This window comes from Paracoccus salipaludis (assembly GCF_002287065.1).
GTDB lineage: Bacteria > Pseudomonadota > Alphaproteobacteria > Rhodobacterales > Rhodobacteraceae > Paracoccus > Paracoccus salipaludis.
In genome coordinates this window covers 222,604-280,274 of sequence record NZ_NSJZ01000003.1, presented here as the reverse complement: position 1 = coordinate 280,274, position 57,671 = coordinate 222,604, and the positions used below count along the sequence as shown (strand labels likewise).

Annotated in this window: 47 protein-coding genes and 2 tRNA genes (2 of these 49 only partly in view); 24 read left to right on the top strand and 25 right to left on the bottom strand. The window is 68.2% G+C overall.

Annotated elements, in window-relative coordinates:
- The 4 genes in view from CK240_RS06380 to CK240_RS06365 are tightly spaced (at most 34 nt apart) and all read right to left on the bottom strand, a layout consistent with a single transcriptional unit that may run on beyond the window.
- On the bottom strand, positions 1-592 hold the 5' portion of the coding sequence (locus tag CK240_RS06380; RefSeq protein ID WP_095639492.1) for a head maturation protease, ClpP-related. Its footprint begins 257 nt before the window's first position; the window shows 592 of its 849 coding nt (coding positions 1-592); the start codon lies at positions 590-592; its stop codon lies beyond the left edge, outside the window.
- Positions 589-1,905: a phage portal protein gene (locus CK240_RS06375; RefSeq protein ID WP_095639491.1), complete on the bottom strand. Its 1,317-nt coding sequence runs from the start codon at positions 1,903-1,905 to the stop codon at positions 589-591. The genes CK240_RS06380 and CK240_RS06375 overlap by 4 nt, the downstream gene beginning before the upstream one ends.
- A gap of 12 nt (positions 1,906-1,917) precedes the next feature.
- Complete coding sequence (locus CK240_RS06370; protein WP_205957769.1) at positions 1,918-3,639, bottom strand: terminase large subunit; 1,722 nt, start codon at positions 3,637-3,639, stop codon at positions 1,918-1,920.
- Between the two features lie 34 nt (positions 3,640-3,673).
- Positions 3,674-4,144 (bottom strand): phage terminase small subunit P27 family, encoded by a 471-nt coding sequence (locus CK240_RS06365; protein WP_095639489.1) that lies wholly within the window; start codon positions 4,142-4,144, stop codon positions 3,674-3,676.
- Positions 4,145-4,203: 59 nt separating this feature from the next.
- Between CK240_RS06365 and CK240_RS06360 the strand changes: the two genes are divergently transcribed.
- The gene (locus CK240_RS06360; RefSeq protein WP_095639488.1) at positions 4,204-4,830 is read left to right on the top strand and encodes an SOS response-associated peptidase; all 627 of its coding nucleotides are present in this window, start codon (positions 4,204-4,206) and stop codon (positions 4,828-4,830) included.
- Between the two features lie 186 nt (positions 4,831-5,016).
- Here the strand turns inward: CK240_RS06360 and CK240_RS06355 are convergent, their stop codons facing one another.
- The 4 genes from CK240_RS06355 to CK240_RS06340 all read right to left on the bottom strand — a co-directional run bounded on the left by CK240_RS06355 (position 5,017) and on the right by CK240_RS06340 (position 7,527).
- Complete coding sequence (locus CK240_RS06355) at positions 5,017-5,232, bottom strand: DUF7220 family protein (protein WP_095639487.1); 216 nt, start codon at positions 5,230-5,232, stop codon at positions 5,017-5,019.
- Entirely contained in the window at positions 5,229-6,533 is a 1,305-nt protein-coding gene (locus tag CK240_RS06350; protein WP_095639486.1) for a site-specific DNA-methyltransferase, read from the bottom strand. Before CK240_RS06350 ends, CK240_RS06355 begins: the two co-directional genes overlap by 4 nt.
- A 119-nt stretch (positions 6,534-6,652) precedes the next feature.
- Positions 6,653-7,009, bottom strand: a complete 357-nt coding sequence (locus CK240_RS06345; RefSeq protein WP_095639485.1) for an HNH endonuclease — start codon at positions 7,007-7,009, stop codon at positions 6,653-6,655.
- 137 nt (positions 7,010-7,146) lie between these two features.
- Complete coding sequence (locus CK240_RS06340; RefSeq protein WP_095639484.1) at positions 7,147-7,527, bottom strand: DUF6362 family protein; 381 nt, start codon at positions 7,525-7,527, stop codon at positions 7,147-7,149.
- A gap of 324 nt (positions 7,528-7,851) precedes the next feature.
- On the opposite strand from CK240_RS06340, the gene CK240_RS06335 reads away from it, so the two are divergent.
- From CK240_RS06335 to CK240_RS06290, 9 genes are all read left to right on the top strand, one after another.
- The gene (locus CK240_RS06335) at positions 7,852-8,634 is read left to right on the top strand and encodes a hypothetical protein (protein ID WP_095639483.1); all 783 of its coding nucleotides are present in this window, start codon (positions 7,852-7,854) and stop codon (positions 8,632-8,634) included.
- Positions 8,627-10,507: a hypothetical protein gene (locus tag CK240_RS06330; protein ID WP_095639482.1), complete on the top strand. Its 1,881-nt coding sequence runs from the start codon at positions 8,627-8,629 to the stop codon at positions 10,505-10,507. Before CK240_RS06335 ends, CK240_RS06330 begins: the two co-directional genes overlap by 8 nt.
- A 204-nt stretch (positions 10,508-10,711) precedes the next feature.
- Entirely contained in the window at positions 10,712-10,930 is a 219-nt protein-coding gene (locus CK240_RS06325; protein WP_095639481.1) for a helix-turn-helix transcriptional regulator, read from the top strand.
- On the top strand, positions 10,927-13,209 hold the full coding sequence (locus tag CK240_RS06320; protein ID WP_095639480.1) for a phage/plasmid primase, P4 family: 2,283 nt from the start codon (positions 10,927-10,929) through the stop codon (positions 13,207-13,209). Before CK240_RS06325 ends, CK240_RS06320 begins: the two co-directional genes overlap by 4 nt.
- Before the next feature lie 199 nt (positions 13,210-13,408).
- Positions 13,409-13,864 (top strand): DUF2924 domain-containing protein, encoded by a 456-nt coding sequence (locus tag CK240_RS06310; protein ID WP_095639478.1) that lies wholly within the window; start codon positions 13,409-13,411, stop codon positions 13,862-13,864.
- Positions 13,861-15,186, top strand: coding sequence for a recombinase family protein (locus tag CK240_RS06305; RefSeq protein WP_095639477.1), 1,326 nt, complete (start codon positions 13,861-13,863; stop codon positions 15,184-15,186). Before CK240_RS06310 ends, CK240_RS06305 begins: the two co-directional genes overlap by 4 nt.
- Positions 15,183-15,575 carry a hypothetical protein gene (locus CK240_RS06300; protein WP_095639476.1) on the top strand — a complete coding sequence of 131 codons (393 nt, stop codon included), beginning with the start codon at positions 15,183-15,185 and terminating at the stop codon, positions 15,573-15,575. Before CK240_RS06305 ends, CK240_RS06300 begins: the two co-directional genes overlap by 4 nt.
- A gap of 72 nt (positions 15,576-15,647) precedes the next feature.
- Positions 15,648-18,617 (top strand): site-specific DNA-methyltransferase, encoded by a 2,970-nt coding sequence (locus tag CK240_RS06295; RefSeq protein ID WP_205957768.1) that lies wholly within the window; start codon positions 15,648-15,650, stop codon positions 18,615-18,617.
- The gene (locus CK240_RS06290; RefSeq protein ID WP_095639475.1) at positions 18,617-21,757 is read left to right on the top strand and encodes a BPTD_3080 family restriction endonuclease; all 3,141 of its coding nucleotides are present in this window, start codon (positions 18,617-18,619) and stop codon (positions 21,755-21,757) included. The genes CK240_RS06295 and CK240_RS06290 overlap by 1 nt, the downstream gene beginning before the upstream one ends.
- Before the next feature lie 316 nt (positions 21,758-22,073).
- Here the strand turns inward: CK240_RS06290 and CK240_RS06285 are convergent.
- Both CK240_RS06285 and CK240_RS06280 read right to left on the bottom strand, forming a co-directional pair.
- Positions 22,074-22,163, bottom strand: a tRNA-Ser gene (locus CK240_RS06285).
- Positions 22,164-22,345: 182 nt separating this feature from the next.
- On the bottom strand, positions 22,346-22,912 hold the full coding sequence (locus tag CK240_RS06280; protein ID WP_095639474.1) for a Pycsar system effector family protein: 567 nt from the start codon (positions 22,910-22,912) through the stop codon (positions 22,346-22,348).
- A 157-nt stretch (positions 22,913-23,069) separates the two neighbouring features.
- Between CK240_RS06280 and CK240_RS06275 the strand changes: the two genes are divergently transcribed.
- From CK240_RS06275 to CK240_RS06265, 3 genes are all read left to right on the top strand, one after another.
- On the top strand, positions 23,070-26,741 hold the full coding sequence (locus CK240_RS06275) for a TonB-dependent receptor domain-containing protein (RefSeq protein WP_095639473.1): 3,672 nt from the start codon (positions 23,070-23,072) through the stop codon (positions 26,739-26,741).
- 4 nt (positions 26,742-26,745) lie between these two features.
- Positions 26,746-28,542, top strand: coding sequence for an adenylate/guanylate cyclase domain-containing protein (locus CK240_RS06270; protein ID WP_095639472.1), 1,797 nt, complete (start codon positions 26,746-26,748; stop codon positions 28,540-28,542).
- A gap of 148 nt (positions 28,543-28,690) precedes the next feature.
- Positions 28,691-29,578, top strand: coding sequence for a cation diffusion facilitator family transporter (locus CK240_RS06265; RefSeq protein WP_095639522.1), 888 nt, complete (start codon positions 28,691-28,693; stop codon positions 29,576-29,578).
- Between the two features lie 47 nt (positions 29,579-29,625).
- Here the strand turns inward: CK240_RS06265 and CK240_RS06260 are convergent, their stop codons facing one another.
- Complete coding sequence (locus CK240_RS06260; RefSeq protein WP_095639471.1) at positions 29,626-30,900, bottom strand: Hsp70 family protein; 1,275 nt, start codon at positions 30,898-30,900, stop codon at positions 29,626-29,628.
- A 329-nt stretch (positions 30,901-31,229) separates the two neighbouring features.
- Between CK240_RS06260 and CK240_RS06255 the strand changes: the two genes are divergently transcribed.
- Together CK240_RS06255 and CK240_RS06250 are read left to right on the top strand one after the other, a co-directional pair.
- Positions 31,230-32,639, top strand: coding sequence for a DEAD/DEAH box helicase (locus CK240_RS06255; RefSeq protein ID WP_095639470.1), 1,410 nt, complete (start codon positions 31,230-31,232; stop codon positions 32,637-32,639).
- Between the two features lie 189 nt (positions 32,640-32,828).
- The gene (locus CK240_RS06250; RefSeq protein WP_095639469.1) at positions 32,829-33,398 is read left to right on the top strand and encodes a thymidine kinase; all 570 of its coding nucleotides are present in this window, start codon (positions 32,829-32,831) and stop codon (positions 33,396-33,398) included.
- On the opposite strand, the gene CK240_RS06245 is transcribed toward CK240_RS06250, so the two are convergent.
- A complete protein-coding gene (locus CK240_RS06245; RefSeq protein ID WP_095639468.1) occupies positions 33,395-33,760 on the bottom strand; it encodes a hypothetical protein in 366 nt (121 codons plus the stop codon). The two genes, CK240_RS06250 and CK240_RS06245, sit on opposite strands and share 4 nt — an antisense overlap.
- 181 nt (positions 33,761-33,941) lie before the next feature.
- Here CK240_RS06245 and CK240_RS06240 point away from each other — a divergent pair, with 181 nt between their 5' ends.
- Genes CK240_RS06240 through CK240_RS06215 form a run of 6 tightly spaced genes read left to right on the top strand, consistent with a single transcriptional unit; the run spans position 33,942 to position 39,448 of the window.
- Positions 33,942-35,087 carry a D-alanyl-D-alanine carboxypeptidase family protein gene (locus tag CK240_RS06240; protein WP_095639467.1) on the top strand — a complete coding sequence of 382 codons (1,146 nt, stop codon included), beginning with the start codon at positions 33,942-33,944 and terminating at the stop codon, positions 35,085-35,087.
- A 16-nt stretch (positions 35,088-35,103) separates the two neighbouring features.
- Positions 35,104-35,796, top strand: a complete 693-nt coding sequence (gene tmk, locus CK240_RS06235; protein ID WP_095639521.1) for a dTMP kinase — start codon at positions 35,104-35,106, stop codon at positions 35,794-35,796.
- A complete protein-coding gene (locus CK240_RS06230) occupies positions 35,793-36,899 on the top strand; it encodes a DNA polymerase III subunit delta' (protein WP_095639466.1) in 1,107 nt (368 codons plus the stop codon). Before tmk ends, CK240_RS06230 begins: the two co-directional genes overlap by 4 nt.
- A gap of 4 nt (positions 36,900-36,903) precedes the next feature.
- Positions 36,904-37,710, top strand: coding sequence for a TatD family hydrolase (locus CK240_RS06225; protein WP_095639520.1), 807 nt, complete (start codon positions 36,904-36,906; stop codon positions 37,708-37,710).
- Positions 37,707-38,507: an MBL fold metallo-hydrolase gene (locus CK240_RS06220; RefSeq protein WP_095639465.1), complete on the top strand. Its 801-nt coding sequence runs from the start codon at positions 37,707-37,709 to the stop codon at positions 38,505-38,507. The genes CK240_RS06225 and CK240_RS06220 overlap by 4 nt, the downstream gene beginning before the upstream one ends.
- Positions 38,504-39,448, top strand: a complete 945-nt coding sequence (locus CK240_RS06215) for an AEC family transporter (protein WP_095639464.1) — start codon at positions 38,504-38,506, stop codon at positions 39,446-39,448. The genes CK240_RS06220 and CK240_RS06215 overlap by 4 nt, the downstream gene beginning before the upstream one ends.
- Here CK240_RS06215 and CK240_RS06210 read toward each other — a convergent pair.
- The 13 genes from CK240_RS06210 to obgE all read right to left on the bottom strand — a co-directional run bounded on the left by CK240_RS06210 (position 39,445) and on the right by obgE (position 54,587).
- Positions 39,445-40,002, bottom strand: a complete 558-nt coding sequence (locus tag CK240_RS06210) for a hemerythrin domain-containing protein (RefSeq protein ID WP_095639463.1) — start codon at positions 40,000-40,002, stop codon at positions 39,445-39,447. The genes CK240_RS06215 and CK240_RS06210 overlap by 4 nt on opposite strands.
- Positions 39,999-40,970, bottom strand: coding sequence for an ABC transporter permease (locus tag CK240_RS06205; RefSeq protein ID WP_095639462.1), 972 nt, complete (start codon positions 40,968-40,970; stop codon positions 39,999-40,001). Before CK240_RS06205 ends, CK240_RS06210 begins: the two co-directional genes overlap by 4 nt.
- Positions 40,971-40,975: 5 nt before the next feature.
- Positions 40,976-42,271 carry an ABC transporter permease gene (locus CK240_RS06200; protein WP_095639461.1) on the bottom strand — a complete coding sequence of 432 codons (1,296 nt, stop codon included), beginning with the start codon at positions 42,269-42,271 and terminating at the stop codon, positions 40,976-40,978.
- 37 nt (positions 42,272-42,308) lie between these two features.
- Entirely contained in the window at positions 42,309-43,385 is a 1,077-nt protein-coding gene (locus CK240_RS06195; protein WP_095639460.1) for an ABC transporter substrate-binding protein, read from the bottom strand.
- Positions 43,386-43,441: 56 nt separating this feature from the next.
- Positions 43,442-44,521, bottom strand: a complete 1,080-nt coding sequence (locus CK240_RS06190) for an ABC transporter substrate-binding protein (protein ID WP_095639459.1) — start codon at positions 44,519-44,521, stop codon at positions 43,442-43,444.
- 64 nt (positions 44,522-44,585) lie between these two features.
- Complete coding sequence (locus CK240_RS06185) at positions 44,586-45,668, bottom strand: ABC transporter substrate-binding protein (RefSeq protein ID WP_095639458.1); 1,083 nt, start codon at positions 45,666-45,668, stop codon at positions 44,586-44,588.
- 28 nt (positions 45,669-45,696) lie between these two features.
- On the bottom strand, positions 45,697-46,797 hold the full coding sequence (locus CK240_RS06180; protein ID WP_240517312.1) for an ABC transporter ATP-binding protein: 1,101 nt from the start codon (positions 46,795-46,797) through the stop codon (positions 45,697-45,699).
- A gap of 203 nt (positions 46,798-47,000) precedes the next feature.
- A tRNA-Leu gene (locus tag CK240_RS06175) sits at positions 47,001-47,087 on the bottom strand.
- A 49-nt stretch (positions 47,088-47,136) separates the two neighbouring features.
- Positions 47,137-50,859 carry a methionine synthase gene (gene metH, locus CK240_RS06170; protein ID WP_095639456.1) on the bottom strand — a complete coding sequence of 1,241 codons (3,723 nt, stop codon included), beginning with the start codon at positions 50,857-50,859 and terminating at the stop codon, positions 47,137-47,139.
- A gap of 103 nt (positions 50,860-50,962) precedes the next feature.
- Positions 50,963-51,631, bottom strand: a complete 669-nt coding sequence (locus CK240_RS06165; RefSeq protein ID WP_167649978.1) for an adenine nucleotide alpha hydrolase — start codon at positions 51,629-51,631, stop codon at positions 50,963-50,965.
- Positions 51,628-52,401 carry a cobalamin-binding protein gene (locus CK240_RS06160; RefSeq protein ID WP_095639454.1) on the bottom strand — a complete coding sequence of 258 codons (774 nt, stop codon included), beginning with the start codon at positions 52,399-52,401 and terminating at the stop codon, positions 51,628-51,630. The genes CK240_RS06165 and CK240_RS06160 overlap by 4 nt, the downstream gene beginning before the upstream one ends.
- 51 nt (positions 52,402-52,452) lie before the next feature.
- Positions 52,453-53,571 carry a glutamate 5-kinase gene (gene proB / locus CK240_RS06155; RefSeq protein ID WP_095639453.1) on the bottom strand — a complete coding sequence of 373 codons (1,119 nt, stop codon included), beginning with the start codon at positions 53,569-53,571 and terminating at the stop codon, positions 52,453-52,455.
- A complete protein-coding gene (gene obgE / locus CK240_RS06150; RefSeq protein ID WP_095639452.1) occupies positions 53,559-54,587 on the bottom strand; it encodes a GTPase ObgE in 1,029 nt (342 codons plus the stop codon). Before obgE ends, proB begins: the two co-directional genes overlap by 13 nt.
- A gap of 168 nt (positions 54,588-54,755) precedes the next feature.
- On the opposite strand from obgE, the gene CK240_RS06145 reads away from it, so the two are divergent.
- The 3 genes from CK240_RS06145 to eno all read left to right on the top strand — a co-directional run.
- Positions 54,756-56,168: a protein adenylyltransferase SelO gene (locus CK240_RS06145; RefSeq protein ID WP_095639451.1), complete on the top strand. Its 1,413-nt coding sequence runs from the start codon at positions 54,756-54,758 to the stop codon at positions 56,166-56,168.
- 45 nt (positions 56,169-56,213) lie between these two features.
- Positions 56,214-56,906, top strand: coding sequence for an endonuclease/exonuclease/phosphatase family protein (locus CK240_RS06140; RefSeq protein ID WP_240517311.1), 693 nt, complete (start codon positions 56,214-56,216; stop codon positions 56,904-56,906).
- A 94-nt stretch (positions 56,907-57,000) separates the two neighbouring features.
- Positions 57,001-57,671, top strand: partial view of a phosphopyruvate hydratase gene (gene eno, locus CK240_RS06135; RefSeq protein ID WP_095639449.1) — the 5' portion only. The gene runs 607 nt beyond the window's last position; the window shows 671 of its 1,278 coding nt (coding positions 1-671); the start codon lies at positions 57,001-57,003; its stop codon lies beyond the right edge, outside the window.

Sequence of the window (57,671 nt, the reverse complement as noted above, 5' to 3'; positions counted from 1 at the left end):
GGCCAGTGAACCAGGTTTCGGCATCCATCCACGCGCCGGCCTGTGCAGGATCGACGTGGGCCTTCGCGGCGTAGACCTCGGCCATGGCCGCATCGAAGGGGATCATGGTCTCGGCGGCCGCGGCCATGTCGTGGCGGTTGCCGATGGCGACCACCCAGGCGTTGTGGACCATCAGGAACCCGGCGCGGCCGATCCGGACCTCGTCGCCGGCCATGGCGATCACCGAGGCCGCCGAGGCGGCGAGCCCGAGGATGCGGACGGTGACCCGGCGCGGATCGGCGCGCAGCAGGTTGTAGATCGCCACGCCCTCGAAGAAATCGCCGCCGGGGCTGTTGAGGTCGACGGTAATCTCGTCGGCGGTGATCGCGCGCAGCGCCGCGGCGATGCGCCGCGCGGTGACCCCCTCGCCGGTCAGGCCATCGGCGCCGATGACGTCGAGGATGCTGATCGTGCGGCTGCCGGTCACCGACTCCCGGCCGGGATCGGCGCGAAGTCCGGGGGTCCACTTCTCCAGCAGTGCCGGATCGGGGTCCCAGGCCTGCACCTTTGGCGGACGCGACAGGTCGATCTGGGGTGCGCTGCGCAGCGTCATGGCTCTCGCTCCTCTGTCTCCGGCGGCGGTCCGTTGCCCTCCTGCCCCGCCGTCCGCGGTGCCGTCATGTTCGGCGGCGGATAGTAGACATCGCCGCCTGCACGCGGGTTCTCGTCCTCCAGCGTGCGGATCTCGTTCGGGCTCCAGACACCCCATTGCAGGCCCTTCACATAGGCTTCCCAGCGGGCCTTGATGTCGCCCTTGACCAGGGCCGCGCGGTTGAAGCGGGCGTAGAGGTCGGGGCGTGCCTCCGGGATGAGATCGCGGGCGATGGTCTCCTCCCAGGTCGTCAGGTGATCCTCGAGCGTGTAGGCCACGAAGCCGATCGACTGCTGCTCGATGCCGGTGCCCCAGCTGGTCGACTTCTCGGTGTCGCCGATCATGTGCGGCGGGACCCCGAAGAACATGGCGATGTCGGCGCGGGTGAACTTGCGGCTCTCGATCCATTGCGCGTCCTCGGCGGTCATCGCCATGCGGGCGTAGTCCATGCCCTCTTCGAGGATCAGGTGCCGGCCTTCCTGCTCGCCGCCCGAGCGGAACTCGTCCAGGCCCGCCTTGAGGTTGGCCACCGCCTCTTGCCCCAGCCGGCCCGGATGGCGCAGCACGCCCGAGACCCGGGCGCCGTTGCGGAAGGTCGAGGCACCGTGCTCCTCCATCGCCAGTGACAGCCCGATCGTCTCGCGGGCATGGGTGATCACCGAGACGCCGGTGACGCCATCAAGCGTCATGCCGACGAGATGGAACATCTCGGATTGCCCGAGCTGCACCCGCACCCCGTCGCGGCGGATGTAGACGTATTCCAATTCCAGATCGTCCCTCTGCCGACAGGCCACCCGGTCCGGCTGCAACGGGACCAGCTCCCGGACCTGTCCGCGCGAGCGGACGATCATCGCATAGGCATTGCCACGCAGCAGCAGATGGGTCTGCATCATGCGGCGGAACTGCGAAGGTGTCTGCCAGCGATTGGGCCGGCGGCGCAGCAGATGCCACAACGGATCGTCCGAAGCATCGACGCGTGTCCGGTCGTCGATGCGACGGCGCAACTGCAGCGGCAGCGTCGCGACCGCCCCGGAGATGATCCGCACGCAGGCGTGGACGGCGGCCACCGTGAGGGCGGTCTCGGGCGAGACGCTCACCCCGGCAGCCGTGGCGGACCCGCCGCGGAGGACCTGCTCCAGCTCGGCGGAGGTATGGACCACCGTGCCGCCCGTCGAGCTGAGGGACGCCTGTGGTTGCAGGTCCGACTGCGACTGCGGGGCAGCAGCAGGCGCCGCGCTTCCACGCGCGCCGAAGAGACGGGACCAGAGGGACATGCAGCGTTCCTGTCAGAGCAGCATCGGCCCACGGGCCTGATAAACCGAGCGACCGGCGGACTCGTCGCGCATCATGGCCCGGCCAAGCGCGTTGCAGAGGGCCACGATCCCGTCGATGCGCTCCGACGAGCGCTCCTTGTCCGGCTTGATGTTGCCGGCCGGGTCGTGCCGGACGGCGACGTTCGAGGCATTCCAGCGCAGCACCGGATGGCCCCCGTGCCAGAGGAGCCGCGAGACCGCGAGCCGCTCAAGCTCTGCCGTGGGCGCAGCCATGCTCAGGAACCCCTGACCGAACTGGACGAGGTTGATGCCCTCGTCCTGCAGATGCTGGACGATCTCGCCCGCGAAGGTGCGGTCGTAGGCAAGTTCGCGCAGATCAAACCGGCCGGCGAGGTTGACGATCTCCGCCTCGATGAAGGCGAAGTCGGTGGCGTTGCCGGGGGTGGCCACCAGGAACCCCTGGTCGCGCCATACATCGTAGGGCACCCGGTCGCGCCGGGCGCGGCGCCCGATATCCTCCTCCGGTACCCAGAAGCGCGACAGCACGATCCACTTCTCGGCCAGGCTCCCGAGCGCCGCATCCCGCGTCGGCGGAAACAGCAGAAGGAAGGCCGAGAGGTCGTTGACCCGAGCCAGATCCAGCCCGCCGTAGCATTCGCGCCCCGCGAGCAGTCGCTCCAGACGGGAGAGTTCCCGCGCAATATCCGCGCCGCCGGCCGTTGCCGACAGTCCACCCTCCGCCCAGACCTCCATGTCGAGCCACCGGGTGACCTGCTCGGTCCATTCGTTCAATCGCAGCCGGCGGATGGCGTTCTGCTGCGCCGGCATCTCGCGCGCCTCATCGATCTGGCGCTTGAGATCATCAACCTTCACCGTCACCCCGAGGCTCGGATTGGCCTTTCCCCAGACCTTCGGGTCGGTCCAGTCGTCGCCGGTATCGATTGTGGCGATGAAGGCAAACCAGGGATCCGCGGTCTCCTGCGGCAGCGTGCCTTCCAGCGCCTTGACCGAGAACTCGTGATGCTGGCGGCAGACCGAGTGGCGGTCGTGTCCCGCCGTCGTGATCTCGACGATCAGCGGCTGGCGCCGGGCGCCGGTGGCCGTGTTGAGCTTCTGGATGATCTCTGGACCCGGATGCTCATGCACCTCGTCGACGGCCGCGAAGTGCACGTTCAGCCCGTCCATCTTGCTGGCGTCGGCCGAGAGCGGCCGGAACCAGGACGCGGTCGACAGCACCGCAAGGTTGTTGACCGTGCGCGTGACCCGGGCCGAGAGCGCCGGGCTCGCCGCCACCATCCGTTCGGCCTCGCCGAAGACGATGCGCGCCTGATCGCGGGTGGTCGCGGCGGCATAGACATGCGCCCCGGCCTCGCTGTCGGCGACCAGCGCATAGAGCGCGATCCCGGCCAGCAGGGCCGACTTGCCGTTCTTGCGGGCGACCTCGACATAAGCTGTTCGGAACCGGCGCAAGCCATCCGCCCGCTTCCAGCCGAAGACAGAGCCCACCACGAACTGCTGCCAGGGCTGCAGATCGAAGGGCTGGCCCGCCCATTCGCCCGTCGAGTGCCGCAGGTGGCTGAAGAACTCGATCGCGTGCAGCGCCGCCGCGCGGTCCCAGACGAGGTCCCGGTCATTGCTGGTCTTCAGATCTTCCAGGTGGCGCTGGCAGGCCAGCCGGGTGAGATGTCCGGCGACAACCTTGCCCTCCACTACCTTGCGGGCCCATGCCGTCACGGGACAGCTCGGAGTCTTCTGCCTGGGGCCGGATTTACGCTGTGCTGCCACGGTTCAGAAAATCCTCGAACGGATCGCGCGTCTCGGCCGGCGCCGCCATGCGGATGCGGGTCCGGCTCGAGGGCGTCAGTCCGAACTCGCTCTCGATCTGGCCCATCTGCGCCAGGCACTTGTTCGCCACCGCCAGGAACGGGTTCTGGATGATGTTGCCGCCCACCGTCTTCACCACCGGGCCGCGGCGCTTGACCTCCGCCTCTGCCTCGAGCCACCGCCGCCAGATCACCGCGTAGCGGGCGAGCGCCCCCGCATCGAGTTCGGTCATCACGCCGTGTCGGGCCAGCAGCTCGGCCAGTTCGGTGAACTTCGCGGCGGCCGCATCGTCGAGGTGCTCGGGAGCCGGCGGCACCGCCACGACCGGCTGCGGCTCGGCGGGGTTCATCCGGTGCGGCCGGGCCGTGCCTTTCACCAGCTTCAGCTGCGTGGGAAGGGGCTTGCGGCCGGCCATGATCCTGATGTCCCTCTTTCCGCATTGCGAGTGGCAGCTGGACACGCCATCTCGTAGGCATGTGCAATCTCTACAGCCAGACTCGTGCCCAAGAGGCGATGCGGCAGCTATTTGCCGCCGTCGACAAGCTCGGCAACCTTCCTGCCCAGCCGGAGATTTACCCCGACCAAATGGCGCCGATCGTTCGGATCGGCCCGGACGGCGAGCGCGAATTGGTCAAGGCCCGATGGGGACTGCCATCACCGCCCTCGGTCCTGAAGACCGCCCGTGACCCTGGGGTCACCAACGTCCGCAACACCGGCTCGCCTCACTGGCGGCGTTGGCTCGGGCCGCCACACCGCTGCCTCGTTCCACTCACCGCCTTCGCGGAGCCGATGGGCAAGGGCCAGGGTAACCAGTGGTTCGCGCCAGCGGACGGACGGTCTGTCGCATTCGCCGGCATCCATGTCCCGGGTTGGACCTCGGTTCGCAAGGTCAAGGATGGTCCGACCACGGACGACCTTTTCGCGTTCCTCACCACCGCCCCGAATGCTGAGGTCGCAGCGGTCCACCCCAAGGCGATGCCGGTGATCCTGACCGAGCCTGCCGAGTGGTTGACGTGGATGTCCGCGCCCTGGAGCGAGGCACGTTTACTGCAGAGGCCCTTGGCGGATGGTGCGCTGGAACTTGTCGACGGTGCCGCCTGATACCTCGTGGTGATGAGGACCGAATCCTGCGTTTGATCGTGCGGTTGCAAACGGTGCCAAGGTGATCGAGGCCATGACGGAAAAGGGCGATGAAGATCGTCGCGGCAGCGTTCGCGCCCCCGATGGAACACAGTGGTACCTGTTGCGGCAGGTCAGTGCGGACTGAGCGTTGGGAAGGACAGCGACCTACTGCCTCCCCATTCGTTCAGACAACCGGCGCAAGGTGAACGATCGAGCGAGGCTCACCGCCGTGAACACCGCGCCGATCCTCATGTTCTGCGCCAGTGTCGGATTCCAGCCGAACTGCGGGAAGATCAGGATCTGCGTGACGACGGCCACGCCATAGCCGACGATCACGTTGGCCAGCGACTCGACCAGCGACATGGTGCGTGACTGACTCATGCGGCGAACCCCTCGTTCTGATCTATCGCGCCGAGGCGCTCGACCGTCACCTCGGCGAAGGTCCGGCCGTCGCCATCGAGGATCGCGTCCCTGCGGGTCTCCGCCTGCCAGCGCTCGACGGCGACATCGACATAGGCCGGGCTGATCTCCATGGCGAAGACGCGCCGGTCGTTGGCCTCGCCCGCCATGATCTGCGAACCGGAGCCCGAGAACGGCTCGTAGCAGAGCCCTCCGCGGGCCACATGCTGGCGCATCGGGATGCCGAAGGCGTCGAGTGGTTTCGGCGTCGGGTGATCGGGCCGCTCGTCCCTGGCGAAGCTGGGCATCTCCCAGGTCGAGGGCAGTGTCTGATCTGCGACCTTCGGCGGGCGGTTCGGGCGGCGCCAGCCCATGAGGCAGGGCTCGTGCTTCCAGAGGTAATGCGACCGGGTGAGAACACCGCGGTCCTTCACCCAGATGATCTGCTGGTGGACGAAGGCGCCGGCCTTCTCCCAACAGGCCTCGAGCATCGCCTGCCTGCGCGAGGCGTGCCAGCAGTACCAGGCGGCATCCTCGGTGATGGCCTCGGCCACGGCGGCGCCGATAAATCCGTCGTAGAGCTCCGCGCCCTGAGAACTGTCGTCCCAGGTCACGCCGTAGGACTGCGACCAATCCTTGTTGCGCGTCGGGTGATTGCTGCCGTCGTAATCGACCAGATATGGCGGGTCGGTCGCGAACAGCACGGCGCGCTCGCCGTTCATCAGCCGGCGGACATCGTCATGGCTCGTGCTGTCGCCGCACAGCAGGCGGTGATCGCCGAGCAGCCACAGATCGCCAGTCCGCGACACCGGGTTCCGCGGCGGCTCGGGGATCACGACCGGCGCGGTGGACCCTTCACCCTCACCCTCGGCCCCGGCCAACAGCCGGTCCAGTTCGCCATCCTCGAAGCCCATGATGCCGAGATCGACCCCGGCGTCCTTCAGGTCGCCGAGCTCCAGCGCCAGCAGCGCCTCGTCCCACCCGGCATTCAGCGCGATGCGGTTGTCCGCCAGCACCAGCGCACGACGCTGGTTGTCGCTGAGCCCGGTCAGGGTGATCGTCGGCACGGTGTCCATGCCGAGCAGTCGCGCCGCCAGCACCCGCCCATGACCGGCGATCAGCGTGCCGTCCTCGGCGATCAGCACCGGGTTCACGAAGCCGAACTCCCGGATCGAGCCCGCGATCTCGGCCACCTGCGCCTCGGAGTGAGTACGGGCATTCCGCGCGTAGGGCACCAGGCTGTCGAGCGGGCGGTATTCAACGGCAAGCTGACGATCGGACACGGACGATTTCCTTCAGGATATGGGCTGCACCCCCCCCTCGCCATTTTGGCCATGGATGCAGAAAGCTTGGCACGCGGTCCTGACGTCGAACCGCCCAGAGATTCGATGTCCCCCCGGGGTCAGCCGCAGGGCTCGCGCACGGTCCGCCGATTGCCGAAGCCGCCATCCTCGGCCGCAGTCTTGCGGCTGTGGCAGGGGGCGCAGAGCGGCTGCCATCCGGTCTGGTCCCAGAACCGGGTGGTGTCGCCGCGATGCGGGGTGATGTGATCGACGGTGTTGGCGGTGGTCAGGCGCCCCTGGCGCTGGCACTCGGCGCAGAGCGGTTGGCGAGCGAGGAACATCTGCCGGGCACGCTGCCAGCGCGCTGAGGCGTAGAGCGCCCGGATTGCCGGGTCGCGCTTGCGGTCGGTGTCGCGGTCACGTTCGCGCTTGTCGCGCCGCCCCACCGGGCGATGGATGGGCGGGCGCAACGGCATGGTGCCTCGCGAGGTGTTGCCAGATTGGGGATGAAAGGACCGGGTGGCGCTCCTGGCGCTCTTCTCCCGATCATGCCCTGCTTGTAGCACGGATCTGTTGCAGGTGTCGAACACGAATGTGTTGCAACACTCTGGACTCACTCGGCATTCAGCCGCGCCGCGATCTTCGTCAGCGCCAGCTGCCAGCGCCGCCAGGCGGTGGTGCGGTCGCAGCCGAGTTCGTGGCTGATCACCTTCCACGGCACCCGCGCCGCCCGTGCCCAGACCAGCCGGCGCTCTGCCTCCTCGAGCCAGGCCACCCAGTCGAAGGTCCGCTCGAGGCCGCTGATGGCCCGCGCCGACGGCACGATCCGCATCGGCTCGGGCGTCATGGTTGCGATCTCCTCCGGCTCGCGCAGGATCGTGGGCCAAGCATGGACGAAGCCGCGCGCCTTCACGGGCGGCAGGCGGCGCAGCGTGCGGAACGCCTCCTCGAAGTGATCCGCCACGTCGCCGGCGGTCCAGTCGCGCTCAGCCATTCCGCATTTCTCCGGTAACGCCATGCCCACGGCCTAAAGTGTAACACTTCTCGTAAGCCACTGTGAGATCGACAGTTTCCGTCATTTTTCGCCACGGCCCGCCAAGGCACGACACGCCGTCGAAGGCCGATGACCTGCCGGCGTGGGGCAGGACAGATGGGACAGATAGGACAGATGAAATTGGTTATTTGCTCACACGCGCGCACGAGAGAACTTATAGAAATCATCTGTCCCATCTGTCCCATCTGTCCCTGTTTGCACAGCCTGAGGTTGACGGGCGCGGCTACGGGCGGACAGACTGCCGATCGGTGAGGGGGAGCCAGGATGGGCCATATCCATCTCGGGGTGCTGCCCCGGTCGAAGCAGTGGCGGCAGGTCGTCGAACTGCTGGGCAGCGAAGCCGCAGACGAAGCAGTGTTTGCGGCGGCCGCGATTGCAGCGGAAAAGGACCTCGCCCGCGCGGCCGATGACGCCGTCTTCGTCGAGGCTGTCCGGCTCCTGCTGATGATCCCCTTCGCGGCGCGCGGGGATGACTTCGGTCAGGCGCTGCGTGATTGCGACCTGCCCATCAGCTCGACGCCTGACCTGTTCGAGATATCGGCCGCCGCAGGCGCGCGGCTGGACGAGATCGCGCGAATGGCCGGCCGACGCTCGGATTTCGGTGAGCTCGCGGGCCGCGCACTCATCGGCACGCTCAACGACCAGATCGGTCAGTCGCTGCCCGGTCTCTTCGAGGCCACCGATCGCGACGTGCAGATCGAGGCGCAGCGGCTCTCCCGGCCGTCCGGGGTTGCCGTCCTCACGCGCGCCTTCTTCGGCCGTCTCCTGTCGGACTCGCTCTCGTACTGGCTCGACCGCACGCTGGCGACGCAGACGGGCCCAGGGCGCCGACTGCCGGATGCGGGGGCGCGCAGCGCCTTCGATGTCGCGCTTCAGCAATACGCCCACGAGGCAACGCGGATCATCCAGGAGTTCGCGCCTGGCTGGTACGGCAAGCGGCTGCATGAGGACGGCGGCGTCGGCTCACCGCAGGCCGCGGCATTCGCCGCAGTGGCGATGAAGAAGATCACCGAGGAGTTGCGGCGCAAGAGGGACGCCGATGACTGACGCGTTGGTCAGCCTCGGCGACGGCTGCGAGCCGCTGCGCATCCGTCTGAATGGTGCAGATGCCACGTTCCGGCTGCGCGCCGACCGGATCTCGGCGGCGCTTGTCCGGCCGATCGAGCCACGCCTGCAGGACCTGCTTGACATTGCCGCTCATGTCTTCGCAGCCGACAGCAGTGTGCCGCGCGGCGGCCCGACGCGCCGGGACATGGGCGAGGAATGGCACCGGCAGTTCGACTTCCACATCCCCGTGCGCGATCCGGCGTTCTGGAGCCGACCGGAGGTGATGGCCGCGCTGACGGACGCGGTCACGTTCCTCACCGACGACATCGTCGGCTTCAGCTTTTCCGCCCGCGCTGCGCACGAACCCGAGCAACCCTTCCTCGACTTCGATGCGAAGGGCGCGGCGTTTGCCGCCGACGAGGTCCTGCTGTTCTCGGGCGGGCTCGACTCCTTCGCTGGAGCGCTGGAGATGCTGGCGACCAGCAACAAGCGTGTTGTCCTCGTCACGCACCGCTCGTCGCAGAAGGCGGCGACGCGTCAGAGGAAACTCGGCGATTATCTGAGAAACCGCTTTCCCGGCCGGGTCCTGCAAATCCATGTCGCGGCCAACAGGGTCGGCGGCGAGGCTCGGGAAGCAACACAGAGGTCCCGCTCCTTCCTCTTCGCAGCACTCGGCCAGGTCGTGGCTCGAATGTTCGGCGCGCATCAACAGAACTTCTTCGAGAACGGGATCATCGGGCACAACCTGCCGCTCTCGCCCCAGGTGGTAGGCACGATGGCCACGCGCACGACCCACCCGCTCGCGCTCCGCAAGCTCGAGCATCTGATGATGCTGGTGGGTGACGGGTCCGGCGCCGCGATCCGGAACCCTTACCAGTGGTTGACCAAGACGGATGTGGTGCGCCGCATCGCCGAGCACGACGCGGCCGACCAGATCCGGCACGCCGTCAGCTGCACCAGCATCCGCGAGCAGAACACGCTGCACACCCATTGTGGCGCCTGCTCGCAATGCCTCGATCGCCGCTTCGCGATGCTGGCTGCAGGTCTCGCCGCCGAGGATCCCTCGGAGATGTATGGCACCGATGTGCTGTTCGGTCCGCGCGAGAAGGACCGGTCGCGGACGATGGCGCTCGAGTGGACCCGGCACGCTGTACGACTGGCGGGCATCGACGACCACGCCTTCATGAGCACCTTCGGACAGGAGCTGATGCGCATCGCAAGCGGCTATCCCGACCAGCGCCGGGCCGACCTCATGCGCCGGATCCTCGGCCTTCATCGACGGCATGGCGAGCTGGTCGTGGCGGTCCTTGAGAGCGCGATCCGCGAGAATGCTGATCGGCTGGCCCGTCACGAGCTCCCCGACAGCGCGCTTGTCAGGCTCCATGTCGCTGACGCTGCTGCCGTAGCGCCGGTGCTCCCTGCCGATCCTCGCGCGACCCCGCGACGGCGACAGCCGCCGGCGGAGACTTCCGGCGATGCGCCCGATCTGGTCCCTGATCAGGATCGTCCGCTCGAGGTCACCTTCGGGATCGAGAACGGGCGTCACGTGATCAGCGTCCTGGGGCTCGGCCGCGTCGAGGGCGCGCCGGCGCGCACGGCTCACGAGCTCAGACCCGAGTTCGACGAGGATCGTCAAGCTGGGCTTTCCCGCACCGAGCACAGGTATGTCGCGACGGGCGCGCTGGCGACCCGCCTGGAGACCAGCAAGGATGCCGTCGCGCAGCACGTCGGCCGCTGCCGGAAGGAACTGGCGCAGTACCATAAGCTCGTGTTTGGCAGCCCACCGCCGCGACATCTCCTGATCGAGAACAAACCGGGGCGTGGCTACCGCCTCGATCCCGACATCCGGATTCTCAGCCGCGAATCTCGCTGACCAGGAATACCCTCCAGGTCGCCGTCGCACCGGGCCTGTCATGCTGCGGCTGGTTCCTTGTCAGACCTTGCCACTTGCATCATTGTTTTTGTTGTAGAAATCACTTCGATTTTGTCAGACCTGCATCGATCGTTGTCAGCCTCCCGCGCGTGAAAAACGGGCGTCCTCTGGTCCACCATCAGGGTGTGATCAAGGAGGCCCACGATGGCGATCCCTGCAGCCAAGCCGGTCCATGAACCCGACGCCCTCCTGACGGAGCGCGCGCTCGCGATCCGCTGGAAGATGTCGGTGCGCAGCCTGCAGCGCTGGCGCTCGAGTGGGACGGGTCCAGCCTGGATGCGGATCGGCGGCTGCATCCGCTACCGCCTCGAGGACATCCTCTCCTTCGAGCAGAGCTGCCGCGTCACCGAGGCGACGGCATGACCGCGAATGCCCGCAGCCCCGAGATCGATCGTGGTGCCATCGCCCTGTTCACCGAGGTGGTGTTCGGCGGCCTGACCGGGATCGTGCCGATCCGCATGCTGGCGGAGACCGGCACCCCGGACCAGAAGCCGCAGTCGAGGTTCATCGAGGTGCCGAAGCTGGCTGCGGCGCTGCCGGACCTTGCCAGTGGCGCAGCTCGAGCGGCCCGCGGCCTCTATGTGGTGCCCGGCACCGTCAGCAAACCCGGCTCCGCCCGCGCCCGGGACATCAGTGCGACGCAGGTTCTGCTCGTCGATATCGACAAGGGCGACGTTCCGCTCGCCCGGGAGCACCTTTTGCACCACCTCGGCGAGCCGAGCCTCGAGGTCGCCTCTGGTGGCCGCACCGACGGCGGAGACGCGAAGCTTCACCTGTACTGGCGGTTGAGCCAGCCCGCGACCGGCGATGATCTCGAGCGTGTCCGGGCGCTCCGGGAGACGGTGGCTCTGAAGGTTGGTGGCGACGACTCCTTCGCCAGCCTGCACCAGCCGATCCGGGTGCCGGGAAGCATCCACGGCAAGAATGCGAAGCTGAGCCCGGTTCGTCTGCTATCCTCGACTTCAGCGACGTACGCGCTCGATGATCTGGTGGCACGTGCCGCCGGGATGGCGCAGCTGGTCGACGTCGGCGCGACGTCCCCGCGCAAGAACCGGCCGTCCGCCGGCGAACTCATGACCCGCAAGACCCGCGCGGGCGGTGCCGACGATGTCACCCGCTTCGAGGCCTTGTCGCGAGTGATCGGACATTGGATTCGTCAGGCGCGGCAGGGCCAGTGCAGCCTGGATGAGGCACGACAGGCGGCTGTCGATTACAACACCGCGCTCATCGTCCCGCCATGGGACGCGTCCCGCCTCGAGCGCGAGTTCGATCGGCTGCTCGAGAAGGACATCCATCGACACGGCCCGTTCGGCGCCCCGGGTCTGCAGGCGCCGCCGCTCAGCGAGGACGCAATCGCCGCGGCGTTCGTCGCCCGCCACGCCGAGGATACCCGCTACTGCGCGGCACTCGGCGGCTGGATGTGGTGGTGCAGCACCCATTGGCAACGCGACGACCGCAGCCTCGTGCGGGAGTTCATGCGCCAGGTGTGCCGATCGGTGGCGAGCAGCGCCGACGCCAAGCCGATCGCCCGCCGCATCGCCAGCGACAGGACCGTCACTGCCGCACTGCGGCTCGCCGCCGCCGACCCGGCGATCTCCTCGACTGTCGGCGCATGGGACAACGCGCCCATGTGCCTCAACACCGCCGCCGGCCTCCTCGATCTCGAGACCGGCGAGATGCACGACCACGATCCCGCCCGCCTGCTAACCCAGGTTGCCGATGCCTTACCCGGCGGATCGTGCCCGCGCTGGCTGCGGTTCCTCGACCGGATCACCGACGGTGATCGGGAGTTGCAGACCTATCTGCAGAGGGTGGCGGGCTACTGCCTCACCGGTTCCACGCGCGAGCAGGTGTTCTTCTTCTTTCATGGGACCGGCGCGAACGGGAAGTCGGTCTTTCTGCAGACCCTCTCGGCGGTGCTTGGCAACTATGCGGCGACCGCGGCACCGGGCACCTTCACGGCCAGCCGGAGCGATCGCCACCTCACCGAACTGGCCGGCCTGCGTGGAGCCCGGCTCGTGGTCGCCTTCGAGACCGAGTCGGGTCAGAGCTGGGCCGAGGGACGCATCAAGACGGTCACGGGCGGCGAGCCCATCCGCGCGAACTTCATGCATCGCGACCATTTCGAGTTCCGGCCACAGTTCAAGCTGATCGTCGCCGGCAACCATCGTCCTGCCCTCACCTCGGTGAACGAGGCGATCCGCCGCCGGCTGCACCTGGTGCCGTTCCCCGTCACCATCCCCGACGAGGATCGCGACCTGCTGCTCTCGGACCGCCTGCTCGAGGAACGCCACGGCATTCTAGCCTGGGCGATCGAGGGTTGTGCCGAGTGGCAGCGGCACGGCCTTGCTCCGCCGGCGGCCATTACCGGAGCCAGCGCAGGCTATATCGACGACGAGGACACCGTCGGCGAATGGATCGAGGAATGTTGCGTCACCGGTCCGGACTGCCGGGCTCCGGCCCGTGCGCTCTACGCCAGCTGGGCGGCTTGGGCCGAGGCCGCGGGCGCGACCAGGGGCTCGCAGAAGTCCCTCGGCGAGGCACTGCGGGAGCGGGGCTTCCAGCCTGCCAAGGTAAGCGGCGCGCGCGGGTGGCAGGGGATCGCTCCGCGGCATCGGCAGCCGCAGGCGGAGGCAGCCTGATGAAGCGCCCCAATCCTCTGTCACCCATGCTGATGAAGCCGACCGAGCGCCGCGCCGAGCTGTGCCGCCTGCTGGCGCTCGGGCTGGTTCGGTTGCGGATGCGCGAGATGGGCGAGGTATCTGACGATACCGGAGAACGTTGCCTACACTCTCCGCCCGACCAATGCCGTCATGCAACTCCAACTCGCCGGAGAAATGCATGAACAAGCCCGATCCCATCCCCGCGCGCCTGGCCGCGCTCAAGACCACTCCGACGCCCGACCTGAAAAAGCAGTGGCGCGACCTGTTCGACACCGAGCCGCCACCATTCAACCGGCGCTATCTCGAAAGCCGCCTGGCTTACCGCATCCAGGAGCTCGCCTATGGCGGACTGAAGCCCGAGACGATCCGGCGGCTGGAGCGACTGGGTGAAGAACTGGACGGCGGCGACCGATCCAAGCGCGGCATCCGCGCCGATCGCGACCGCCCCATCACAGGCACCCGCCTTCTGCGCGAATGGCAGGGCGTCGAACAGGTCGTCACCGTCACCGCCGATGGCTTCGAATGGCAGGGGCGGCCCTACAGGTCGCTGTCCGCCATCGCGCGGGCCATCACCGGCACGCGGTGGAACGGATGGGTATTCTTCGGCCTCAAGAACCACAGGGGGCGGACATGACGAAGCCGCCCGACAAATTGAAGGTCGTCCGCAAGCTGCGGTGCGCCATCTACACTCGAAAATCCTCCGAGGAAGGGCTGGAGCAGGAGTTCAACTCGCTCCACGCCCAACGCGAGGCCTGCGAAGCCTATATCGCCAGCCAGCGGTCCGAGGGCTGGGTTCTTGTCCGCGATCAATATGACGACGGCGGCATCTCGGGCGGCACGTTGGAGCGCCCCGGCCTGAAGCGGTTGCTGGAGGATATCGAGGACGGGCTGGTCGACGTGGTCGTGGTCTACAAGATCGACCGTCTCAGCCGTTCGCTCGCCGACTTTGCCAAGCTGGTGGAGGTGTTCGATCGGAACGGCGTGACGTTCGTCTCGGTCACGCAGTCCTTCAACACGACCACGTCCATGGGCCGGTTGACGCTCAACATCCTGCTGTCCTTCGCCCAGTTCGAGCGCGAGGTCACCGCAGAACGCATCCGCGACAAGGTCGCCGCCAGTCGGAAGAAGGGCATGTGGATGGGCGGGGTGCCGCCCTATGGATACCGCGTCGAGAACCGGAAGCTGGTGGTCGACGAAGACGCCACCGCGCATGTGCGCTGGATCTTCGACCGTTTCCTCGAGATCGGCTCGTGCACCGAACTGGCGCGTGAGGTCGGCACGCGCGGCATCCGGACGCCGCGCGGGAACAGGATCGACAAGAAATACATCTATCGGATGCTCTCGAACCGCGCCTACATCGGCGAGGCGGTCCACAAGGGGGAGAGCTACCCCGGGGAGCACGACGCGATCATCGATCGTGAGGTTTGGGACCGTGTCCATGCGATCCTGCAGGAGAGCCCCCGGAAGCGCGCCGCACGCACCCGTGCGGAGTCGCCGGCGCTGTTGAAGGGGCTGCTGTTCGGGCCCGATGGTGCCGCGTTCTCACCGACGCATACTCGGAAGGGGGATCGTCTCTACCGCTACTATGTCAGTCAGACCGTGCTGAAGCATGGTGCTGGTTCGTGTCCGGTCGGCCGCGTGCCTGCGGGCGAGATCGAGGGCGCCGTCATAGACCAGCTCCGCGCCGTGTTCCGCCAGCCGGAGATTGTTGCGGGGACCTGGAAGGCGGCGCGTGCCTACGCCGAAGACATCTCCGAGGCCGACGCACACGCGGCCTTGCAGCAGCTCGACCCGCTGTGGGACGAACTCTTCCCCGCCGAGCAGGCGCGCATCGTGGCGCTGCTGGTCGAACGCGTGGACATCGGCACGGACGGGCTCAACGTCCGGCTCCGCGTCGACGGACTCAGCAGCCTCACTCGCGAGATGCTGGCCGGGGACATCGGAGAAGCGGCGTGACCCGCGCGACGCCGATCCCCGAGACGGTGACGCTCCACGTCCCGTTCCGCGTCGTGAGGCGCGGCGGGCGGAAGGAGATGGTGCTGCCGGAGGGCGCAGAACCTACGCGAAAGCAGGACAACACTTTGGTCAAGGCTTTGGCGCGTGCGTTCCGCTGGAAGCGCATGCTGGAGTCTGGCGAGTTCGCGTCGATTTCCGAACTGGCTGAAAAGGAAGGGATCGCCTTCACGTACATGGCGCGCCTAATGCGGTTGTCGCTCTTGTCCCCGGAACTCGTCGATGCCGTCATCAACGGCCGCCATACCTCGAATATGACGCTCGCCAACTTGATGGACCCGTTCCCGATCAATTGGAAAGAACAGCACGCGCTCTGGAACGATCAGAACTGATTCCCGCGTGCAAAAAGACAACCGGCACGATAGGTAATGGAAAACAAGACCTTTTCGTGAGTTTCCAGCCCCATGTCCGACATTTCTGAACTGATCCTGACCTTGGCACCTGAAGACGGCTCCTCCATCGGCAACGGGGCCATGCTGGCGCTCCTGCGTGAGCAGATGCCGGACCTTGCCGATGACGATTATGTCGCCGCACGCGATGCTCTCGTCGCCGAGGGGCTGTTGGTGAAGGGGCGCGGCCGGGGTGGCTCGGTCTCCCGTGCGGATGGGCAGGCGCCAACAACCGCCGCCTCCGCGTCGGCAAAGCCCAAGGCTGCTGCCATGCCGGCCGGGAACGGGTCGGCCGCCTATGCGCACGCCGACGAGGCCGTGCTGCGCCCGGATGTCGGGGTCGAGGCGCAGTTCTCGCATCGCAAGCCGCCGAAGACCTACCGCTACGATTCCAGCCTCGCGCCGGAGCTGGCGTGGGACGAGAACGGCGAGCGGCCCTTTGCCGAATGGCTGCTCAACCTGGTGGCAGAGGCGGCGGAGAAGGGAGAGGCCACGGTCTTTGCCGAGCCGCAGGTCTGGCAGGGCACGGAGGAGCGGTTCACCTCGCTCTCGCAATGCGCGGCGCGGCTGCGCAGCCTGACGAAGCCCTTCCTGAACTGGGCGGGCAAGGCCGAGCGCCAGCAGATCACCGTGCCGACGCTGCCCCTGTTCGTGCACGAACGGCATTCTACGCAGGCGATCCTCGAGACGCTGAAATCGCACAAGGCTCGCGGGCAGACGCTGGACCTGTTCGGCGATCTGGACCTCGACATCGCCGACCGGCTGGACGCCTACGAGCACAAGGGCCCCTGGACCAATCGCCTGATCCTTGGGGACTCGCTGCAGGTGATGAACTCGCTCCTCGAATACGAGGGGATGGGCGGCCAGGTGCAGATGATCTATTTCGACCCGCCCTATGGTGTGAAGTTCGGCTCGAACTTCCAGCCCTTCGTGCGGGACAAGACAGTCAAGGACAACCACGGCAAAGACGAGCACATGATCCGCGAGCCCGAAATGGTGAAAGCCTATCGGGACACCTGGGAACTCGGCCTTCACTCATACATGACCTTCATTCGCGATCGTATGCTCCTCGCGAAAGAGCTTCTTTCTGAGTCAGGGAGCGTGTTTGTCCAGATTTCAGACGACAACATCCATCATGTGCGCGAAATCCTCGACGAGGTCTTCGGCCCAGAAAACTATGCCGGGCAGATTGCCTTCTTTAAAACCAGCTCTCAATCCACAGACAGCATTCCCTCCGTGTGCGACTACCTTTTGGTATATGCAAAGGATATCGAGCAGCAGGCATTCACAGCTCTCTCGCGCCCGAAGAAACCTGGAGATGTTGGCGCCAAGCAGTACACGTCGATCTTTTCGCCCGACCTGTCCGAAATGCGGAAGATGACGGAAAAGGAAATCTCAGGTGAAGATCCTATTCCAGATGGATGGAAGATCGGGAGGCTCGGACCGATCACCTCGCAGGGTTACCAAGAGGGGCGGAGCAAGCCATACAATTTTAAAGGCATCGAGGTCCCTTGCGCTAGAAATCGGCACTGGAGCTATGATCCAGAGCCCGGCAAGGAGATGGACAAACTCGCTGAGAAGGGACGCCTCTGGTGGAGCGGCACCAACCTCTCCACCATTCTACTCCTGGAGGACAATCCCCTAACCTACCTCGACAACATCTGGATGGACACAGGTACTGGCAGTTTCACCGAAGATCAGATGTACGTCGTTCAGACCGCCGAAAAGGTAATCACGCGCTGTCTCCATATGACAACGGAACCAGGAGACCTTGTTCTCGATATCACCTGCGGGTCTGGCACGTCTGCACTGGTAGCCGAGCGCTGGGGTCGGCGCTGGATTACGGTCGATACTTCGCGCGTTCCCATCGCCTTGGCTAGGCAGCGCCTGCTAACAACAGCATTCCCTTGGTACCGCTTGAAGGAGCCTTCGAAGGGACCTGCCGGCGGGTTTGTTTACGAGCGCAAGCAGAACAGAAAAGGCGACGAAATTGGCGGGCTCGTGCCCCGCATAACCCTCAAGAAAGTTGCGAACGATGAAGACCCCAAGATGGAAGTGCTGGTCGATCGACCCGAGGTGAACGACAAGATCACGCGCGTCTGCGGCCCTTTCACGGTCGAGGCCACGATCCAGGCCGCGATGAGCATGGAGGAGGATGCCGACGGCGCCTCGGCGCAGCCGCAATCCTCCAGCCCGCGCGCCTATCTCGACCGGATGATCGAGGTGCTGCGGCAGAGCAAGTCGCTCAGCCTGCCGGGCAACGTGACGCTACAACTCGACAACGTCCGCCCGCTGGCCGACCGCGAGTATCTGCATGCGGAGGCGGTGGAGAAGAACGGCAGCGAGAAGACCATCGCCATCGCCTTCGGCCCCGAGGACGGCGCCATCGGCTCGGACTACGTGTTCAACGCCGCGATGGAGGCGATGAGCCAAGGCTTTGGCCAGCTGTTCCTGTTCGGCTTCGCGATCCAGGCCAAGGCGCGCGAAATCCTCGAGAAGATGAAAATTCCGACCGCCTACATCTCGATGACGCCGGATGTGGTGATGTCGGACCTGCTCAAGACGACGAAGGGCAGCGAGATCTTCTCGATCACCGGCCTGCCGGATGTGCGGCTGGAGAAGGCGGGGAAGCGCGACGACGGCACGCCGCTCTATCGCGTGGTCTTGCGCGGGCTCGACGTCTTCCTGCCGCACCTTATGGACACGGACCACATCGACGCCGAGAACCTGCCCTGCTGGATGCTCGACACCAATCACAACGGCATGGCGTTCTACGCGAGCCAGGTGTTCTTCCCCAAGACCAGCGCCTGGGACAACCTGCAGAAATCGCTGAAGGGCCAGTTCGAGGACAGCGTCTGGTCGCACCTCGCGGGCACGGTCAGCGAGCCCTTCGCGCTCGGTGACAAGAAGCGGATCGCGGTGAAGGTGATCGACGAGCGCGGCAACGAGCTGATGGCGACCCGTAGCGAAGAGGATGCCATCTGATGCCTGAGGCCGCCCAACAGGACGCCCCGCTAACCGTCGCCGAGGTCGAGTCCCCGATCATCAACTCGCCCTTCACGGAACCGAAGTGTCACTGGAAGATCGAGAAGGCCAAGCCGCCCTACAAGGCTGAGGGGCGCCGCCGCGCGAGCTACTTCTACCGCGTACCGGAACATGCCGGGCGGGGGCGCGCGAGCCGCGACCAGGCCGAGCTGTTCGAAAGCCAGGCGGGCGAGGAAGTCGAGCTCGAGATCGTCAATGCCATCCGCGGGCGGGTGAAGGACTGGCGGGCGGGCGTGCACAGCGGTGGCGTGGCATATGACGGCGCGTCCCCGGTGACGCGCGAGCTTCTGGACCTGTGGCGCAGCGATGAGCGCATGCAGCGCCTGTTCTTCGCCCAGATCGAAGCGGCCGAGACGATCATCTTCCTCGTCGAGGCGAAGGACGTCTATCGCAAAGGCCTTCCCGAAATCCCCAAGGACGAGCCGGGACTGGAGGCCAAGGCGGCCGGCGTGCGCGCCTTCCTTCGATATGCGTGCAAGATGGCGACCGGCAGCGGCAAGACGACCGTCATGGGCATGCTGGCCGCCTGGTCGATCCTGAACCGCGTAGCCTCCCCGCGGGACGACCGGTTCTCGGACACCATCCTGATCGTCTGCCCCAACGTGACGATCCGCGAGCGGCTGCAGGAACTGGATCCGGCGCTCGGCGATCTCAGCCTTTACCGGACACGGCAGCTGGTCCCGCCGCACCGGATGGAAGAGCTGCGGCGTGGCGAGGTCATGATCGCGAACTGGCACCGGCTGGCGAAGAAGGAGACCAATTCGGTCAACGGCGACAGCGCCAAGGTGGTGAAGACCGGTGAGCCGGTCGAGGTGGTGAAGAACGCGGGCAAGGCCAACGAGAGCGTCGAGACGAAGTACTTCGAGTCCGACCAGGCCTGGTTCAAGCGCATTCGGCGGGAGCTTGGCAGCGGCAAGGGTCGGAGCCCCCACTGGCTGATCTTCAACGACGAGGCGCACCACGCCTACCGCAGGGGCGACACGGCAACCGAGGAAAGCCTCGACGAGGACAAGGACCTCGCGAAGAAGAACGCTCGTGAGGCCACGATCTGGATCGAGGGCCTGGACCGGATCAACAAGCTCGCGGGCGGAAGCCGGCGGCGTGGGATCAACCTCTGCGTCGATCTGTCGGCGACACCCTTCTACATCCAGGGCTCGGGAAACGAGGTCGGCAAACCGTTCCCATGGGTCGTGTCGGATTTCGGTCTGCTGGATGCGATCGAGTCCGGGCTTGTGAAGATACCGCAGCTTCCGGCGCGCGACGTATCGGGCGCCGAGGAGGCCGCCTACTTCAACATCTGGCGCTGGGTTCAGGCGAAGGCTAAGGAGGATGGCCTCGGCACGAACATCACGCCCGAGATCGTGATGAACTACGCGTCCGCGCCCATCAACCTGCTGGCGCAGGAGTGGCACGAGCGCTTCCTCGAATGGGAACAGCATTCCAAGCAGCAGCAGAAGCATCCGGTGCCGCCGGTGTTCATCGTCGTGTGCCGAGACACCGCCGTTGCCAAGGAAGTCCACGATTGGCTGGCGAATGGGAACGACAGTTACGGGGTATCTCCGGCCTGGTTCCGGAATGCGCCCGGGCAGGAGGTCACTGTCAGGATCGACTCGAAGGTCATGGAGGACATCGAGGAAGGCGGGTCAAAGGACGAGACCAAGCGGCTTAGATTTATCCTCGACACGGTCGGCAAACCGGAATGGCCGGGCGGCAAGATCCCCGAGGACTGGTCCGAGCTGGTGCGGAAGCACAACGACAAGGTGGCCAGCGATGACAACGACGGTTCGCTGAAATGGATCGATGAGCGCATCCCGCCGGGGCGAGACGTCCGTTGCATCGTTTCGGTCGCGATGCTGGCGGAGGGTTGGGACGCCAACACGGTCACGCACATCGTCGGGCTCCGTCCGTTTGGCTCACAGCTCCTGTGCGAGCAGGTCGTCGGGCGGGCATTGCGGCGCAAGAGCTATGCGCTTGACGAGGAAACCCAGATGTTCGCCGAGGAGACGGCCAAGGTCTTCGGTGTCCCCTTTGAACTCATTCCGTTCAAGGTGAAGCCGGTCGGTCCGCAGCCGCCGCAACCAGATCCGAACCACATATACTCCGTCCCGGAGAAGGCAGGATTCGAGATCACCTTTCCCACCGTGACCGGCTACCATCAGTCGGGCCAGTTCGATGTGCATATCGACTGGAGCAAGGTCGCCAAGGTGACGATTGACCCGATGAAGATCCCACAGGTGGTTGAGTTGACCCCTTTGACAACACCTGACGGGACATTGGCGGCATTCGGGCCGGGTGAACGCCCGATCCTCTCGTTGAAGGACTGGCGCGCCCGGTTTCGCGATCAGCAGGTTGCATTCAGGCTGGCACGTGAGATCTGCGACCGCTGGCTCTCGGACAACGGCGCCGAAGCAGTTCCAGTCCAGCAGCTTTTCCCGAAGGTCGCATTCGCAGCGAAGCGCTTCCTTGCAGAAAAGCTTGATCGAAAGGGCGATAGCCGGCCGTGCGACGTGCTGCTGGTCGGCGAATACATGCAGGCTGCCATCGGCTCCCTGCTCGAAGCCATCAAGAAGGGATCAGCAACAGGCGTCGGGGAGGTTGCCATCATTCCCCAAGGTGCCGCCGGCAGGGGAAGCACGCTATACGTCGATTTCCACACGACGAAACCGATCTACCCGGTCACGAGGTGTCATCTGAATGCAATGGTGGCTGACACGAAGAAGTGGGAGCAAAGTGCCGCCTTCCTTCTCGACAGCCATACGGGCGTGAAAAGGTGGGTTAAGAATGACCGGCTGGGGTTCACGATCCCTTACCGGCATCGTGGCCTGCTATCGCGCTACATCCCCGATTTCATTGTTGTCACGGATCGGGACGAGAACGTCATTGTCGAGATCAAGGGTCAGGTCACTGACGATGCCGATACCAAGGCGAAGGCGGCTGAGCGGTGGGTCGAAGCCGTCAATCGCCTCGGTGAGCACGGCGTATGGAGATACCTATTGGTAGAGGATCCGGGGCGGCTCGGCGTCCAGATGAACGCGTTTACTCAGAACAAGTGGGAAGAAGGGCCATTTCAGCTTTCCTAGACCAACGCTGAATGGTCGGGAAAAACATACCGACCAAGGCTCGTTCAGAGGCTGGTTGGATTTCGGTTCCTTTCGACGAACGCCACTGGCATCGAAGTGTTCAGGTGAGGCGAGGAACTGTCCCTTCATTTTCAGTTGGTTAAGGGCTCTACACCGAATCTGCGCAGTCGAGAGGTCCGGAGAATATCGACCCTGAGAGACCGCCTTCGGGCCTCCTGGCGACGGGGCCAGTGCTCAACCCCTCCCGCATAACCCTCGAATACAACGGAAAAATCCGGCCGCGGCCGGATCGGGAGAACGCTTTCGCGAGGGCAAGTGGCGGAGGCGGTGGGATTCGAACCCACGGTGGAGTTGCCCCCACGTCGGTTTTCAAGACCGGTGCATTAAACCACTCTGCCACGCCTCCCGCAGGGGGCAATAGCGTCCGGGGGCCACGGGATCAAGCTGGCGTTTGGCGGGACTTCGCCGCCGCGAGTCCCCGGCATGTCGTTCTCCGTCCGGAAGGTTCCCGCTCTGGATGCCGCAAGAGCCACAACACCCGGAACCGATGCCTAGGATGGTTCCGCCTGCCGGGACAGCGCCACCTCCTCAGCGCGCCGGGCTGACCGCCAGCAGCAGCACGTAGCAGCTCAGCCAGACCAGCAGGCCCCGGAACGCCATGTTGACAAGGCGGAACTTGCGCCGGGCGATAAGGGCAAGGTTCTCGACATTGCCCTTGTATTCCTCGAACAGGAACGCGGTGTCGCCCTCGTGGCGCGCCGACATCAGGCGGGCACCCTGCGCCGGCCATGCCCCCCAGAAAAGGGACGTCCCGCGGGCAAGCCGGCGGGGCAGCACCACGGCGATGGCCGAGAACATGGTGAACAGGACGGCCAGCGCCATGATGGCGCCGATCACCGTTTCTGCCATGGACGCCCGCTGGTACGAGGCGACGTTGAAGATGTCCCGCCCTTCGGCCGAGGCGAGCAGGAAGGCCACCATGAAGGTGAACAGATAGGCCGCCTTCTGGTCGGCGGTCTTGATCTGGTCGTAGAAGACGTCGTTGACCTTTTTCAGATGCTCCCAGAAGGGATCGCCTTTGCCGGTGGTTTCCGGCAGGTCGGCCGCGCCGGGCGCGTCCGGTCCAGGGGCGTCAGGCGGAGGATCGGATCTCACCGGCGGACCTGCTGAAATCGATGGCGTCCCTGCCGGACTAGCATGGCCCCCGACGCGGCGGCAACAGAATCCCTCTGGCCGGACGGACAGCTTGACGCATGTCCCAAGGCCAGCGGATAACAGGAAAATCCGGTCCTTGTCCGCTGCGGTTCCCGCCATGCGCTTGCGATCCATCTGGTCGGCGACGGTGATGTGCGTGTTGTCAGGCACGGCAGCCGCAGACCCCTTCCCTCGAAGCGCACCTGCGGCGGGCTCGGTCATCGCCCGCAAATCCGGCGAGGAGGTGCAGTTCATCGACCTTGCGGGCTGGAACGCGGTCGAGCTGGCGCAGAACCTGCTGGGGGGCGACGTGCTGCGGACCAACGCCGCAGGCCAGTTGGCCGTGCTGTTCGCCGACCGCACGCAGATGCGGCTGGCGCGGAACACCACGCTGGTCGTCAAGCAGATCGGCACGGCCGCCGACAGCGTCTTCGAGTTGCAGCGCGGCACGCTCTGGGGCCGGGCCACCCGCGGCGGCCTGGGCCTGACGGTCGAAACGCCCGCGGCGGCGGCGGCGATCCGGGGCACCGACTTCGCCCTGACGGTCGAGGGCGACCGCACCGCTCTGACAGTGCTGGAAGGCATCGTCACCCTGTCCAACCCTCAGGGCAGCGTCACCGTCCGCCAGGGCGAGGCCGCCGCCGCCCGGATCGGCGAGGCGCCGGCCAAGACCGTCATCACCGATCCCGCCGACCGCGAGCAGATGCTGACCTACCTGTCCCTGCGCTCGGCATTTGCGGCGCTGCCGCCCTCTCCGCTGCCGAGCGCCCGGCTCAGGGCCGAGCGGGCGCGGCTGGCGGCCCTGCCCCCCGGCGCGCGGACGCCGGCTGATCTTGTGGCTGCGGCCGAGGTCGCCTTTGCGCTGGACGGAACCGATGCAGCGCGCGGGGCGATCGCCGCCGCAAGGCCGCAGGCGACCAGCCCGGACCTGCGGGCCCGGCTGGATCTTGTCGAGGGCCTCATCGCCGCGGGCGACCGGCGGTATGACGAGGCGCAGCGCCTGTTCCGTGCGGCGGCGCCCCGGCTGGACCCCGACCGGCGGGCGGTGGCCGAGAACGCGGGCTATTTCTCGCGCGCCCTGGCCGATCCGACCCATGTCGAGGCGCCTCCTGCCCGGTCGGACACGGCCTCGGGCGCGCTGGCCCGCGCCTATACGCAGGCCGTCCTGCTGGACGTTCCGGCGGCCATCGCCGATCTGAGGGATGCCGAGGCGCGCTTTCCGGATCACGCGGCGCTGCCTGCCGCGCGGGCGCAACTGGCCATGCTGATGGACGATCGGACGCAGGCACGTGCGGCGATCGCGCGGGCGCTGGCCATCGATCCCGACGACCCGAACGCGCTGGAAGCCCGCGCCGTCTATGCCTCGCACTTCGAGGGGCGCCACGACGACGCGCTGGCGGACCTGGAACGCGCGGCCGCCGCCGCCCCGGGCATCTCGTCCCTGTGGAACCAGATCGGGCTGGTGCGGGCCACGCGTGGCGCGACCCGCGAGGCCGAGGCGGCGCTGCGCCGCGCCATCGCGCTGCAGCCGATGAACCCTGTGGCCTATGCGAACCTTGCCTTCCTTTACCTCGAACAGGATCGGCCGGACGACGCCAAGCCGCTGATCGACCGGGCGCTGGCGCTCGACCCCGGCTTCGACGTGGCGCTGTTCGCGCGCGGGCGCTGGAACCTGCAGCGCGGCAACATCGCCGCCGCGCAGGACGACCTGCTGGCGGGATCGACGGCCAACCCCGGCTATTCGCAGGGCCTCCTGCTTCTGGCGGCGGCCTACCTCGCCGCGGGCGAACGCGAGCCCGCCGAACAGGCGCTGGAGAACGCCGACCGGCTTGATCCCAACGACCCCGTCATCGCGCAGGCCGAGGCCGCGCTGGCCATCGACGACTACCAGGCCGACCGCGCCATCGCGGCCGCGCAATCCGCCATGCGCCGCGCCCGCGCCCGCGGCGGCGACTTCGCCAGCGCCGAAGCCAACCGGACCGAGGGCTCGCTTCTGAACCAGGCCTTCCGGTTGCAGGGGCTGGACGCCTGGGGGCGGTCCTATGGAGACGCGGTCTTCGATCCCTTCGACGGCGCCTCGCTGGTGGACCAGGCAGTGGCGGGCAGCGTCCTGCCCGTCGCCTCGACCCTCAGCTATGGCGAGGACTTCATCGATCCCGTGACGGACGCGCTCGGCTTCTCGGCCCTGTTCCAGGGACTGCTGCTGTCCCCCGGCATCCTCGCGGGACGCGAACGCGGCAACGATCTGGTGCGGCGGCCCTTTGTCGAGGCGACGCTGGGCGGCGGAACCGTGGCGACCGACGACGGTTCTCGCGGCACCCGCAGCTTCGAGCTGCAGGGTTTCGGCCAGCGCCCCGTGCCGGTCAGCGGCTACCTGCTGCTGGAACAGGACGGATTGACCGACTCCCGCCGCTGGCGCGAGCCGGGAGCGGCGATCCCGCTGTCCGAATTCAGCCTGGACGAGCGGCTGACCTCGGGCCTCGGCTATGCGACGGCCAGCCTCACGCCAGACGATCATGTCGTCTTCTATGCCCAGGCCGCGCGCGAAACCTCGGGCATCGGCGAGGGGCTGATCCTCATCGACGAACCGCTGCTGCCGTTCGACGCCATCGCCTATGAGCGAAGCCGCGAGACGCGCCTGAGCCGCGCGGGCCTTGGCTACAGCCACAGCTTCGGCTGGCGCAACGTGGTCGAGGCCGCCGTATTCGGCACCGAGGTCGAGCAGCAAACCGAGGAAACCGGCGTCATCGCTTCGCTTGCCAGCGGGTCCGTGCTGGGGCTGCGCAACCTTTCCGCCGAAACCTCGCAAAGCACCCGCACGGCCGCGCTCGGCTGGCGCTATGGCCGTGACCGCTGGACGCTGCTGACAGGCATCGAGGCAGGCCGGGTCGAGACCTTCCGCCGGCAGGAGGACACCATTGTCCTGGGGCCCGTTCCCGATGTGATCCTTGAAAGCCGGCGACTGGATTTCGACGTGACGCGCGCCTGGGCGGACGCCACCATGGACGTCACCCCGACGCTTGCCGCCGAGGCCGGCGTCATCGCCACCCGCCTGCGGGGCGACGTCGAGGTGTCGCGCCTCGATCCGCGGCTGGGCCTGTCCTGGCGCCCGGCGGACCGGCACTGGCTTCGGGCAGCATGGATCGCGGACACGGCGGGCGCGGGCGACACCACGCTGGCGCCGCTCGGGATCATGGCGCTGCAGGCCAACCGGATGCCGCTCGATCCCGGCGGGCGGTCGGAAACCGCCATCCTGCGCTGGGACGCGGAATGGAGCGACAGCCTGTTCACCTCGCTGGACCTGCAGCGGCAAAGCTTCAGCCGGATCTCGATCCCCGTGCCGACCGGGCTCGACTGGATCGACATCGCGGACGGGCGGCTGGACCGGATCGCCGCGACCGTGAACTGGAAGCTGCCTCACGGCCTCGGGGTCTTCGCGACCCTGGCCCGCAGTGACAGCGAGAACCGCGATCCCGAAAGCCCCGGCTTCGGCGCACCCCTGCCCTTCGTGCCCGACCGCGCCGCGAAGCTGGGCGTGACCTGGGTCCACCCGGCGAACATCCGCGTGAGCCTGTCGGCCACCGGCATCGGACCACGGGTCGGGGACGAGTCCGGCCAGCGCCTTGACGGCGCCTGGATTGCCGACCTTTCGGCGATATGGGAGTCCCCCGACCAGCGCTTCCTGGCCGAGCTGAGGACCTGGAACCTGTTCGACGAGCGCTTCGAGGTCGCGCCCCAGGTCGAGGGCTGGGGCCGCACGGTCGAGGCCTCGCTCAAGGTCCGCTTCTGAACGCATGGCCACCCGCGCGCGTCCCTGGTGGAAGGACCTGCCGGGGGGCACGGCATCCGCTCGTGGACGCCGGACGGCGCTCGCGGCAATCGCGATCGTCGCGGCGCTGGGCGCCAGCCTCCTGTCGCACCTGCCCGCATGGCGGCTTCTCGAGGCGCGGTCCTTCGACCATCTGTCCATGATCGCCCCTCCGCCCCTGCCCGGCGATGCCCCGCTGATCGTCGCCATCGACGAGCCCTCGCTTGCCGAGTTGGCCCGGCAATGGCCCTGGCCGCGCGACATCCACGCGCGGCTGCTGACGGCGCTGCGGCACGCAGGCGCCCGGGCCGTCGCGCTGGACATCGTCTTTGCCGAGCCGTCCGAGCCCGCGGCCGACGCCGCTCTGGCGGCCGCGGTCGGGCCGGAAACGGTGCTGGCGGCGGACGAGCGCATCCTGGACACGCCGCAGGCGCTGCAGCTTCTGCGCACGGACCCCCTGCCCCTGCTGCTGGAGGCCGGCGCGGTCGCGGGCCTTTCGACCATCCCGCTGGACCACGACGGGGCGGCCCGCCGCCTGCCCGAGCGCCCCGACACGCTGGCGCGCGTCCTGCTGGCGCGGCACGGGGTTGATGCCCCTGCCACTCCGCCCGGGGCGCTGCTGCAGTTCTACGGTCCTGCGCGCAGCATCCCGACCCTGTCCTATTACCAGGCGCTCGATCCTCCGGCCTTCCTGCCGCCGGGCATCTTCGCCGGGCGCGTCGTGATCGTGGGCTTCAGTCTCCAGGCCGCGCCGACCGTTGACGAGGGCGGCCCCGACGCCTTCATGACCCCCGCCACCGTCCGCTCGGGCGCGCTGCTGGCAGGGGTCGAGATCCACGCGACCGTGGCCGCGAACCTCATGGCCGGGCACTGGGTCCGGGCGGCGGCCCCCTGGGCGCGCCTGGCCGCCATCTGCGCGGCGGCGGGGCTCGCGGCGGTGCTGTTGTGGCGCGGTGGGCGGGTGCGGTTGATCCCGCTGGGCCTCGGCCTTGCCGCCCTGCCGCTGGCGGTCTGGCTGACCCTGCGCCTCGGCCGCCTGTGGCTGCCGCCGCTGGCACCCATGGCCGCCTTTGCCGCCACCACCGCCGCACAGACCCTGCGCGACTTCGCGGCCGAGCGGCGGTTGCGCGCCGGGCTGACCCGGGCCTTCTCGCATTACCTCGCGCCGCCCCTGGTCGAGCGTCTCGCCCGCGATCCGGGCGCGCTGAGGCTGGGGGGCGACAGCCGCGAGATCACCGTGCTGTTCTGCGACATCCGCGGCTTCACCACCCTGGCCGAGCACCTGCAGGCTGAACCCGAACGGCTGACCGCGATCCTGCACCGGCTGATGGAGCCGCTGTCCCAGGCTGTCCTGGCCGAGAACGGCACCATCGACAAATACATCGGCGATTGCCTGATGGCCTTCTGGAACGCGCCGCTGGACGTGCCCGACCACGCCGCCCGGGCCCTTGCCGCAGGCCGCCGCATGATCGGCGCGGTCGCCGCGCTGAACAGCGAATTCGCGGATGAGGGGATCGCCCCCTTGGCCATTGGCATCGGCATCAACACCGGCAGCTGCATCGTGGGCAACATGGGCTCGGGCGCCCGCTTCGATTATTCGGCCATCGGCGATGCCGTGAACCTCGCCGCGCGGCTGGAAGGGATGACCAAGGACCTGGGCGTGCCCCTGCTTGCGGGCGAGGCGACCGCGTCCGCCCTCGGCCCGGCCGGCGGACTGCGGCCGTTGGGCGAGGCGCGTGTCCGGGGGCGGGCGACCCCGACGCGGATCTTCACGCTGGAATAGCGGGCCTGCGCGGGCGCCCGGAACGATGCGCGGCAGATCGGCAATGCTCCGCAGGACCAAGGGTCAGGTTGCGGTCAAGGGGGTTGAGTTTGGTTCGCACAAGGACCAAGGCAGGACCCGGGCAATGGCAGGGATCAGGCAGGAACCGATGAACCGCGTCCAGAAGATCGCCGCTGGCAGCATTGCCGTGGGCCTGCTGGTCCTCGGCCTCAAGTTCCTGGCCTGGCGGCTGACCGGCTCGATCGCGCTTTATTCGGACGCGCTGGAAAGCATCGTGAACGTCGTCACGGCGGTGGTCGCCCTGCTGGCGGTCCGCACCAGCGCCAAGCCCGCCGACGCCTCGCACCCCTATGGGCACGGCAAGGCCGAGTATTTCTCGGCCGTGATCGTGGGGGTGCTGATCGTCGTGGCCGCGCTTCTGATCCTGAAAGAAGCATGGCACGGCTTCCGCGACCCCAGGCCGCTGGACGCCTCGCCCGCGGGGCTGCTGGTGAACGGCCTGGCCAGCGTGGTGAACGGCGTCTGGTGCTGGGTGCTGATCCACCGGGGCCGGCGGCTGCGGTCCCCCGCCCTCGTGGCGGACGGACGCCACCTGCTGACGGATGTCGTCTCGTCGGTCAGCGTCCTGCTGGGCGTCCTGCTGGCGGCGGCGACGGGCTGGAGCATCCTTGACCCGGCGCTCGCCGCGCTTGTGGCGATCAACGTCCTGTGGTCGGGATGGCAGCTCATGCGGGACTCGGTCGGAGGGCTCATGGACTCTGCCGTCCCGGATGCGCTTCTGGCCCGCATCCGCACGCTGATCTCGACCAATGCCGAGGGCGCGATCGAGGCGCATGACCTGCGCACCCGGCACGCGGGTCCGATGACCTTTGTCGAGTTTCACCTTGTGGTGCCGAGCGACATGACCGTCTCGTCGGCGCATGACATCTGCGACCGGCTGGAACGCAGCATCCGCAAGGAAGTCGAGCCCGCCCATATCACCATTCACGTCGAGCCCGAGGAAAAGGCCAAGCACGCGGGGATCGTGGTCCTTTAAGGGTGACAGCAGTCACTGCCCGGACGCGGGCGCCCTCGGCAAACCGTCTAGGCCTCGGCCGCGTTGGACAAGTCACGGGCAGGTTCCAGCCCCGCGCAGGCCAGCGCAAGGCCGTCCACGACGGCGGTGAAGGCTTCCGAGCGGTGAAGGGTGGCCGCCGGGCACTGCGCCTGCGCAGCCTCGGCCACCATGCGCATCAGGCTGGAACCACCCACCAGGATCACGCTGGCGATCTGCCCCGCAGGCACCTGGGCCAAGGTCAGCGTCTCGGAGATGGCGGACGACAGGTCGTCCCGGCAACCTTGCAGCGCCGCCTGCAGCGAGGTGGCGGACAGCGGCGCGGAAAGCCCCGGCTCGATGAAACCCATGCCGATGCGGGCATCGCCGCCGCTGTTGGCCGCGATCTTGCCGCGCTCGACCGCGAAGGCCAGCTCGTGCCCGAGTTCGTGGTCCAGAACCGTGACCAGCCGCGCCAGCCTCTCGGGCTGGATAGCCAGGCGCGCAAGCTGTGCCGCCTGCCGCCGCGTGGCCGCCGTGTAAAGGAACGGAATGCGCGCCCAGGTCGCCAGATCGACATAGATCGCATTGGGGACCGGCAGCCGGCCCGGTCCGGTTTCCCGCCGCAGTTCGCCCCCGTGCCCCAGCAGGGGCATGGCATGGGCCATGGACAGCACGTGGTCGAAATCCGTCCCGCCCAGCCGGATGCCGTGGCTGGCGAGGATGCGCACCCTGCCCCCTTCGGCGCGGAAGACCGAGAAGTCCGACGTGCCGCCACCGATGTCCACGACCAGCCCGGTCGTGCCCGCCGCGCCGAGGTGATGGCAGGCCAGCACGGCGGCCTCGGGTTCGGGCAGGAAGCGCACCTCCTCGAAGCCGGCGGCCAGGTAGCAGTCGCGCAGGTCGGCCTCGGCCCGGGCATCGCGCGCGGGGTCCGGGTGGAAGTGGACCGGGCGGCCGGACAGCGCGCGGGCATGGCGGCGGCCGGTCGCGGCCTCGGCCCGCTCGCGCAGCGTCGTCAGAAAGGCGGTGATGATCTGCGCAAGGGTCCGGCGCCTTCCCCCGACAAGCTGCGTCTCGTGCAGCAGGGGCGTGCCCAGCGCAGTTTTCAGCGCCCGCATGTAGCGGCCTTCCTCGCCGCCGATCAGCGCCTCGCCCGCCGCCTCGCCGATCCGCATGGCGCCGCCTCGTGCGGGGAAGAAGACGGCGGTCGGCAAGGTGTCCGCCCCGGCCTCGACAGGAATGCGGCGCGCGCGGCCGCCGTCCAGCACGGCCGCGGCAGAGTTCGACGTGCCGAAGTCGATGGCGAGGATGTCGGAAGGCATGGCGGGGCGTCCTGCTGCGGAAAGCCGCCGGGCCTAACGGGTTCTTGCGGGGCCGGCAAGCCCGCAGGGCCTTGCGTGGCGTTCGCCCTGCGGGGCCTCCCTTGACTTTGCGGGAAAAACGTCCATCTTGCCCTTGTCGTCACCCGCTGCCGCGTGAGCAGCCGCAGGGCCTTTCTTCCTGCCAGGGCCGACGCCTCAGACTGGTTCCCCATGTCACGCAGGGTTGCCGGCGGGTTTCGTATCTGACCCGCGACCCCTCGTTTGCTGCCGGCCTTCCGCCGGGGCCTTCCGCGCGTCCCGATACGAGGGACGGCGACCAAGGACATGAGATGACCGAAGACACCACCACGCGCCCCGCGCGCGCGCGCACCAGCCAGCCCCGCCGCGATGGCGATTTCCAGAAGCCCCGTTCGGCCGGCTTCGACGCCCGCCGCGGACCCGGCCGCGCCAAGAAGGCCCGCGCCGAGGCCGAGCCCTTCATCCGCCGTGCGATCCCCGAGATCGACACGCCCTTCACCCGCATGGGCATCGACCCGCGCGTGGCCATCAACCTGCCCGAGCTTGGCCTGAACGAGCCGACGCCGATCCAGACCGAGGCGATTCCCGCCCTGGTCGGCGGCCGCGACCTGCTGGGACTTGCCCAGACCGGCACCGGCAAGACCGCCGCCTTCAGCCTGCCCATGCTGACCCGCCTCGTCGTCAAGGGCGAGCGCGCCGAGCCGCTCAGCTGCAAGGCGCTGATCCTCGCCCCGACGCGGGAACTTGCGACCCAGATCGCCCAGAACGTCGAGGGCTTCGCCCGCGGCACCGGCATCCGCAGCTTCCGCGTGGTCGGCGGCGCCTCGATCAACGTGCAGGTGGACCGCCTGTCGCGCGGCGTGGACGTGCTGATCGCGACGCCGGGCCGCCTGATCGACCTGATCGAGCGCAAGGCTGTCCGCTTCGACCAGACCCGCTATCTGGTGCTGGACGAGGCCGACCAGATGCTGGACATCGGCTTCATCCACGCGCTGCGCCGCATCGCCAAGCTGCTGCCCCGCGACCGCCAGACGATGCTGTTCTCGGCCACCATGCCGAAGCTGATGGAGGAACTGGCCGAAAGCTACCTGACCGATCCGGTCCGCGTCGCGGTGAACCCGCCCGGCAAGGCCGCCGACAAGATCGAGCAGGGCGTGCATTTCGTGAACCAGGGCGACAAGGCCACGCTGCTGGCAGAGTATCTGTCCAGGCATCCGGGCGAGCTTGCCATCGTTTTCGGCCGCACCAAGCACGGCTCGGAAAAGCTGGCGACGCTGCTGCACAAATGGGGCCACAAGGTTGCCGCCATCCATGGCAACAAGTCCCAGGGCCAGCGTGAACGCGCCCTGGCATCGTTCCGTGCGGGCGAAACGCAGGTGCTGGTGGCGACGGACGTGGCCGCGCGGGGCCTCGACATCCCCGAGGTCGCGCATGTCTACAACTACGACCTGCCGAACGTGCCCGAGAACTACGTCCACCGCATCGGCCGCACCGCCCGCGCGGGCCGCGACGGTCGCGCCGTGGCCTTCTGCGCCCCGGCCGAGGCAGGCGAGCTGCGGGCCATCGAGAAGGCAATGAAGGCCGCGATCCCCGTGATCGGCGGCGAGCCGCCGGCGGGGCCCGTGCCCGCCGCCCGCCCGCAGGGTCGCCCGGCAAGCGCCTCCAAGCGCCCGCCGCGCCGTCCCTCGCGCGCACCCCGCTCGCAGCAGCGGCAGGGCTGACCACACGGGCACCCGGCCTGTCCGGGTGCCCTCCTGAAAGGCGGGGCTTGCAGATCTGCCGCCTCAGCCGAGCCGGGTTCTTCTTCGGCCAAATATCCCGCGGGGGTTCCGGGGGCGCGAAGCCCCCGGTCCGGCCGGGCAGCTCTGGCCCCCTTGCATCCGCCCGCCGCGCTTGGCACTCGCCCCCGCATGGCGAAGCTGTACTTCCATTACTCCACCATGAACGCGGGCAAGAGCACGCTGCTCCTGCAGGCCTCCTACAACTACCGCGAGCGCGGGATGACGACCCTCCTTCTGATCGCGGCGCTGGATACCCGCGCGGGTCCGGGACGGATCGCCAGCCGCATCGGCATCTCCGACGACGCGCTGGCCTTCGGCCCCGACGCGGACCTGTTCGACCTGATCCGGCGCGAGGGCGCGGGCACCGCCTGCGTCTTCGTGGACGAGGCGCAGTTCCTGACGCCTGCGCAGGTCTGGCATCTGGCCCGTGTGGCCGACGACCTGAACCTGCCGGTGATGGCCTATGGGCTGCGCACCGATTTCCGGGGCGAGCTGTTTCCCGGCTCGGCCGCGCTGCTGGCGCTGGCCGACGACCTGCGCGAGGTCCGCACCATCTGCCACTGCGGGCGCAAGGCGACGATGGTCGTGCGGCTCGGCCCCGACGGACGGCCCGTGCACGAGGGCGCCCAGATCCAGCTTGGCGGCAACGAAAGCTACGTTTCCCTGTGTCGCCGCCACTGGTGCGCGGCGATGGCCTAGCCGCGGCGGAAGTTGATGCCGCAGTTCTTCTGGATGTTGGCCTGCTCGATCGCCTGCATTTCGCCCTTGAGCCGCCCGAGTTCGGCCGCGCTTTCGCCGTTGCCGCGGATCATGAAGGCGGCCGGCCAGAACAGCACCAGGCTGACCGCGGTGACGGCGCTGTCGTTGGCGGCCTTGCGATCCTGCGTCGCGGTCGCCTGCGCCACCCGGCTGGACAGCCGCTGTGCTTCCTGGCCGATCTGCTGGCAGCTGAGCAGGTTGAAGGTGTGGGGCGAGATGTAGCTGGCGGCGATCTGGTCGCTTTTCTGCGCGCACCCCGCCAGCATCGCGGCCGAAGCGGCCACCAGGACAAGACGTTTCATCGGAACCTCCGTTTGGACGATCCCGGCCTACCTGCCTTTCGCATGGAAACAAAACGGAAACAGATTAGATTTTTATTCTTCTTACAGAGGGTTAACGCCTGCGCAATCGTGAAACGGGTTTCATTGCGACGCCGGCTTGGCTAGGCTAACGGTCATCCCGAACCGTCAACGAGGGTGAGTCATGCGCGCCGCACTGTTCCTGATCCTATGGCTGCTTGGCAGCCCCGCCTGGGCGCAATCCTTCGACACGACCGCCCGGGCCGCATGGGTTTACGACGTGACCACCGGCAGTGTGCTGATGGAAAAGAACGCGCATGAGCCGATGCCTCCCGCGTCCATGTCCAAGCTGATGACCGTCTACATGCTGTTCGAGGCGCTGGACCAGGGCCGCATCACGCTGGACACGCGCTTCCCCGTCTCGACCAAGGCTCGGCAGATGGGCGGCTCGACGATGTTCCTGAACGAACTCGACCGCCCCACGGTCGAGGAACTGATCAAGGGGATCATCGTCCTGTCGGGCAACGATGCCTGCGTCGTGGTGGCCGAAGGGCTGGCGGGGACCGAGGAAGCCTTTGCCCGCGAGATGACCGCGCGGGCGCATGAGCTTGGCCTGACCGACACCCATCTGGTCAACGCCTCGGGCTGGCCCGCGCCGGGTCATGTCATGTCGGCCAGCGACCTGGGCAAGCTCGCCCAGCACCTGGTCCAGGACTTCCCCGAGTATTACAGGAACTTCGCCCTCGACAGCTTCGACTATGACGGCCGGGCACCGGCCAACACGCGCAACCGCAATCCCATCCTGGGCTTGGGGATCGGCGCGGACGGGCTCAAGACCGGGCACACGCAGGAAGCAGGCTACGGCCTGGTCGGCTCGGCGATCCAGGACGGGCGGCGGGTGATCTTCGTGGTCAACGGCCTGCCCTCGGAACGCGCGCGTGCCGAGGAATCCGAGCGGATCGTCAACTGGGCCTTCCGGCAGTTCACCATGAAGACCGTGATCCCCAAGGGGGAAACCGTCGCATGGGCGCCCGTCTGGCTGGGCGCGGCCCGCCGCGTCGCCCTGACCGCGCCCGAGGGCGTCAATGTCCTCATCCCCGCCGGCGCGGCGTCGGGCGTGACGGCCGAGGCGGTGTTCGACGGCCCGATCGAGGCGCCCATCGTCGCCGGTCAGCGCCTGGGCGACCTGATCGTGTCGGTTCCCGGCTCCGTGGAATCGCGCCTGCCGCTGGTGGCCGCGACCGAGGTGGCGCGCGCCGGCTTCGCCGGTCGCCTGCAGAACGCCGCCTGGCGCCTTGGCCAGCGCGCCATGGCGGCCGTCGGCGGCTGAAGACGGCACGCCCGGGGTGTTCATCAGCTTCGAGGGGATCGACGGGTCGGGCAAGTCCACCCAGGCGCGGCTTCTGGCCGAAAGCCTGCGCGCCGAGGGCCGCGAGGTCGTGCCAACGCGCGAGCCCGGCGGCTCTCCGGGGGCGGAACAGATCCGCCGCCTGCTGGTCGAGGGCCGCGCCGACCGCTGGTCGCCGGAAACCGAGCTTCTGCTGTTCACCGCCGCCCGCCGCGACCACCTGGAACGCACGATCCGTCCCGCGCTTGACCGCGGCGCCTGGGTGGTGACCGACCGCTTCGCGGATTCCACTCGCGTCTACCAGGGCGTCGCCCGCGCCGACCTGGCACAGAAGGTCGAGGACCTGCACCGGCTGATGATCGGTGTCGAACCCGACCGCACCTTCGTCATCGACCTCGACCCGGCTCAGGCGCTGGCCCGCGCCACGGGCCGCGCGCTGCAACAGGGGCGGTCGGGCGACGCCGGTCCTTCGCTTGCATCAGGCACCGGAACGGCCGCGCCACGTCACGGGAACGCTCCTTCCCCCGAGACGGCCGCCGAAGACCGTTTCGAGGGCATGGGCCTCGGCTTCCAGCAGCGCTTGCGGGACGGCTTTCGCGCCCTGGCCCTTGCGCACCCCGCGCGGGTCCGGCTGATCGACGGCAGCGGCCCGGCCGAGGCCGTCGCTGCCCGCGTCAGGGCTGCGCTGTGAGCGAGGACATCGACGCCCCGGTCGAATCCGACCGCGTCCCCGGCGCACCGCATCCGCGCGAGACGCGGCGGCTGGTCGGGCAGGATGGCGCCGTCGCTGCCTTTGCCGGGGCCGCCGCGGCGGGCCGGCTGCACCATGGCTGGCTCATCACCGGGCCGCGCGGCACCGGCAAGGCGACGCTCGCCTGGGCCATCGCGCGCTGGCTTCTGGCCGAGGCCGACACCCCCGACCTGTCCGTCCCCGAGGATCACCCGGTCGCCCGCCGCCTGCGCGCCCTGTCCGAGCCGCGCCTGCACCTCGTCCGCCGCTCCATCGATGACAAGGGCCGCCTGCGGGGCGAGATCGTGGTCGAGGACATCCGCAAGCTTCTGTCCTTCTTCCACATGAGCGCGGCCGAGGGCGGGCGCCGCGTCGCCATCATCGACGCGGCCGACGACATGAACACCGCCGCCGCCAACGCCGTGCTGAAGATGCTGGAGGAGCCGCCCGAGGGCGCGGTCCTTCTGCTGGTCGCGCACCAGCCGGCGCGGCTTCTGCCGACGATCCGGTCGCGCTGCCGCGAGCTTCGGCTGATGCCGCTGTCGCCCGAGGACATGGCAGCCGCTCTCGCGCCCCTTGACGTGCCGGGCGATCCGGCGCGTCTGGCGGCGCTGGCTGGCGGCTCGGTGGGCGAGGCGCTTCGGCTTGCCGGGCAGGACGGGCTCGACCGCTACGCCGATCTGGTCTCGCTGTTCGGCACCCTGCCCACGATGGATCGGCAGGCGGCAGCCGCCTTCGCGCAGGACGCGGCGGGCCGCCCGGGCGCCGAGGGCGATCCCTTCGACCTGACCATGACTCTGCTCGACCGCTTCCTGTCGCGGGCCGCCCGCGCCGGGCTGATGGGCCCGCCCCTGCCAGAGGCCGCGACAGGTGAGGGCGCCCTGCTGGCCCGCCTGTCCCCGGATGACCGCGCCGCGCGCCACTGGGCCGCGGCGCAGGCGGACCTGTCCGCGCGGGCGCGTTCGGGCCGGGCGGTCAACCTTGACCCTGCGGCGCTGGTGATGGATATGCTCCTGACCCTGGCGCATGGCCCCGGCGGAACGGACGCGGCGGGCCGAGGATGACCGAATGACCCCGACCGACGACGCGGCACCCCCGCAACTGGTGGACAGCCACTGCCACCTGGATTTTCCCGACTTCAACGGCCAGCAGGCCGAACTGGTCGCCCGCGCCCGTGCGGCGGGCGTGACGCGCATGGTCACGATCTGCACGCGCCTGCGGCTTGAGCCGCAGGTCCGCGCCATTGCCGAGGCGCATGAGGGCGTCTTCTACGCCGCCGGGACCCACCCGATGCAGGCCGCCGAGGAGCCGCTGGCCACGGTGGACGAACTGGTCGCCCTGTCGGCGCATCCCAAGTTCGTGGGGATCGGGGAAACCGGCCTCGACTATCACTACACCGCCGACACAGCCGCCATCCAGGCGGAAAGCCTTGCCATCCACATCGAGGCCGCGCGACGCACCGGCCTGCCGCTGATCATCCATTCGCGCGACGCCGACGAGGACATGGCGGCGATCCTGACGCGCGAGCACGCGGCGGGGCCGTTTTCCTGCGTGATGCACTGCTACACCTCGGGGCCGCAACTGGCGCGGACGGCGCTGGACCTCGGCTTCTACCTGTCATTGTCGGGGATCGCGACCTTCCCCCGCTCGACCGAGATCCGCGAGATCTTCGCCGCCGCCCCGCGCGACCGGGTGCTGGTGGAAACCGACGCGCCCTTCCTCGCGCCCCCGCCCCATCGCGGCAAGCGCAACGAACCGGCCTACGTCGCCCATACCGCCAGGGTGGGTGCCGAGATCTACGGCATGACGTTGCCCGAGTTCGCGGCCCTGACCAGCGCCAACTTCGACCGGCTGTTCCCGAAGGCCGCCGCATGATCCGGGCGACGATCCTCGGCTGCGGGTCGTCGGGCGGCGTTCCGCGCCTGGGCGGCCACTGGGGCGAATGCAACCCCGAGAACCCCCGGAACCGCCGCCGCCGCTGCTCGCTGCTGCTGGAACGGCCGGGCCCGCAGGGCACGACGCGGGTGCTGATCGACACGGGGCCCGACCTCGTGCCGCAGCTTCTGGATGCGGGCGTGGGCCTGCTGGACGGGGTGGTCTGGACGCATCCCCATGCCGACCACATCCACGGCCTCGACGACCTGCGCCAGATCGTCCACAACCGCCGCGCCATCCTGCCCGGCTGGGCCGACCGGCCCACGGCGGCGGCGCTGCACAAGCGCTTCGGCTATGCCTTCGAGACGCCGCCCGGATCGTCCTATCCCCCGATCCTGGAGCTGCACCTGATCGGCGGACCCTTCACCGTTCCCGGCAAGGGCGGCCCGATCCATTTCACGCCCTTCACCGTGGATCACGGCATCCCTGCCCTCGGCTTCCGCATCTGCGAAGAGGAAGGCGGCCGGGCGCTGGTCTATCTGCCCGACGTGCTGGCGATCCCCGAGGAGGCCTGGCCCGCCATCATGGACGCCGAGGTCTTCATCTGCGACGCCCTCCGCCGCACGCCGCACCCGAGCCACGCGCACCTCGCGCTGGCGCTGGACTGGATCGGGCGGTCGCGCACCCCGCGCGGCGTCTTGACCAACATGCACATCGACCTCGATCACGACGCCGTCATGGCCGAAACGCCCGACCACGTCATCCCCGCCTTCGACGGGATGATCATCGAGCTGTGAGCGCGCTTTTCGACGTCATCCTGCCGGTCTTCCTCGTGATCGGCTTCGGCTACCTGGTGGCTTGGCGCGGCTGGTTCGGTCCCGCCGGCGTGGACGGGCTGCAGCGCTATGCCCAGAACTTCGCGGTGCCGGTGCTGCTGTTCAATTCGATGGCGACGCTGGACCTTTCGGCCGAGTTCGACCCGTGGTTGCTCCTGTCCTTCTACATCGGCGCGGTGGCCTCGTTCGTCGTCGGCTGGATCGTCGCCTGGCGGGTGATCGGCCGGTCACCCGAGGATGCCGTCGCCATCGGCTTCGCCTGCCTGTTCTCGAACTCGCTGCTGCTGGGCATCCCGATCATGGAGCGGGCCTATGGCCCCGAGTCCCTGGCCGGGAACTTCACCATCATCGCGCTGCACTCGCCGCTGCTTTACACCCTGGGCATCACGGTGATGGAGTTCACGCGCGCCCATGGCACCGGCGTTTCGCCCGGCCGGGTGGCGTTGCGGGCGCTGAACGGGGTGCTGCGGACGCCGCTGGTGATCGGCATCCTCTGCGGGCTGGCGATGAACCTGCTGGGGGCCGCCGGGTTGGTCATGCCGGAAGGCTTCTGGGCGGCGGTCGAGATGATCGCGCGCTCGGCCCTGCCGGCGGCCCTGTTCGGCCTGGGGGGCGTGCTGCTGCGCTATCGCCCGCAAGGGGACGCCGCCTCGATCGCGCTGATCTGCGGCTGCTCACTGATCCTGCATCCCAGCCTGACCTATGGGCTGGGGCTGGCCTTCGGGCTGGAGTCGGGGGGCCTGCGCTCGGCGGTGGTGACGGCGGCGATGGCACCGGGGGTGAACGCCTATCTCTTCGCAAACCTCTACCAGGCGGCGATCCGCAGCGCGGCCTCGGCGGTGCTGATCGCCACGGCGCTGTCGATCCTGACGATCTGGGGCTGGCTGGCGATCCTGCCCTAGACCTGCACCTCGTAGAAGCCGAGGGCGGGACCGATCTCGTCCTCCTCATAGCGGAAATGGGACCGCACCGCGCGGTCCAGCGCCGCGAAGCCTTGGGCGCAGGCGTCGAAACGCGCGGGCGCAGGGTCCAGCGCAAGCTCGTCCGCGGCCTCGGCCAGAACCTCGATCAGATGCTCGAGCCCGCGATGCTCGGCCCGCAGCCGTGCAAGGACAGCGTTCAGGCCCTCGTTCCCCTGCACCTCAAGCTGCGGATACAGGTGGAAATCCTCGATCTGGTGGTGCGTCGTGATCGCCTTGCAGGACGCGCCGCAGGCCGTGCCGAACAGCCGCAGGTTCTGCGCCATAGGCATCCCGCGCACGGCGGGCGCAAGCTCGCCCGGCTGTTTCAGCCCCGCGCGGATGTCGCCCATCAGCGCGCCCACTGCCGACAGGTCGCGCAGGTACCAGCGGTGGATGGCCGCCAGTCCGCGTCCGTTCAGTTCCTGGAACGGCGTCAGGGTGAAGGCGGGCGCCCGGGGGCGCGCCGCCTCGTCCTCGATCTCCTCGGGCGTCATGCCGGTGTCAGGCCGCGCAGCCGCTCGCCCCGGCGGCGCAGCACCTCGACCGTGGCCAGCAGCGCGATCGAGAAGATCACCAGCAGCGTGGCGACGGCAAGGATCGCGGGGCTGATCTGCTCGCGGATGCCGTTCCACATCTGGCGCGGGATGGTCTGCTGGTCGGGACCGGCGATGAACAGAACGGCCACCACCTCGTCGAAGGAGGTGACGAATGCGAACAGCGCGCCCGAGATCACGCCCGGCAGGATCAGCGGCATCGTGACCTTGAAGAAGGTCGTCCGCGGGTTCGCCCCCAGCGAGGCCGCCGCCCGGTTCAGCGACTGGTCGAAGCCGATCAGCGTCGCCGTGACCGTGATGATGACGAAGGGGATCCCCAGGGTCGCATGGGCCAGGATCACGCCGAGGTAGGTGTTCGCCAGGCAGCCCGAGTTCGACAGGACCGGCGCCAGCAGCCGTCCGAAGGTCGAGGTCGTGTCCACGCAGGCCGACGAGTAGAAGAAGAACATCCCCGTCGCCGTGATGATGATCGGCACGATCATGGGCGAGATCAGGATCGCCATGATCAGCCGCCGGAAGGGCATCTCGGGCCGCGACAGACCCAGCGCCGCCAGGGTCCCCAGCACCGTCGCCAAGATCGTCGAGAAGACCCCGATGATGATCGAGTTCTTCGCCGCGCCGACCCAGCGGGCGTTGTTCCAGACATCCCCCCACCAGCTGGTGTCGCGCGGCGCGTCGGGGTTCGTCATGCCGAAGGTCAGCAGCGTGTCATACCAGCGCAGCGAATAGCCCTCGGGGTCGAAGGACCGCATCTTCTCGGTGAAGGTGAAATAGGGCTCGGCATTGAAGCTGAGCGGGATCACCACGACGATGGGCGCGATCAGGAAGAAGAAGATCGCCACGCAGATCGCAAGGTAGGTCCAGTGCCAGATCCGCTCCAGCGGCGAGGCGTAGGTCGGCAGCGCCATTCGGATTACCCCAGCTTGAGATTGTCGATCCCGACCAGCCGGTCGTAGATCCAGTAAAGGACAAGGACGCTCGCCAGCAGGATGGCGGCCAGCGCGGCGGCCATCGACCAGTTCAGCGTCTCGGTCATGTGCATGGCGATCATGTTCGAGATGAGCTGCCCCGAGGAACCGCCCACCAGCGCCGGCGTGATGTAGTAGCCGACCGCCAGGATGAAGACGAGCAGCGCCCCCGCCCCCAGCCCCGGCAGGGTCTGCGGGAAATACACGCGCCGGAAGGCGGTCCAGCTTGACGCCCCGAGGCTGCGGGCTGCGCGCACATAGCTGGGGTTGATCGTCCGCATCACGGAATACAGCGGCAGGATCATGAAGGGCAGCAGGATATGCGTCATGGCGATGATCGTGCCGACCTGGTTGTAGATCAGCTTCAGCCGCCCGTCCTGCCCGACCACGCCCAGCCAGACGAGGATGTCGTTCACCACGCCCTGCTGCTGCAGCAGGACCATCCAGGCCGTGGTCCGCACCAGAAGCGAGGTCCAGAAGGGCAGAAGCACCAGGATCATCAGCAGGTTCGACTTGCGCATCGGAAGGGTCGCCAGCAGGTGCGCGATGGGAAAGCCCAGAAGAAAGGTCAGCCCGGTGATCAGCAGCGACAGCCAGAAGGTGCGCTGGAACAGCATGACATAGACCTGCTGCCGCTCGGGCACCCGCACGATGTTGTTTTCATCGTCGCGCGTCCGGTCCACGGCGGCCAGGTAGAAGTTCGCCGTGTAGGCCGTCGAGGCCGAGCGCATCGCGCGCCACAGGGTCGGATCGGCCCAGTCCTCGTCGGCCTCGATCAGCGCCTCGCGGAAGGGGGGTTCGAAACCGGCGCGCGCCTTGCGCCCCGTCGAGGTGAACAGCGACCGCGTGCCGGGCACGTCGTAGTTCATGCGGGTGCCGACGACGCCGATGGTGCGGGCCTCGGCGGCAGCGGTCAGGTCGGCGGCAAGCGCGGCATAGGCGGCCTCGTCGGGCTGGGTGCCGGTCGGGTTCTCGGCGAACCAGGCCGAAACCTGCGGCATGTTGGCCGAAAAGCCGTCGTTGTAGATCGAACGGTGCAGCATCTGCCCGATCGGGATCACGAAGGTGACGACCACGAACAGCAGCAGCGGCGCCACCAGCAGGAAGGCCCGCCTGCGCGCCCGTGCCGAGCTGCGGGCCAGCGCGCGGGCAAGCGGCTGGCCGTCGGCGGTGGTCAGCCGCGGGCTTGCGCCGGAAGCTCCGCTAACCACGGCGGCATGGGGATCGAGAGCAGTGGCCATGTCGGTCCTTTGGTCGTTGCGGCCCGGAGGCCGTTCGTCACTCGCTGCCCAGCCACGCCGTGAAGCGGGCGCGCAGCTCGGTTTCGTGGTCGGCCCAGAAGGCCGGGTCCACGAACAGGGCATTGGTCATGTTCCGGGACGCGGTCGGCAGGTGCGGGCCCATCGGCGTCGTGCCGTCGCCCAGGAAGTTGCCGACCATCGCCTGCGCCGAGCGGCGCGGAGGGCCATAGGGCAGGATCTCGGCCGCGCGGGCCAGCACGGCGGGCGAGGTCGAGAAGGAGACGAACTCCCTTGCCGCATCGAGGTTCGGCGCGCCCCTGGGGATCACCCAGCCCTCGACCTCCATCATCTGCGCGTCCCACAGGATCGACAGCGGCAGCCCGTCGACCTGCGCGGCCTTGAAGATGCGCCCGTTGTAGGCGTGGGTCATCGCCACCTCGCCATCGGCAAGCAGCTGGATCGGCTGGGCCCCCGCCTCCCACCAGACGATCTGGTCGCGGATGCTGTCGAGCTTCGCCAGCGCGCGCTCCACCCCCTCGGGCGTCGCAAGCACGGCATAGACCCGGTCCAGCGGCACGCCGTCGCCGACCAGCGCAAGCTCCATCGTGAACTGAGGGGTGCGGCCGAGGCCCCGGCGGCCGGGGAAGCGTTCGAGATCGAAGAAATCGGCGGCCGAGGTCGGCGACTGCGCCAGCTTCCCGGCGTCATAGGCGATCACGGTCGAATAGATGTCCGTGGCGACAAAGCAGTCTGTCAGCGTGCGCGGCAGGAAATCCTGCGCGACCGGCCCGCCCCCGGGCGGCGGCACGAGGCTGGCCGGATCGATCGGCAGGGCGTCGCCCTCGTCGCACAGGCGCATCCCCGCGCCCTGCCCCACGCTGGCCAGGTCGGCGGTGACATTGCCCGCGTCGACCTGCGTCTTGACCATGCCCGCCGGGTCGTCCGTGTCGACAAAGCGCACCGGTATTCCGGTCCGCGCCGAGAACGGCTGCGCCATGGCCTGGTCCTGCATGGCCGCGAAGTCCCCGCCCCAGGACAGGATCGTCAGCGGGTCCTGCTGCGCAAGCGCGGGCGTGGCAAGCAACGTGGCGGCAAGGGTCAGCGATCTGGGCATCGGTCCATCTTGTCGAAGCGGCCGGGGCGCGCGTCGGGCGCCCCGGCGCAAGGGGGTCAGCTTGCCAGCCAGGCGTTGAAACGCTCGGTCAGCTCGGTCCCGTGGTCGGCCCAGAAGGCGGCGTCGTTGACCAGCGCCTTCTCGGCATTCGCGGGCGTCGTCGGCAGGTAGGGCGCCATCTCGGTGGTGCCGTCCTTGTAGGTGCCGACATTCGCCGCCGCCGATTTCCGCGGCGGGCCATAGGCGATGTATTTCGACAGGTCCGCCTGGCGCGCCGGGTCCGAGGCGAAGGCGATGAACTTCATCGACTTTTCCATGTCGGGCGCGCCCTTGGGGATCACCCAGTAGTCCATGTCGAGGTTCGCCCCGTCCCAGACGAAGCCGAAGGGCTTGCCCTCGTCAACGATGGCGTCGAAGATCCGGCCGTTGTAGGCCAGCGTCATCGAGACCTCCTTGTCGGCCAGAAGCTGCGGCGCCTGCGCGCCCGCTTCCCACCAGACCACCTGGTCCTTGATCGTGTCCAGCTTGGCAAAGGCGCGGTCCACGCCCTCGTCCGTCGACAGCACGTCGTAAACCTCGTCCGGGGCCACGCCGTCGCCGAGCAGCGCGAATTCCAGCGCGTATTTCGGGCGCTTGATGATGCCGCGCTTGCCGGGGAACTTGGCGGTGTCGAAGAAGTCGGCCACCGTCGCGGGCGCGCCGTTCGGGAAGGCCGAGGTGTCATAGGCGATCACGGTGGACCACACCATGATGGCCGTCGCGCAGTCGTGCAGCGCCTGCGGCAGGTAGTCGTCCGCGGCGGGCGTCCCGTCGGCTGCGGCGGGCAGCGCCGCCGGGTCGATCGGCTCGATCAGGCCCTCGTCGCACAGTCGGATCACGTCGGACTGCTCGACGTCGTAAACGTCGCTGGTGACGTTGCCCGCCTCGACCTCGGCCTTCAGCTTGGCCGGCGGGTCCGAGTTGTCCACCATGTTGGCCTGGATGCCGGTGGCTTCCGTGAACGGCCGGGCATAGGCCTCGTTCACCGCCGCGGCAAAGGCGCCGCCATAGGTGGTAATGTTGATCGAGTCCTGCGCCTGCGCCGTGCCGGCGGCGATCAGCGCCAGCGCCGTGCCCGCGATCAGTCGTCTTTTCATGGTCCGCTCTTTCGCAACCTCGAGAATGGTGGCGGCACCGCGCCGGGGCGGCGCCGCCGAAACGTCAGCCCGCCAGCCAGGCGTTGAAACGCTCGCTCAGCTCGCCGTCGTGATCGACCCAGAAGTCGAGGTTCGAGGCGATCCCCTGCTCGATGTTGCCGGGCGAGGTCGGCAGGTGCGGGCTCATCGGCACGTCCTTGCCCGCGACATTGCCGACCAGCGAGGCCGAGGACTTGCGCGGCGGGCCGTAGCTGATGTGCTCGGCGGCCTTGGCAAGCTGCTCGGGACGGGTCGAGAACTCGATGTATTTCAGTGCGTTGTCCTTGTTCGGCGCGCCCTTGGGAATGACCCAGCCTTCCATCTCGTAGATCTGGCCGTTCCAGATGATGTTGAACGGCTTGTTCTCGCCGATGGCGGCGTTGAAGATCCGGCCGTTGAAGGCATAGGCCATCGTGACCTCGCCATCCGCCAGAAGCTGCGGCGGCTGGGCGCCCGCTTCCCACCAGATCACGTCGTTCTTGATCGTGTCGAGCTTGGCAAAGGCGCGGTCCACGCCCTCGGGCGTCGCCAGCACGTCGTAAACCTCGGCCGGCGCCACGCCGTCCGCCATCAGCGCCAGTTCCAGGTTGAACTTGGCGCCCTTGCGCATGGTGCGCTTGCCGGGGAACTTGGCGGTGTCGAAGAAATCGGCCGGGCTTGCGGGCTTGGCGTCGGGGAACTTGCTGTCGTCATAGGCCAGGACCATCGAATAAACGTCCGTCGCCACGAAGCAGTCCGTGATCGCGCCCTCGATGAAGTCATCCGCCGCCGCGGTCCCATCGGCCGCCGCGCTCAGGACCGAAGGGTCGATCTGCTCAAGCGCGCCCTCGTCGCACAGGCGCACGGCGTCGGCATATTCGACCGAGGCCACGTCGGCGGTGACGTTGCCCGCCTCGACCATCGCCTTGATCGGGGTCGCCGGATTGTCGGCGTCGGCCACGGTGATGCGGATGCCCGTTTCGGCCTCGAAGGGCGCGTTGTAGGCGACGGCGTGGGACTGGCCGTAGGCCCCGCCCCAGTCCAGCACGTTCAGCACGCCGCCGCTTTGGGCCGAGGCCGCCGTCGCCAGAGCGGCGAACGCGGTGGTGGCGATCAGAAGTTTCTTCATTGTTAGCCTCCCTTTATCGTTGGTTTGTTCAGACGGGATCGAGCGCCCGCGCATCCTGCGGGTTCCAGCCGATGCGGATATGCTGGCCGGGCTGCAGGCGGGTCTGGCCCAGCGTGTTGCGGAACTTCATGACGAAGTCGTCGCTGCCCGCGACCTTCATGCGCGCCCGCAGGATGTCGCCCATGTAGATCACGTCGCGCACCTCGGCGTCGATCGTGTGGGTGCCTGCCGGCATCAGGTCGGGCTTGAACTCGACCCGCTCCGGGCGGATGGACACAAGCGTCTGCTGCCCCACCTCGCGGATGTTGACGGCGGTGGCGTCGATCAGCTCTCCGTTCGCAAGCCGGACCTCGGCGCGCTGGCCGTCCAGCTTCTCGATCGTGCCGGGCAGCTTGTTGTTCTCGCCGATGAAGCCCGCGACGAAGCTGTTTTCCGGCTGCTCGTACAGCACCGAGGGCGGCGCGAGCTGCTGGATGCGCCCGTCGTTGAAGACGGCGATGCGGTCCGACATCGTCAGCGCCTCGCCCTGGTCATGGGTCACGTAGACGACCGTGATTCCAAGGTTGTCGTGCAGCGACTTGATTTCATACTGCATATGCTCGCGCAGCTGCTTGTCCAAGGCACCCAGCGGCTCGTCCATCAGCACCAGCTGCGGGTCGAAGACCAGCGCGCGGGCCAGTGCGATCCGCTGCTGCTGGCCGCCCGAAAGCTGCGCCGGGCGGCGGGTGCGGAAGCGGCCCATCTGCACCATGTCCAGCGCCCGGATGACGCGGCTTTCGCGCTCGGCCTTGCTCATGCCGCGCACTTCCAGCGGAAAGGCGAGGTTCTCGCCCACGGTCATGTGGGGGAACAGGGCATAGTTCTGGAACACCATGCCGATGCCGCGCTTGTGCGGGGGCACGTCGTTGATGTTGCGTCCTGCCAGCCGGATCTCGCCATGCGTCGCGGTCTCGAACCCCGCCAGCATCATGAGGCAGGTCGTCTTTCCCGAACCCGACGGCCCCAGCATCGTCAGGAACTCGCCCTTGCCGATCGAGAGGTTCAGATCCTTCACGACAAGAGTCTGACCATCATAGCTTTTCTGCACGTGGTCGAAGACGACGAATCCGTCGTTGCCGGTCGGGGTCAATGCATCTGCTCCCAGTCTTCCTGTTCTTTGCTGCGTCACTCTATGCAACGGAAACCCCATGCTGCAACGTGATAATGCGGCAGGTTCCGGGGGCGGAGCGAGGCTTGGGCAAGAATCGGGCAGGTGCCCGGGCAGCAGCCGGAGCGGCGGGCAAACCGCAAGCGCGCAAACGAAAAAGGCGCCCCGAGGGGCGCCCTTGTCACTGGTGCGGTCGAAAAGACTCGAACTTTCACTCCGGTTAAGGAACAGCGACCTCAACGCTGCGCGTCTACCAATTCCGCCACGACCGCATTCCGTGGTGGGCGTGACATAGCCGCGCCCGAGGCGTTTGAAAAGGGGTCATTCGGCGGCGATGACCGCGCCGGGCACATAATTCAGCACGGGGGCAAGCCAACGCTCGGCCTGCGCCACGGTCATGCCCTTTCGGGTCGCGTAATCCGCGACCTGATCGGCCTCGACCTTGGCCACGCCGAAGTAATAGGCCTCGGGATGGGCGAGGTAGAGGCCCGACACGGACGAGCCCGGCCACATCGCCATCGACTCTGTCAGCTCGACCCCCGTGGCAGCGGTGGCGTCCAGCAGGTCGAACAGCGTGCGCTTCTCGGTATGGTCCGGCTGGGCGGGATAGCCGGGCGCCGGGCGGATGCCGCGATAGGGCTCGGCGATCAGCTCCTCGGCCGAGAAGCCCTCCTCCGGGGCATAGCCCCAGAACTCGCGCCGCACGCGTTCGTGCAGCATCTCGGCCATCGCCTCGGCAAAGCGGTCGGACAGCGCCTGCAGCAGGATCGCCGAAAAGTCGTCATGGGCGTCCTTGAAGGCCCGCACGCGGGCGCTTTCGTCCCCTGCCGTCACCACAAAGCCGCCGACCCAGTCCGGCTGGCCGTCGGGCGCCACGAAGTCCGCGAGCGCCACGTTCGGGCGGCCGTCGCGCTTGGTCACCTGCTGGCGCAGCGTGTGCAGCGTCGCCAGCTCGGCGGTGCGGTCCTCGTCCGTCCACAGGCGGATGTCGTCGCCCGAACGGTTCGCGGGCCAGAAGCCGACCACCGCCCTGGGCGACAGCCAGCGTTCCCCGATGATCCGCTTCAGCATCGCCTGCGCGTCCGCGAAAAGCGCCCGCGCCGCCTCTCCCTGCGCGGGATCGTCCAGCAGCTTGGGATAGACGCCCTTCATCTCCCAGGTCTGGAAGAAGGGCGTCCAGTCGATGTAGCGCGCAATCTCGGCCAGGTCCCAGTCGGCCAGCACCTTCGTGCCCGTGAACTGCGGGCGCGGCGCCTGATAGGCGGACCAGTCCAGCTTGACCGCATTGGCCCGCGCATCCTCGATCGACAGGCGTGCCCGGTCGGAGTCGCCCCGATTGTAGCGAGCGGCGACCTCCTGGTACTCGCGGCGGACCTCGTCGATATAGGTCACCTTCTCGTCCGACAGCAGGTTCGAGACGACCCCCACCGCGCGGCTCGCGTCGGTGACATAGACCGTCTGGCCCTTGTGATAGCGCGGGTTGATCTTGACCGCCGTATGCACCCGGCTGGTCGTCGCGCCGCCGATCAGCAGGGGGATGTCGAAGCCTTCCCGCTCCATCTCGGACGCCACGTGGACCATCTCGTCCAAGGAGGGCGTGATGAGTCCGGACAGCCCGATGATGTCCACCTTCTCGGCCCTGGCGGTTTCCAGGATCTTCTGCGCCGGGACCATGACGCCCAGGTCGATGATCTCGTAGTTGTTGCAGGCGAGGACCACGCCCACGATGTTCTTGCCGATGTCGTGGACGTCGCCTTTCACGGTTGCCATCAGCACCTTGCCGGCCGAGCTTGAGGCGCCCTCGGACTTTTCCGCCTCCATGTAGGGCAGCAGGTGGGCCACCGCCTGCTTCATCACGCGGGCGGATTTCACCACCTGCGGCAGGAACATCTTGCCCGCCCCGAACAGGTCGCCCACGACGTTCATCCCCGCCATCAGCGGGCCTTCGATGACGTGCAGCGGGCGGGCGGCGGCCTGCCGCGCCTCCTCGGTGTCGGTTTCGATGAACTCGGTGATGCCGTTGACCAGCGCGTGCTCCAGCCGCTTGCCGACCGGCCATTCCCGCCAGGACAGGTCCTTCTCGCGCGCCTTGGCCCCGCCCTCGCCCTTGAAACGCTCGGCCAGTTCCAGCAGCCGCTCGGTTCCGTCCGCGCGGCGGTTCAGGACCACGTCCTCGCAGGCATCGCGCAGGGCGGGGTCGATCTGGTCATAGACGGCAAGCTGGCCCGCGTTCACGATCCCCATGTCCATGCCGGCCTGGATCGCGTGATACAGGAAGACGGCGTGCATCGCCTCGCGAACGGGCTCGTTGCCGCGGAAGCTGAAGGACAGGTTCGACACGCCCCCCGAGACATGGACATGGGGCAGGGTCTGGCGAATGCGGCGCGTGGCGTTGATGAAATCGACGCCGTAGTTGTCATGCTCCTCGATGCCCGTCGCCACGGCGAAGATGTTGGGGTCGAAGATGATGTCCTCGGGCGGGAAGCCGACGCTGTTGACCAGCAGGTCATAGGCGCGGGCGCAGATTTCGACCTTGCGGTTCTCGGTGTCGGCCTGCCCCGTCTCGTCGAAGGCCATGACGACCACGGCCGCGCCATAGCGGCGGCAAAGGCGGGCGTGGTGCAGGAAGGCGTCCTCGCCTTCCTTGAGGCTGATCGAGTTCACGATTGCCTTGCCTTGGGTGCATTTCAGCCCGGCCTCGATCACCTCCCACTTCGAGGAGTCGATCATCAGCGGCACGCGGGCAATGTCGGGTTCCGCCGCGATCAGGTTCAGGAAGGCGGTCATGGCGGCGGCGGAATCGATCAGCCCCTCGTCCATGTTCACGTCGATGATCTGGGCGCCGTTTTCCACCTGGTCGCGCGCCACGTCCAGCGCGGCCGGATAGTCGCCCGCCGTGATCAGCTTGCGGAAGCGGGCCGAGCCGGTGACGTTGGTGCGTTCCCCCACGTTCACGAAGGGGATGTCGTCGGTCTTCACGAAGGGCTCAAGCCCCGACAGCCGCAGCCTGGGCGCGATCTCGGGGACCGAACGGGGCGCCTTGCCCGCCACGGCCTCGGCGATCGCGGCGATATGCTCGGGCGTGGACCCGCAGCAGCCGCCGACGATGTTGACCAGCCCCTCGTCCGCAAAGCCGCCGATCTGGGCGACCATCATCGCGGGCGTCTCGTCATAGGCGCCCATCTCGTTCGGCAGGCCCGCGTTCGGATAGGCGCAGATCAGCGTGTCCGCGACCTCGGACAGTTCCGCCAGGTGCGGGCGCATCGCATCCGCGCCCAGCGCGCAGTTCAGCCCCACCGTCAGCGGGCGGGCGTGGCGGATCGAATGCCAGAAGGCCGTGGGCGTCTGCCCCGACAGCGTGCGCCCCGACAGGTCCGTGATGGTGCCCGAGATCATCACGGGCAGGATCAGGCCGGTTTCCTCGAAGACCTCCTCGGCGGCGAAGATCGCGGCCTTGGCGTTCAGCGTGTCGAAGATCGTCTCGATCAGGATCAGGTCGGCGCCGCCCGCGATCAGCCCCCGGATCTGTTCGCCGTAAGCCACGCGCAACTGGTCGAAGGTGATCGCGCGAAAGCCCGGGTTGTTCACGTCGGGGCTGAGCGAGGCCGTCCGGTTCGTCGGCCCCAGCGCCCCCGCAACCCAGCGCGGCCGCCCGTCCTGCGCCGTCGCCCGGTCCAGCGCCCGTCGCACGATCGCCGCGCCATCCCGGTTCAGGTCGAAGACCCGCGCCTCCATGCCATAGTCGGCCTGCGCGATGGTGGTCGAGGAAAAGGTATTGGTTTCCACGATATCCGCCCCCGCCAGGGCATAGCGCAGGTGGATTTCCTCGATCGCCTCGGGCTGGGTCAGGTTCAGAAGGTCGTTGTTGCCCTTCTGCGGGTGGTCCGAGTGGATATGGCAGCCGCAGCCCGAGCCATGGCCGGTGAAGTCATCCTCGGACAGGCCCAGCTGCTGGATCTGCGTGCCCATCGCCCCGTCGAGGATCAGGATGCGCGCCTGGGCGGCGGCGCGGATGGCGTCGAAGACAGGGGAAAGCTTGGGCATGGCGGACCTCGGGCAATTATCCGGGTGATATACCCCAAGGAGCAACGAAAGGAAAATTCATGTCATGCAGGCCGGACATGAATCCTCTTCATCATTGCAGTCCTCACGCCTGAAGGTCGAAGTCCGTGTACACGAACCCGCCGCGCTCGACCGTCTCTCCGTGGCACAGCTTCAGGGGCGCGGCAAAGCCGGGTCCATAGCCCACCACCGTGTGAAACTCGCCGCGTTCCCCGCAGGGATCGACGCCGGGCGGCAGCCGGTCGAGGAAATCCCGGTCGAAGCGGCTGCCGCAAAGCTCGCGCGGCACCAGCCGGGGATCCAGCGTCGCGATCCGCGCGTCGATGCCGAGATCCAGCATCTCCTGCGCCAGCAACCGGGTGTCCGCGCCCCAAAGGGGGAAATGCGCGGCAAGCCCCTGCGCCGCCAGCCTGGCCTCGCGATACTGCCGGATATCCTCAAGGAACAGGTCGCCGAAGATCCAGTCGTGGATGCCCTGCTGCTTCAGCCGCAGTGCCGCCGCGCCGATCCGCGACTCGTAATCCGCGTTCGGGCAGGGATCGGGCAGATCGACCTCGATCAGCGGCAGCCCCAGCGCCTGCGCTTGCGCCCGCGCGATCGGGCGGCGCGTGCCATGTATGGCCACGCGGTCCGCCGTTTCGTTGAAGGTCGAAAGCAGCGCCACGACCTCCAGCATCCCCTGCTGACGCGCCCGGTGCAGGGCAAGGGTGCAGTCCTTGCCGGAACTCCAGGACATCACCGCCGGGCGGGTCATGCCAGTGCCGCGCAGATCGCGTCCAGCCCCTCGGTCAGCGCGGCGGGGCCGGGTTGCAGGATCAGCGAGGACTTGATCTCGACGATCCGCCCGTTCCGCACGGCCGGGATGGCGTCCCAACCGGGCCGAGCCGCGATGCGTTCGGGGCGCACCTTCTTGCCGCACCAGGACGCGAGGATCACGTCGGGGGCCGCCGCGATCACCCGGTCCGGGGTGAGGATGCGGTCGCGCGCGGACTTCTTGTCCGCGAGGTCAGGGAAGGCCTCGCGCCCGCCCGCGATCTCGATCAGCTCGGACACCCACTGGATGCCCGAGATCATGGGCTCGTCCCATTCCTCGAAATAGACGGTGGGGCGCGGACCTGTCGTGCGCGCGGCGACAGAGGCCAGCCGCGCCTCGTAGCCCGCCGCCAGTGCCTCGGCCCGATCCGCCGCGCCCACGGTGGCACCCAGGTGGCGGATCATGGCCAGGATGCCCGCGAGGTCGCGCTGGTTATAGGCCATGACCGTCACGCCTTCGCGGATCAGGTCGGCCACGATGGGCGCCTGAAGGTCCGAAAAGGTCAGCACCAGGTCCGGTTCCAGCGCCAGGATCTTCGGAATGTCGGCCGAGGTGAAGGCTGCGACGCGCGGCTTCTCGCGCCGCACCTGCGGCGGCCTGACGGCATAACCCGAGACGCCGACGATCCGGCGATCCTCGCCCAGCAGGTAAAGCGTTTCGACCGTTTCCTCGGTCAGGCAGATGATGCGTTCGGGCGGAAAGCGGCGCATGGTCGATGGCTTCCGTAAGGATGGAAAGGTCCCTGCCCCGTGCGTGCAGGCCTAGCGGTTCACCGCCATGTCGTCGCGGTGGACCAGCGCGGCGCGGACCTGCTCGCCCAGGATCGCCGCGATGTCCTCGCTGCGCTTGCCGGCGATCTGGACCGCGTCGGTGGAATCGTAGCGCGCCAGGCCCTGCGCCAGCGCGGCCCCCTGCGGCCCGCGGATCAGGACCGGGTCGCCCCGGTGGAAGACGCCCTTCACCTGCCGCACGCCTGCGGGCAGCAGAGACCGCCCGTCGGCCAGCGCACGTGCCGCGCCCTCGTCTACGATCAGCTCGCCCCGGGGTTTCATCGCCGCGATCCAGCGCTTGCGCGAGACCTGCGGGTCGCCCTCGGCCAGAAACCACGTCACCCGCGCGCCATCCGCCACCGCCGACAGGGGCCGCAGGACCGAGCCCTCGGCGATCGCCATCGCGCAGCCCCCGGACACGGCCGTGCGCGCGGCCATCAGCTTGGTCTTCATGCCGCCCTTGGACAGCCCCGAGACGGGATCGCCGCCCATCGCCTCGATCTCGGGCGTCAGCGCCTCGACCACGGGCAGGTGCCGGGCCGAGGGGTCGGTCTTGGGGTTCGCAGTGTAAAGCCCGTCCACGTCCGACAGCAGAGCCAACTGGTCGGCCCCGCAGGTCACGGCGATCTGCGCGGCCAGCCGGTCGTTGTCGCCATAACGGATCTCGTCCGTCGCCACCGTGTCGTTCTCGTTCACGATCGGCACCACGCCCAGCCCCAGCAGCGTTTCCATCGTCGCGCGGCTGTTGAGATAACGGCGGCGGTTCTCGGTATCCTCCAGCGTCACGAGGACCTGCGCGGTGGTCACGCCATGCGGCGCCAGCATCTCCTCATAGGCGCGCGCCAGCCGGATCTGGCCCACGGCGGCGGCGGCCTGGCTCTGCTCCAGCGTCAGCGCGCCCGAAGGAAGCTTCAGCACCCGGCGGCCCAGTGCGATCGACCCCGAGGACACCAGCACCACGTCGCTGCCGCGCTGCCGCCACAGCGCCACGTCCTCGCAGAGGCCCCGCAGCCAGTCGGCGCGCAGCCCCTCGTCGCCGACCAGCAGCGCGCTTCCGATCTTGACGACCAGGCGGCGCGCCCTGGCGATGTCAGGGGTCACGGCTGCCATGTGGTGGTCTTTTCCACCTTCGGCTTCCGTGTCGGCTCGATCTTCTGCCACAGCGCCCGCAGCACCTCGGTCAGCCCCTCGCGCGAAACGCCGGACATGGACAGGACCGGCCCGCCGACCTCCTCCTGCAGGGCGGCAAGGCGCTCGGCGCGCATGTCCTCGTCCAGCGCGTCGATCTTGTTCAGGACCGTGATGCGCGGCTTTTCGGCCAGCACGGGGGAGTAGGCCTCAAGCTCGGTCAGGATGGTCCGGGCGTCCGCCGCCACGTCCTCGGAGGTGCCGTCCACCAGATGCAGCAGCACGTTCGAGCGTTCGACATGGCCCAGGAACTGGTCGCCCAAGCCCTTGCCCTCGCTCGCGCCCTCGATCAGCCCGGGAATGTCGGCCATGACGAACTCATGCCCGTCGACGCCGACCACGCCGAGGTTCGGGACCAGCGTGGTGAAGGGGTAATCCGCGATCTTGGGCCGCGCGTTCGACACGGCTGCCAGGAAGGTGGACTTGCCCGCGTTCGGCAGACCCACCAGCCCCGCATCTGCGATCAGCTTCAGCCGCAGCCACAGGGTCCGTTCCACCCCCGGCTGGCCGGGGTTCGCATGTCGCGGGGCGCGGTTGGTCGAGGACTTGAAATGCAGGTTCCCGAAGCCGCCGTTGCCGCCCCGCGCAAGCAGAACGCGCTGGCCCGGTTCGGTCAGGTCGGCGATCACCGTCTCGCCATCCTCGTCCAGGATTTCGGTCCCGACCGGCACCTTCAGCACGATGTCGTCGCCGCTTGCGCCGGTACGCTGCGCGCCCATGCCGTGCTGGCCCGACTTGGCGAAGAAATGCTGCTGGTAGCGGAAATCGATTAGGGTGTTCAGCCCTTCGACCGCCTCGGCCCAGACGTCGCCGCCGTTGCCCCCGTCCCCGCCGTCGGGGCCGCCGTATTCGATGAACTTCTCGCGCCGGAAGGACACCGCCCCCGCGCCGCCACCGCCCGAACGGATATAGACCTTGGCAAGATCGAGGAACTTCATGGGCGACGTCTCCGGCTGTTGGGCATGGGGATACGCGCCCCGCCCGCGCCGCGCAAGGCAAAGGCCGCCGGGCTTCTTCTTCGCCAAATATCCCGGGGTGAGGGCCGCAGGCCCGAGGGGCAGCGCCCCTCTCTTACAATCGCCCGGGCGCGCTCCCAAATCGACTGCATGACCCAGCCCATCGCCTTCGACAACTCCTATACCCGCCTCGGCCCCGGCTTCTACACCCGGACGCCGCCGACCCCGGTCACCCAGCCCAGCCTGATCGCCGTCAACGACGGCCTGGCGCGGCGGCTCGGGATCGACCCCGACTGGCTGCGCAGCCCCGAAGGGGTGGCGATGATCGCCGGGAACAAGGCTCCCGACGGGGCCGAGCCCATTGCCCAGGCCTATGCCGGACACCAGTTCGGCGGCCTCTCGCCCCAGCTCGGCGATGGCCGCGCCGTGCTGCTGGGCGAAGTCGTGGCACCGGACGGCGCCCGCTTCGACATCCAGCTCAAGGGCTCGGGCCCCACGCCCTTCTCGCGCCGGGGCGACGGCCGCGCCTGGCTGGGTCCCGTCCTGCGCGAATATGCCGTCAGCGAGTTCATGCACGCCGTGGGCGTCCCCACCACCCGCGCGCTTGCCGCCGTTACAACGGGCGAGGTCGTCCTGCGCGAGGCGCCGCTGCCCGGCGCGGTCCTGACCCGCGTGGCCTCGAGCCACATCCGCGTCGGCACCTTCGAGTTCTTTGCCATCCGGGGCGACGTGGACCGCCTGCGGGCGCTGGCCGATCACGTGATCGCCCGCCATTACCCCGAGGCCACGTCCCCGATGGAACTGCTGGCCGGCGTCGTCGCGCGGCAGGCGGAAACCATCGCGCAATGGATGGCGCTGGGCTTCGTCCACGGCGTGATGAACACCGACAACATGGCCATCTCGGGCGAAACCATCGACTACGGCCCCTGCGCCTTCATGGACGCCTATCACCCGGACACGGTCTTCTCCTCGATCGACCGGCACGGGCGCTATGCCTGGTCGCAACAGCCGCCCGTGGCGGTCTGGAACCTCGCGCAACTGGCGTCCTGCCTGCTGCCGCTCATGCCCGACCCCGAGGGCGCGGTGCCCGAGGCCACGCAGATCGTCCACGGCTTCCCCGCGATCTACCAGGCCGCCTGGCTCAACCGCTTCGGCGCCAAGCTGGGGCTGCCCGCCGCAGGGGCCGAGGACCAGCCCCTGATCGAGCGCCTGCTGACCATGATGGCCCAGCAGGAGGCCGACTTCACCCGGACCTTCCGCGGCCTCGTCACCGGAACGGCCGCGGCCGAGTTCGTAGATCCCGCGCCCTTCCATGACTGGCAGCGGGACTGGCAGGCGCGCGGCCCCGACCTCGCCCTGGCAGCGCAGGCGAACCCCGCGCGCATCCCGCGCAACCACCGCATCCAGCAGGCCATCGACGCAGGCGTCCGGGGCGACTTCGCGCCCTTCCACCGGCTGGTCGAGGCGGTCACCCATCCCTTCGACGAGCGTGCCGATTGGGCGGACCTCGCGGCCTCGCCCGAGCAGGGCGAGGAAGTGCGCGTGACCTATTGCGGCACCTGACGGGCTGTCCGACAAGGCGGCACCCGTTCCCGCTCGGATCACATGATGCGCCTGCGCCTCGCCAGCTACAACCTCCACAAGTGCCGCGGCACCTTCGGTCCCTACGCCCCTGAACAGAACCTCGCGGTCGTCGCGGGGCTGGGCGCCGACATCGTGGCCCTGCAGGAGGTGGACTTCCGCATGGGTCTGCGCCCCGAGGCCCTGCCCCGCGACATGATCGAGGCGGCGACGGGACTGGTACCGGTGGACCACCGCCGGACCTCGGACCAGTCGCTGGGCTGGCACGGGCAGACCATCCTGCTGCGCCCCGACCTGGCCGCCATGGCCCGCTCGCTGCCCCTGGCGCTGCCGGGGGTGGAACCGCGCGGCGCGGTCATGCTGCACCTGCCGGGGCTGACGGTGATCGCCGTCCATCTGGGCCTGATGCGCTCGTCCCGCCGTGCGCAGCTGGCCCGCCTTGCGGCCAAGGCGGGGCGCCGGGGCGGCGACGCCGTCGTGCTGACGGGCGATTTCAACGAATGGCGGGGCGAGCGCGGGCTCGAGGCGCTGACCGACCTCGACGTGATCGCGCCGGGGCGCAGCTGGCCCGCCCTGGCGCCCCGGCTGCGCTACGACCGCATCGCCGTCACGCCCTGGATCAAGGTGCTGGACTGCGGCGTCTTCGACACGCCGCTGGCGCGCAAGGCCTCGGACCACCTGCCGATCTGGGCCGATCTGCAGATCAGCGACCCCGAATAGGGGCTGGTTGCGCAAACAGCGCCCGGGCGGCTTCCGCCGCGCGGATGCAGCCGCTAGAAGGCGGCCGAACCCTTCCCCAACGAGGACCGGCCCCATGACCGCCATCATCGACATCTTTGCGCGCGAAATCCTCGACAGCCGCGGCAACCCGACCGTCGAGGTCGATGTCACGCTCGAGGACGGCACCATGGGCCGCGCGGCGGTGCCCTCGGGGGCCTCCACCGGCGCGCATGAGGCGGTCGAGAAGCGCGACGGCGACAAGGCGCGCTACATGGGCAAGGGCGTGCTGGAAGCCGTGGCCTCGGTCAACGGCGAACTGTCCGAGGCGCTGATCGGCGAGGACGCGACCGAGCAGCGCGCCATCGACATGATGATGATCGAGCTGGACGGCACCCCCAACAAGGGCCGGCTGGGCGCGAACGCGATCCTCGGCGTGTCGCTGGCGGTGGCCAAGGCCGCGGCCGAGGCGACCAGCCAGCCGCTGTACCGCTATGTCGGCGGCACGGGCGCGCGCATCCTGCCGGTGCCGATGATGAACATCATCAACGGCGGCGAGCACGCCGACAACCCCATCGACATCCAGGAGTTCATGATCATGCCGGTGGCCGCGGAGAACATCCGCGAGGCCGTGCGCATGGGCTCGGAAGTCTTCCACACGCTGAAGAAGGAACTCTCGGCGGCGGGCCTCGCCACCGGCGTGGGCGACGAGGGCGGCTTCGCGCCGAACCTGTCGTCCACCCGCGACGCGCTCGACTTCATCCTGCG

Excerpts from the sequence above, each read along its gene's own strand:
- CK240_RS06375 (WP_095639491.1), bottom strand. The coding sequence starts at position 1,905 with ATGTCCCTCTGGTCCCGTCTCTTCGGCGCGCGTGGAAGCGCGGCGCCT.
- CK240_RS06365 (WP_095639489.1), bottom strand. The coding sequence starts at position 4,144 with ATGGCCGGCCGCAAGCCCCTTCCCACGCAGCTGAAGCTGGTGAAAGGC.
- CK240_RS06360 (WP_095639488.1), top strand. The coding sequence starts at position 4,204 with ATGTGCAATCTCTACAGCCAGACTCGTGCCCAAGAGGCGATGCGGCAG.
- CK240_RS06355 (WP_095639487.1), bottom strand. The coding sequence starts at position 5,232 with ATGAGTCAGTCACGCACCATGTCGCTGGTCGAGTCGCTGGCCAACGTG.
- CK240_RS06345 (WP_095639485.1), bottom strand. The coding sequence starts at position 7,009 with ATGCCGTTGCGCCCGCCCATCCATCGCCCGGTGGGGCGGCGCGACAAG.
- CK240_RS06340 (WP_095639484.1), bottom strand. The coding sequence starts at position 7,527 with ATGGCTGAGCGCGACTGGACCGCCGGCGACGTGGCGGATCACTTCGAG.
- CK240_RS06335 (WP_095639483.1), top strand. The coding sequence starts at position 7,852 with ATGGGCCATATCCATCTCGGGGTGCTGCCCCGGTCGAAGCAGTGGCGG.
- CK240_RS06330 (WP_095639482.1), top strand. The coding sequence starts at position 8,627 with ATGACTGACGCGTTGGTCAGCCTCGGCGACGGCTGCGAGCCGCTGCGC.
- CK240_RS06325 (WP_095639481.1), top strand. The coding sequence starts at position 10,712 with ATGGCGATCCCTGCAGCCAAGCCGGTCCATGAACCCGACGCCCTCCTG.
- CK240_RS06320 (WP_095639480.1), top strand. The coding sequence starts at position 10,927 with ATGACCGCGAATGCCCGCAGCCCCGAGATCGATCGTGGTGCCATCGCC.
- CK240_RS06310 (WP_095639478.1), top strand. The coding sequence starts at position 13,409 with ATGAACAAGCCCGATCCCATCCCCGCGCGCCTGGCCGCGCTCAAGACC.
- CK240_RS06305 (WP_095639477.1), top strand. The coding sequence starts at position 13,861 with ATGACGAAGCCGCCCGACAAATTGAAGGTCGTCCGCAAGCTGCGGTGC.
- CK240_RS06295 (WP_205957768.1), top strand. The coding sequence starts at position 15,648 with ATGTCCGACATTTCTGAACTGATCCTGACCTTGGCACCTGAAGACGGC.
- CK240_RS06290 (WP_095639475.1), top strand. The coding sequence starts at position 18,617 with ATGCCTGAGGCCGCCCAACAGGACGCCCCGCTAACCGTCGCCGAGGTC.
- CK240_RS06275 (WP_095639473.1), top strand. The coding sequence starts at position 23,070 with ATGCGCTTGCGATCCATCTGGTCGGCGACGGTGATGTGCGTGTTGTCA.
- CK240_RS06270 (WP_095639472.1), top strand. The coding sequence starts at position 26,746 with ATGGCCACCCGCGCGCGTCCCTGGTGGAAGGACCTGCCGGGGGGCACG.
- CK240_RS06265 (WP_095639522.1), top strand. The coding sequence starts at position 28,691 with ATGAACCGCGTCCAGAAGATCGCCGCTGGCAGCATTGCCGTGGGCCTG.
- CK240_RS06260 (WP_095639471.1), bottom strand. The coding sequence starts at position 30,900 with ATGCCTTCCGACATCCTCGCCATCGACTTCGGCACGTCGAACTCTGCC.
- CK240_RS06255 (WP_095639470.1), top strand. The coding sequence starts at position 31,230 with ATGACCGAAGACACCACCACGCGCCCCGCGCGCGCGCGCACCAGCCAG.
- CK240_RS06250 (WP_095639469.1), top strand. The coding sequence starts at position 32,829 with ATGGCGAAGCTGTACTTCCATTACTCCACCATGAACGCGGGCAAGAGC.
- CK240_RS06245 (WP_095639468.1), bottom strand. The coding sequence starts at position 33,760 with ATGAAACGTCTTGTCCTGGTGGCCGCTTCGGCCGCGATGCTGGCGGGG.
- CK240_RS06240 (WP_095639467.1), top strand. The coding sequence starts at position 33,942 with ATGCGCGCCGCACTGTTCCTGATCCTATGGCTGCTTGGCAGCCCCGCC.
- CK240_RS06225 (WP_095639520.1), top strand. The coding sequence starts at position 36,904 with ATGACCCCGACCGACGACGCGGCACCCCCGCAACTGGTGGACAGCCAC.
- CK240_RS06220 (WP_095639465.1), top strand. The coding sequence starts at position 37,707 with ATGATCCGGGCGACGATCCTCGGCTGCGGGTCGTCGGGCGGCGTTCCG.
- CK240_RS06210 (WP_095639463.1), bottom strand. The coding sequence starts at position 40,002 with ATGACGCCCGAGGAGATCGAGGACGAGGCGGCGCGCCCCCGGGCGCCC.
- CK240_RS06205 (WP_095639462.1), bottom strand. The coding sequence starts at position 40,970 with ATGGCGCTGCCGACCTACGCCTCGCCGCTGGAGCGGATCTGGCACTGG.
- CK240_RS06200 (WP_095639461.1), bottom strand. The coding sequence starts at position 42,271 with ATGGCCACTGCTCTCGATCCCCATGCCGCCGTGGTTAGCGGAGCTTCC.
- CK240_RS06195 (WP_095639460.1), bottom strand. The coding sequence starts at position 43,385 with ATGCCCAGATCGCTGACCCTTGCCGCCACGTTGCTTGCCACGCCCGCG.
- CK240_RS06190 (WP_095639459.1), bottom strand. The coding sequence starts at position 44,521 with ATGAAAAGACGACTGATCGCGGGCACGGCGCTGGCGCTGATCGCCGCC.
- CK240_RS06185 (WP_095639458.1), bottom strand. The coding sequence starts at position 45,668 with ATGAAGAAACTTCTGATCGCCACCACCGCGTTCGCCGCTCTGGCGACG.
- metH (WP_095639456.1), bottom strand. The coding sequence starts at position 50,859 with ATGCCCAAGCTTTCCCCTGTCTTCGACGCCATCCGCGCCGCCGCCCAG.
- CK240_RS06165 (WP_167649978.1), bottom strand. The coding sequence starts at position 51,631 with ATGACCCGCCCGGCGGTGATGTCCTGGAGTTCCGGCAAGGACTGCACC.
- CK240_RS06160 (WP_095639454.1), bottom strand. The coding sequence starts at position 52,401 with ATGCGCCGCTTTCCGCCCGAACGCATCATCTGCCTGACCGAGGAAACG.
- proB (WP_095639453.1), bottom strand. The coding sequence starts at position 53,571 with ATGGCAGCCGTGACCCCTGACATCGCCAGGGCGCGCCGCCTGGTCGTC.
- obgE (WP_095639452.1), bottom strand. The coding sequence starts at position 54,587 with ATGAAGTTCCTCGATCTTGCCAAGGTCTATATCCGTTCGGGCGGTGGC.
- CK240_RS06145 (WP_095639451.1), top strand. The coding sequence starts at position 54,756 with ATGACCCAGCCCATCGCCTTCGACAACTCCTATACCCGCCTCGGCCCC.
- CK240_RS06140 (WP_240517311.1), top strand. The coding sequence starts at position 56,214 with ATGCGCCTGCGCCTCGCCAGCTACAACCTCCACAAGTGCCGCGGCACC.